Here is a 57,671-nt window from a genome sequence, read left to right as displayed (position 1 = left end):
GAGGCGCTGAAGGTTAACCTCCTGCGTGTGTTTTTGCGCCGGATGGATCTCCGCCAGCACCGTAAGATGATCATGATCGATAATTATATTGCTTACACCGGCAGTATGAATATGGTTGACCCTCGCTTCTTTAAACAGGATTCAGGGGTTGGGCAATGGGTTGATTTGATGGCGAGAATGGAGGGGCCGATTGCCACCTCTATGGGTATCGTTTACTCATGCGACTGGGAGATTGAAACCGGTAAACGTATTCTGCCACCACCACCTGACGGCAATATTATGCCGTTTGAAGAGGCCAGCGGTCACACCATTCATACCATTGCATCCGGGCCTGGTTTCCCTGAAGATTTGATTCATCAGGCGCTTCTGACGGCAACCTACTCTGCCCGTGAATACCTGATCATGACCACGCCTTACTTTGTCCCCAGCGATGACCTGCTGCACGCAATCTGTACTGCGGCGCAACGCGGTGTCGACGTGAGTATCATTTTGCCACGCAAAAATGACTCGCTGCTGGTGGGCTGGGCCAGCCGGGCATTCTTTAGCGAACTGTTGGCCGCAGGCGTGAAAATTTACCAGTTTGAAGGCGGATTGCTCCACACCAAGAGTGTCCTTGTTGACGGTGAATTAAGCCTGGTGGGCACAGTCAACCTGGATATGCGGAGTCTGTGGCTCAATTTTGAGATCACACTGGTGATTGATGACGCCGGTTTTGGCGGTGACCTGGCGGCGGTGCAGGATGATTATATCTCCCGCTCGCGACTGCTGGATGCCAGACTGTGGGTAAAACGTCCGCTGTGGCAGAGAATTGCCGAACGACTGTTTTACTTCTTTAGTCCGTTGCTGTAAAACGTGCCCAACGATGTTAAACAGGTAGTCATCATGGAAATGGATCTGAACAATCGCCTGACCGAAGACGAAACGCTCGAGCAGGCCTATGACATTTTTCTCGAACTGGCGGTTGATAACCTCGATCCCGCAGACGTGATCCTCTTTAATCTGCAGTTCGAAGAGCGTGGCGGTGCCGAATTATTCGACCCTTCAGAAGACTGGGCTGAGCATGTGGATTTCGACCTCAATCCTGACTTCTTTGCCGAAGTGGTGATTGGGCTGGCTGATGAAGATGGCGGCGAAATAAACGACATCTTCGCCCGCATCCTGCTGTGCCGCGAGAAAGACCACAAACTGTGCCATATCCTCTGGCGCGAATAGTAAAAAGGCTGCGATTGCAGCCTTTTTTATTTAATCCGGTAATTCACTTCCGCAGCGGCTACAAAACCGTGCGCTGTGTTCATGCTCCCCCTGATGACAATTCGGGCATTTGCGCTGCTGTTTGCGACTCTGAAAGGCACTGCTCATATGTGTGGTAATGAGCCCTGTCGGGATGGCAATCACCGAATAGCCAATCAAAATCAGCACTGATGCCACAATACGTCCCAGTGGGGTATGCGGTGTGATGTCGCCATACCCCACGGTCGTCACGGTCACGATGGCCCAATAGACCGAGGCATTGAGCGTCGTGAAGCCATATTTTGGCCCTTCTATCAGATACATCAGTGCGCCGAAAACAATCATGACGATGGCAATAAATGAATAGAACAGAATAAGCTGGTGCCGTGCGCTGACTATCGCGCGCCAGAACACGTGCAATGACGGCATAAAACGCAGTAATTTAAGGATACGTAATACCCGAATGACACGCATCGCCCGCCAGGCAAAGACGTAACTCAGGCTGATTTCCGGCCACAGCCACATCACATAGAGCGGCAGGATCGTCGCTAAATCAATAAATCCCCAAAAGCTGAAAACGTATCTGGCCGGGTTGGGCCAGCAAATGACTCTCAGGCAATATTCAGCGGTAAAGACCAGGGTAATCGCCAACTCAAGCCAGACAAAAATATGCCATTCGTCAAATGTCAGGTGATATTGCGTCCCGACACCTGACTCAATAAAGATCACAACCACGCTGAGCAGCGCAAATAAACCACAGAGGCCTTCGAAGCGTCTCCCGGAAACTGTTTCAGGATCGAATAAAAAATGGTAAAGCCGCCGACGGGCTGGCGTGAGTAAAAGCGACACAGTAACCTCGCAAAAAATAAGGGCTGACATCATGTCAGCCCTTGCGATTATAACGGGTCTACTTTCAGGCAGGAAACCGCATGTCGGAAACTGCCTTCCAGAACCGGCCGCGTTTTCGCGCATTCCGGCCCGGCCATAGGGCATCGCGTACGGAAGACGCAGCCCGACGGCGGGTTAATTGGTGAGGGCAATTCCCCTTCCAGAAGCTGAATCGTTTTATTCTTTTCCAGGTCAGGATCGGGGATCGGCACCGCAGACATCAGCGCTTTGGTATAAGGATGCAGTGGGTTGTGGTACACCTCATCATAGGTGCCCAATTCCACAGCATGGCCTAAATACATCACCAGTACGCGGTCAGAAATGTGTTTCACCACGGCCAGATCATGTGCGATGAAAATGAGTGACAGCCCCATTTCACGCTGTAGTTTCTGCAGCAGGTTAACCACCTGTGCCTGAATGGACACGTCCAGCGCAGACACTGGCTCATCACAGATAATCAGCTTCGGTTCGAGGATCAACGCACGTGCAATACCAATACGCTGACACTGGCCGCCTGAGAATTCGTGCGGGTAACGGTTGATAAGGTTAGGCAGTAGCCCAACTTTCATCATCATTGCCTTCACGCGATCGCGCACTTCCTGACGAGCCATCTTCGGATGATAAGTACGTAGCGGCTCGGCAATAATCTCACCGATGGTCATACGCGGGTTCAATGATGCCAGTGGATCCTGGAAAATCATCTGGATATCACTACGCACGTCACGCCACTCGTCAGGCTTCATCCCCAACAAGTCTTTACCCAGCCAGGCCACTTTGCCGCCAGTGGCTTTTACCAGACCAATAATGGCGCGCGCGAAGGTAGATTTACCGCAGCCAGACTCCCCTACCACGCCCAGGGTTTCGCCTTCGTACAAACGCAGCGTGACCCCATCGACCGCTTTCAGGGTCTTGGGTGGTTGCCAGAACCACTGCTTACCGTCTTTGATGTCAAAATGCACTTTGAGGTCAGCGATTTCGAGCAGCACATTACGTTTTTCATCTAATGCGTTCATACCAACTCCTCCTGCGGCTTAAAGCAGGCGCGCAGACGGCCTGGTGCAAACGCTTCCAGCGGCGGAGCGCTGTTGCAGATTTCCATCGCGTGCGGGCAACGCGGCTGGAACGGACAACCTTTCGGCAGACGCAGCAGGTTTGGCGGGTTACCCGGAATAGTGAGCAGAGATTCCCCTTCCGCATCGAGACGCGGTACCGCATTCAACAGACCAATTGAGTACGGGTGGGCTGGGTGATAGAACACATCCCGCGCGTTGCCATATTCCATGGTACGGCCGGCATACATCACCAGCACTTTGTCACAGATACCCGCAACCACGCCCAGGTCGTGGGTGATCATGATGATCGCTGTGTTGAACTCGCGCTTAAGCTCGTTTAACAGGGTCATGATTTGTGCCTGAACGGTGACGTCCAGCGCGGTGGTGGGTTCATCGGCAATCAGCAGTTTTGGCCGGCACAGCAACGCCATCGCAATCATCACACGCTGACGCATGCCACCAGAAAATTCGTGCGGGAACATGCGCATGCGCTTACGGGCTTCCGGCATTTTCACCGCATCCAGCATTTTGACTGACTCTTCAAACGCTTCCGCTTTGCCCAGACCTTTGTGCAGCATCAGGACTTCCATCAACTGCTCGCCAACCCGCATGTACGGGTTCAGCGAAGTCATCGGATCCTGGAAAATCATCGAGATCTGCTCGGCACGCAGCTTGTTCAGCTCATGCTCTGGCAGGTTGAGGATTTCACGTCCGTTGAATTTCGCAGAACCCCCGATAACACCGTTTGCAGCCAGCAGTCCCATCAACGCAAATGCGGTCTGGGATTTTCCGGATCCAGATTCACCGACAATCCCCAGCGTTTCACCTGCACGCAGGTCGAAGTTGAGATCGTTAACGGCGGTAACGTCTCCGTCCGGGGTTTTAAAGGTTACACGGAGATCTTTCACATCCAGCAGAAGTTTGCTCTGCTGTTGCGCCTGCGGCGCAGTGGCCGTTTCAATAATTGTCATGACGGCGCTCCTTAACGGTCTTTCGGGTCGAGGGCATCACGCAGGCCATCGCCGATAAAGTTAAAACAAAACAGGGTGACAACCAGGAAACCCGCCGGATAAAGCAGTAACCACGGTGATACTTCCATGGAGTTTGCACCATCACTCAGGAGTGCCCCCCAGCTGCTCAAAGGCTCTTGCGTACCCAGCCCCAGGAAGCTCAGGAAGGATTCAAACAGGATCATGCTTGGTACCAGCAGTGAAGCATAAACCACTACCACACCCAGCACGTTAGGAACGATATGACGAACCACAATATTACCGATTGATACACCACCTACCTGCGCGGCTTCGATAAACTCTTTGCGTTTGAGGCTCAGTGTCTGTCCGCGCACAATACGCGCCATATCCAGCCAGGAAACCATTCCGATAGCCACGAAAATCAACAGGATGTTCTGGCCGAAGAAGGTCACCAACAGGATAACGAAGAACATGAACGGGAAGGAGTTCAGGATTTCCAGCAGACGCATCATCACGGAGTCTACTTTACCGCCAAGGTAACCAGAGAGTGAGCCATAGAGCGTGCCCACAATCACCGCCACCAGTGCAGCAGCGATACCCACCATCAGCGAAATACGGCCTCCGATAGCGACACGCACCAGCAGATCGCGCCCGGAGGAATCCGTACCAAAATAGTGTCCGGACTCCATATCAGGTGCGCTGGACATCATGCCCCAGTCAGTGTCGAAATAGGTAAATTGCGACAGCATCGGCGCCAGGGTCACAAACAGCGCGATGATCACCAGAACAACCAGACTGGCAACCGCGGCACGGTTGTGCATAAAGCGGCGGCGCGCGTCCTGCCAGAGGCTACGACCTTCTACTTCCAGTTTTTCACTGAAGTTTTCCAGCGCCTCGCTGTTTTTCTTACTCAACATCATGGCGTGCTCCAGTTAGTAACGGATTTTCGGGTCGATGACGGCATACAGCACATCGACAATTGCGTTAAAGAGAATGGTCAGAGCACCAACGAGAATGGTCAGGCTCAGTACCAGCGAATAGTCGCGGTTGAGCGCGCCATTTACGAACAGTTGACCAATACCCGGCAGACCGTAGATGGTTTCGATAACCATTGAGCCAGTGATGATCCCGACGAATGCCGGCCCCATGTAGGAGAGCACAGGTAACAGCGCTGGTTTGAGTGCGTGGCGGAAGATAATCCGACGCATCGGCAGCCCTTTTGCGCGCGCGGTGCGAATGAAGTTCGAGTGCAACACTTCAATCATTGAACCTCGGGTGATACGCGCAATACTGGCAATGTACGCCAGAGATAATGCCACCATCGGCAAAATCATGAACTTTAACGCCCCGCCGTTCCAGCCACCGCCAGGTAGCCATTTCAGCGTGATGGCAAATATCATCACCAGTAACGGCGCGACAACGAAGCTGGGTATGACTACCCCGGTCATCGCCACCCCCATTACGGTATAATCCCATTTAGTATTTTGTTTAAGTGCGGCGATAACGCCCGCAGACACTCCGAGAACAACGGCCAGCAAGAACGCCGCAGCACCCAGTTTTGCCGATACCGGGAAGCTGGAAGCCACCAGGTCGTTAACGGAATAGTCTTTATATTTGAATGACGGTCCAAAATCACCGTGAGCCAGTTGCTTCAGATAATTGAAGTATTGGGTGGAGATAGGATCGTTCAGGTGATATTTCGCTTCAATATTCGCCATGACTTCTGGCGGCAACGTACGTTCACCGGTAAATGGACTTCCCGGCGCAAGACGCATCATGAAGAAGGAAATTGTAATAAGAATAAACAGCGTTGGAATCGCTTCAAGACAGCGACGTAGGATAAATTTCAACATTGCCCGTACCTTCTGGCGTGTGCCTATATATTGTGACGTTGGTTAGACACCGTGGGGCGAGTAAACTCGCCCCACTCATTGCCATTAATGCTTGATAATATACAAGTTTTTAACGTAGATATTATCCATCGGGTCTTTACCGGTATAGCCACCTACCCACGGTTTCACCAGACGGGCGTTAACATAGTAGTAAACCGGAACGATCGCGGAGTCTTTATCCAGCTGCTGCTCAGCTTTAGAGTACAGTTCAGTACGCTGTGCTTCGTCAGTGGTTTTCAGCGTATCGCCAATCAGCTTGTCAAACGCCGGGCTCTTATAGTGCGCGGTGTTGTTTGAGCTGTCGCTCAGCATGGTGTTCAGGAAGGAGGTCGGTTCGTTATAGTCCGCACACCAGCCAGCACGCGCCACGTCAAAGGTGCCCTGATGACGGCTATCCAGGAAGGTTTTCCACTCCTGGTTTTCCAGCTTCACGTTTACGCCCAGGTTCTTTTTCCAGATCGAGGCAACAGCGATAGCCAGTTTTTTGTGCAGATCAGAGGTGTTATACAGCAGGCTGAAAGTCAGCGGCTTATCTGCAGTGTAGCCCGCTTCAGCAAGCAGTTTCTTCGCTTCTGCGTTACGCTGCTCTTGCGTCTGTTTGAACCAGTCTGGCTCAGTCAGTTTTGCGCCATCGGTGTATGGAGGTGTATAGCTGTATGCTGGCAGATCGCCCTGGTTTTTCACTTTGTTCACGATGATATCGCGATCCAGTGCCAGTTTCAGTGCTGTACGGACACGTACATCGGTAAACGGTGCTTTCTGGTTGTTGATTTCGTAGTAATAGGTGCACAGATACGGATCAACATGCACTTCTTTAGGAATTTCTTTTTTCAGCTTCTGGAACAGTTCAATCGGCATGTTGTTATAGGTCATGTCGATTTCACCGCTACGGTAGCGGTTAACGTCAGTCACTTCGGAAGAAATTGGCAGATAGGTCACCTGATTAATCACGGTTTTCGCGTTGTCCCAATATTGCGGGTTACGCTCCAGAACCATACGTTCGTTGACTACCCAGTCTTTCAGTTTGTAGGCACCGTTGGTCACGATATTGGCAGGCTGAGTCCATTTTTCACCAAATTTTTCTACGGCGGATTTTGGTACTGGAGAAACAGACGGGTGAACCAGCAGCTTATAGAAGTACGGAACAGGTTCGCTCAACGTAACTTCAAAGGTATTCGCATCGATCGCTTTCACGCCCAGGTCGGTGACCGGTTTTTTGCCTGCGATGATGTCATCAATATTGGCAATGTGGCCATATTGCAGGTAGCTCGCATACGGAGAGGCGGTATTTGGATTCGCCAGACGCTGCCAGCTATAAACGAAATCTTCGGCGGTAACCGGCGTGCCGTCAGACCATTTCGCATCTTTACGCAGATGGAAGGTCCAGACTTTGAAATCTTTATTTTCCCATTTTTCTGCCACACCCGGTGCCGGGTGGCCGTCTACGTCAGTCACCAGCAGACCTTCGAACAGGTCGCGGTTAACGTTAGACTCAGGAACACCTTCAATTTTATGCGGGTCAAGAGACTGAACTTCCGCACCGTTGTTACGAACCAACGTCTGTTTTTCAGCCAGTTGAACACCTGCAGGTACGTCCGCAGCCATTGCAGCGTTGCCCGCGATTAGCGCAGTTAAAATCCCCGCCGCTACCAGATTTTTTTTTGTGATGATGGACATTGTGTTGGTACTCCACTCATTATAATGACTGGCTTTCGCCAGCTGTGTAATCCCCTGTTGGGGCCTGTACAGCGCAGGAGTTTTTTTTGCTGCTGCCAGGTTCTTCTTTTTACTTCTTGCTATCACCGACTTTTTTATTACTGACCGCTCGTATGGCCGTCTTGCGTCGATTCTTTACAGGCCTCCCCTGTTTGAGACCTGCGTTGGATATCTGAGAAGAGAAGCATATGAAAATAATTCTCATCTACTTGTTTTATGCTGCAAAATAGTAGGCCGGAAAGTATCAAATGGCGTAAACGCACGCCAATACATTTTGCAAATTTGTTAAGCAATTCTCTTTTACGGTGAGAACCGTATCGTTGAGGGCAGCCCTGCCAGACATCAAACGCCACTAAAAAGCATGACATTCAATAAGATAGAGAAAACCTTCTCTACAAGCGCGTCGCTGCGCTATCATCGAGAGTTTTTGTACAAAAATTTAACAACTGGTTATTATTTAGCACATTCATCTAGGGGAATGTTGAAATTACTAATATCATTTCGGTTATCTCTCAGCAAGCCCCAGAGTATCATGTGAGTAAAATAACAGAGCGATCGAAGGTTTTCTGTGCAGGCGGGTTAGGCGGGAATTAATAACTTATTGAAATACAAGAGATGAACATTATTAGTAGAATTTATTATGATATGTGAGCATTTCAACTTTAGTTATATGATTTGCTGATAATCACGTAAAAAAACGGAGCCATAGCTCCGTTCTTTCATATGAAATATTAGTGTAACAAGCCGGGGAAAATGCTTTTAATACCGGTGACAATAAATTCGATCCCTAACGCCATCAACAGCAGGCCCATGATACGCGTTATGACGTTGATGCCCGTCTGGCCCAACAACCGCACCAGCCACGGTGCCATACGGAATACTCCCCAGCAGCAGAGCGCGAAAATGGCAATGGCCACGGAAAAGCCAATCAAATGCATCAGGCTATGGTAACGCGTGCCCCAGACAATAGTTGAACTGATGGCGCCAGGGCCAGCCATAAGCGGTAAAGCCAGCGGTACCACGCCAATGCTTTCACGGATGGCGGTTTCTGACTTCTCCTGTTTGTTCTGTTTATCCTCACCCAGCTTACCGCTGATCATAGACATGGCGATGGTCACAACCAGGATCCCACCCGCAATGCGGAAAGAGTCGATCGAAATCCCGAAGAGCTGAAGAATGGCGTCCCCCAGAAAAAGGGAGGTGAGCAATATAATAGCCACTGACAGGTTAGCGGTGAGGTTGGTCTTGTTCCTGGCCGCCGCCGTCTGGTAACTGGTCATACTAATGAAGACAGGAATGATCCCCACCGGGTTGACCAGGGCAAACAAACCAATAAAAAATTTAAAATACGTTGGAAAATCAAAGAGCGTTTGGATCACGTTTTGCTCCGCTTATGCGCATGCCCGGGACTGACAATTTGTCATGTGAAATCGCGCTGAAGATACCCTTTTTATTAGCATACTTCACTCGAAATCTGTGCCAAAACGTTATCATTTCAGGATGTTAAACATATGTAGAATCAATGATAGCGCCACTTCCAATACTTACGTAATTATTTAACACTGGAAAAATCTCAAAGAAATAACCCTGCTGAAAGGTATCAGCTTGGGGGGAAATTGACGCAGATCATGATTTCCGTACTCAGAAGTGAGTAATCTTGATTACACCCCAGGGAGGTCACCTGACAAAAAGGGATGATGCTAAGGTAAGGCTCTTTTAGTAAATTAGTGTGCTGGTGTAGAAAGTAACTCTTTGTTTTATTTTGTGTTACGCAAGTCATATCAGCTCTGTCTATACTGTCTGACGTATCGAGCGCTGGTTTACTAAAAGAGTTTAAACATTATCAGGAGAGCATTATGGCTGTTACTAATATCGCTGAACTGAACGCCCTCGTCGAGCGCGTTAAAAAAGCCCAGCGTGAATATGCCAATTTCACCCAAGAACAGGTTGATAAAATCTTCCGCGCGGCCGCTCTGGCTGCTGCAGATGCTCGAATCCCTCTCGCTAAAATGGCCGTTGCCGAATCCGGTATGGGTATCGTTGAAGATAAAGTGATCAAAAACCACTTTGCTTCTGAGTATATCTACAACGCCTATAAAGATGAGAAAACCTGTGGCGTGCTGTCTGAAGACGACACCTTCGGTACTATCACGATTGCAGAACCTATCGGCATCATTTGCGGTATCGTTCCAACCACCAACCCAACGTCTACTGCTATCTTCAAATCACTGATTAGCCTGAAGACTCGTAACGCAATCATCTTCTCCCCACATCCACGTGCGAAAGATGCAACGAACAAAGCTGCAGATATCGTATTGCAGGCTGCTATTGCTGCGGGCGCACCAAAAGATCTGATCGGCTGGATTGATCAACCTTCTGTTGAACTCTCCAACGCCCTGATGCACCACCCTGACATTAACCTGATCCTGGCGACCGGTGGTCCTGGCATGGTTAAAGCAGCGTACAGCTCCGGTAAACCAGCAATCGGCGTAGGCGCAGGTAACACTCCTGTTGTTATCGACGAAACGGCTGATATCAAACGTGCCGTTGCTTCTGTTCTGATGTCCAAAACCTTCGATAACGGCGTTATCTGTGCATCTGAACAGTCCGTTGTTGTTGTAGATTCTGTGTATGACGCCGTTCGCGAACGTTTCGCCAGCCACGGTGGCTACATGCTGCAAGGTAAAGAGCTGAAAGCCGTTCAGGACATCATCCTGAAAAATGGCGCACTGAACGCCGCTATCGTTGGGCAGCCAGCGTATAAAATTGCTGAACTCGCAGGTTTCACCGTTCCGGCAACCACTAAGATCCTGATCGGTGAAGTGAAAGTTGTTGATGAGAGCGAGCCATTTGCACACGAAAAACTGTCTCCGACTCTGGCAATGTACCGCGCGAAAGATTTCGACGATGCAGTAGAGAAAGCAGAGAAACTGGTTGCCATGGGCGGTATCGGTCACACTTCTTGCCTGTATACCGACCAGGATAACCAGCCAGAGCGTGTTGCTCACTTCGGTCAGAAGATGAAAACTGCACGTATCCTGATTAACACCCCTGCTTCTCAGGGTGGTATCGGTGACCTGTACAACTTCAAACTCGCACCTTCCCTGACTCTGGGTTGTGGTTCCTGGGGTGGTAACTCCATCTCTGAAAACGTTGGTCCAAAACACCTGATCAACAAGAAAACCGTTGCTAAGCGAGCTGAAAACATGTTGTGGCACAAACTTCCGAAATCTATCTACTTCCGCCGTGGCTCTCTGCCAATTGCGCTGGATGAAGTGATTACTGATGGCCACAAACGTGCGCTCATCGTGACTGACCGTTTCCTGTTCAACAACGGCTACGCTGACCAGATCACCTCTGTTCTGAAAGCGGCTGGCGTCGAAACTGAAGTCTTCTTTGAAGTTGAAGCTGACCCAACCCTGAGCGTTGTTCGCAAAGGTGCTGAACTGGCGAACTCCTTCAAACCAGATGTGATTATCGCTCTGGGTGGTGGTTCCCCAATGGATGCCGCGAAAATCATGTGGGTGATGTACGAACATCCTGAAACTCACTTTGAAGAACTGGCACTGCGCTTTATGGATATCCGTAAACGTATCTACAAGTTCCCGAAAATGGGCGTAAAAGCGAAAATGATCGCCGTTACTACCACTTCCGGTACCGGTTCAGAAGTGACTCCGTTTGCGGTTGTTACTGACGATGCAACAGGTCAGAAATACCCACTGGCTGACTACGCACTGACCCCAGACATGGCGATTGTTGACGCCAACCTGGTCATGGAAATGCCGAAATCACTGTGTGCATTCGGTGGTCTGGATGCGGTAACTCACGCTCTGGAAGCTTACGTTTCCGTACTGGCGTCTGAGTTCTCTGATGGTCAGGCTCTGCAGGCTCTGAAACTGCTGAAAGAAAACCTGCCAGCATCCTACAATGAAGGGTCGAAAAACCCTGTAGCACGTGAGCGTGTACACAGTGCAGCAACCATCGCCGGTATCGCGTTTGCTAACGCCTTCCTGGGTGTTTGCCACTCAATGGCGCACAAACTGGGTTCTCAGTTCCACATTCCTCACGGTCTGGCGAACGCCCTGTTGATCAGCAACGTTATCCGTTATAACGCGAATGACAACCCAACCAAGCAGACTGCATTCAGCCAGTACGACCGTCCGCAAGCACGTCGCCGTTACGCTGAAATCGCTGACCATCTGGGTCTGAGCGCTGCGGGTGACCGTACTGCTGCGAAGATTGAGAAACTGCTGGCATGGCTGGAAAGCCTTAAAGCTGAACTGGGTATTCCTAAATCTATCCGTGAAGCTGGCGTTCAGGAAGCTGACTTCCTCGCCCACGTAGATAAACTGTCCGAAGATGCCTTCGATGACCAGTGTACTGGTGCTAACCCGCGCTACCCACTGATCTCCGAGCTGAAACAGATTCTGCTGGATACCTACTACGGTCGTGAGTTCAAAGAAGGTGACGTTGCGGCTGTGAAAACAGAAGCTCCTGCCATCAAAACTGACAAGAAAGCGAAGAAAAGCGCTTAACTGACAGTCTGATAAAAAACCCGCCAATGGCGGGTTTTTTTATGTCTGAAGAACAAGGTAAAGATTATTTTCTGTTGTCGTGCTGAATCGCCGTCAGTGAGCCTGTCGTTAACGCTTCTTTATAATGCTTACGGCAGACCGAAACATAGCGTTCATTGCCACCTATCACCACCTGTTCACCGTCTGCATAAGGCTTACCGGCCTGGTCGAGACGAAGCACCATACTGGCTTTCCTGCCGCAAAAGCAGATAGTTTTGAGTTCAACGAGTTTATCTGACCAGGCAAGTAAATACTGACTCCCTGCAAATAGTTCGCCACGGAAGTCTGTACGCAGCCCATAGCAAAGAACAGGGATATCGAGTTCGTCTACTACCTCTGAAAGGGCATGAACCTGCTCACGCGTCAGAAACTGACTCTCATCAACCAGAACGCAATGAATAGGCTGTGCGGCATGTGCAGTACGAATGTCCTCCAGCAGGTCAGTTTGCGGGTTAAACAGCCGGGCTGGAGACGAAAGTCCTATTCTGGAACTCACCTTCCCTGCACCAAAGCGATCGTCAATTTCAGCCGTATAAACAACAGTACGCATTCCTCGTTCCTGGTAATTGTACGAGGATTGAAGCAGTGCTGTGGATTTGCCGGCATTCATTGCCGAATAGTAGAAATAAAGTTGTGCCATTGGCCGTAAAACCCTAATCAATGTGTAATATTCCCGATGATTGATTGTACCATATTTTGTCTGGTCAACAGCGACACAACGCACAGACGATGCGGTTCAGAGCGGAGTTAAGCGCCCTTCGACTACGAAAATAATCCGTTAAAACAGAGAGTAAACGCAATCAGTCTGGCCTATATGTTATAAGGTCAGTCAAACATAACACTTCTTTTTATAGTGGAATCAATGTTCATTAAAATTCACTATTTATTAACTATTACTGTCTTAACATCACTCAATGGAACTAATACGAAAGGCTGATATTTATCCGCAGCAACTATAATTCCTGCGGTAAATGTCACAAAAAAAAGATGCAATCGAGCAGGTTGCGTAGGCCTGGGCTGATAACAAGCAAGATTGTTGGGTGATGGAATTTAAGTTAGCGTAATTAATACTAGCGGCATTATTTAGTATTTTTTGAATTCCTTACATTCCTGGCTATTGCACAACTGAATTTATGGCTCTATTATTAGGTCAACAAACCACCCCCCATTATAAGTTTGAGATTACTACAATGAGCGAAGCACTTAAAATTCTGAACAACATCCGTACTCTTCGTGCGCAGGCAAGAGAATGTACCCTCGAAACGCTTGAAGAAATGCTGGAAAAATTAGAAGTTGTAGTTAATGAACGTCGTGAAGAAGAAAGCGCTGCTGCTGCTGAAATCGAAGAGCGCACTCGTAAACTGCAACAATATCGTGAAATGCTGATTGCTGATGGTATCGATCCGAATGAATTGCTGAACAGCATGGCTGCAGCTAAAACCGGCACCAAAGCAAAACGCGCTGCTCGTCCTGCTAAATATAGCTACGTTGACGAGAATGGCGAAACTAAAACCTGGACTGGCCAGGGTCGTACACCTGCTGTTATCAAGAAAGCTATGGATGAGCAAGGTAAACAGCTGGATGACTTCCTGATCAAGGATTAATCAAGTCACATTCCATAAAATCCCGCTTAATGCGGGATTTTTTTTAACCACAATTTTATCACCAACATCCCCTTACACTCTGTCATAGAATCTTATTCGGCTATTGCCATCGCTTACAAACAAACGGGATACGTGGTTGTTGTGGGCATAAAAAAACCGGTGGGCAGCGCCTCACCGGTCTCAAACATTTGCGGCCTTGGTTATTTCTTAATACCTACGCTCTCTTTGAGCCAGGTTTTAAATTCTTCACCCAGGGTATTGTGACGAATGCCATATTCAACAAACGCCTGCATATAACCGAGCTTATTACCGCAGTCATGGCTCTTACCTTTCATATGGTAAGCCTCAACGGTCTCTTTCTCGATCAACATATCAATGGCGTCGGTCAGTTGGATCTCATCACCCGCTCCTGGAGGCGTTTTAGCAAGCAGAGGCCAGATTTCCGCACTCAGTACATAGCGACCAACCACTGCCAGGTTAGAAGGCGCCACGTCGGCTTTTGGCTTCTCTACAACGCCAACCATTGGCACGCTTTCGCCAGGCTCAAGGTTAACGCCTTTGCAGTCAACCACACCGTAAGCGGTCACGTCTTCAACTGGCTCAACCATAATCTGGCTGCTACCTGTTTCATCAAAACGTTTGATCATCTCAGCCAAATTATCCTGAGAAAGATCTGATTCGTATTCATCCAGAATTACGTCTGGCAGTATTACCGCCACTGGCTCATCACCGACAACAGGGTGGGCACACATAACCGCATGACCCAGGCCTTTAGCCAGCCCCTGACGAACCTGCATAATAGTCACGTGCGGAGGGCAAATAGACTGCACTTCCTGTAACAACTGACGCTTAACGCGCTTTTCCAGCATGGCTTCAAGTTCAAAACTTGTATCGAAATGGTTTTCGATAGAGTTTTTTGATGAATGCGTAACCAGCACAATTTCAGTGATGCCGGCTGCGATACACTCATTAACGACGTACTGGATTAATGGCTTATCAACCAGAGGCAGCATCTCTTTAGGAATCGCCTTAGTTGCTGGTAACATCCTGGTCCCCAATCCCGCTACCGGGATAACGGCCTTTCTGACTTTCGAATTTAGGGCAGCCATTCAAATTCTCCTGAGCTGTTCAAGTTTTGAACTTTTATGCAATAAATAACGCGTTGAGTATATCAGCCTCGCCCCACAGTTCGGGTCTGAAAAGAACGCGTTGCCGATCAATTAGGATAAATACGCATGAATCTGGGCAGGGATAGTAGCACTCCCCGCAAAACACAGGTAAAGCAATCTTAAAATTAAGATCCAATTGCTTATTCCGTGGACAACATTAATCGTAACCGTCCCCCGGCACCCCAAATTTGGCACTGCCAGGAGGAGCAACGATGGCTAATTTGATTAAGATACGCTGTTCCCAGTGTCCCAAGCGGCACACCGTTACTTACCTGAATATGATGTTCCCCCGTATTCAGTGAGGCGTTAAGACCCGCTGAAACGAGGATCAAATTCTTTAAACCACTATGGTAATAACCGACCAATAACGGAAACTGCCCAGGCAAATTGGCCTGACGAAAAAGTTGGTTCACTTGTTTTAGTAAACTGCCCAGCTCCGGAAGCCGTTGTCCCTGATGCGATAGCTGTTCTTGCAACAGACCATTGAATAGCGCACGAAGTAATAACGCCGCTAACACACCATTATCCCCCGCCCGGGTCACATCCAGGGAATAAAAGGCCAGGTCTGAATCAGACAGTGGTGCAATATCCAGCACCAGCCCAGGTTGGTCCGCCGCAACCAGTTGGCGATAGTTTATTCGACAATGTGAAATAGTTTGCTGTACGGGCGGCTGGAGTTCCTGCAACAGTTTAGCCGCGGCAGGAGGATTACTTACCAGGGCATCCCAGTCCTGAAACAGACGTTCCTCTTCCTCTACCCGGGAATTAAACATGTTCGGATAAAGACAAGCTAACACCGTCTCTCGTAACCGGTTCAGGTCCTTGACTGGTTTAAGCAGGATATCCTGAACCCCAAGTCGCAGCGCTTTGGCAATATCGGCCATATTCTCTGTGGCAGATATCACCAGAATCGGCGTCTGATTGCCTTCGTTACGCAGATGTTCAACCAGCTTCAGTCCGTTCATACGCGGCATCGCAATGTCACAAATCATCAGGTCGGGGGTGATGCTGACCATTTTTTCCAGCGCGTCGATACCATCTTCAGCCAGCGAAGTGATTGCTCCCATTGAGGATAACCACGAATCCAGTAGCGATCGGAAAACGACCTCGTCTTCAACAATCAAAATGTGTTTTCCGGCCAATGGCTGCGTCATGGTTCCTCCCCTGGCTGACAGTAATTAAATAGTGGCATGCTATCAGCACTACCGCCTGTCAGATTTTGCTGAAGTAATCAAAAAAAGGTGCTTAACGTGCTGTTCGCACAAAAGGCAACAGCTCGTCCATTTTCTTTTCGACGGCTATCGAGCCCGCTGCGATGGCGGCCTCAGCTCGATGGAAATCAAGGGTAGATATTTGCGGACAGTACGGTTGAATCAGAATATCTGGAGGGTCGCCAGCCATGCGGTTTCGCTTAAGGCGATTCTCAAGAACCTGGATAGAGGTAGTCATAATTTCAATTGCCGTCGGCGCAGTCACAGAGCGTCGTGCAGCCATACGCCCGATTCTTCCACGCAAACGTTCATGCCAGGCCAGTTTCTCACCTTCGACATCTTCGCTCTGGAGATTCACCGGCATGAGGTCTTGTTGCATCAGGTGGGCGTCATGCTGTAAATCCACGGCAATGACGATGTCGGCACCCATTGCGCGCGTCAGGGAGATAGGGACCGGGTTAACAACGCCACCATCGACAAGCCAGTAACCATTATGCGGTACAGGAGCCATTAATCCCGGCATACTGCAGGAGGCACGAACGGCAAGATGAATATCACCTTCGGTAAGCCAAAGCTCGCGACCTGTGCTGAGGTTCGTCGCAACAGCGCCGAAAGGCATCTGACAGTCAGTGAAGTCTTCAAGAGGCATAACCTGGCGGAACTGGTTAAAAACGCGTTCGCCGCGCAACAGCCCACCACGCTGCCATGAGAGGTCCATCAGGCGCAGCACATCCCAGTAGCTGAAGGAACGTACCCAGGTTTCAAGTTCCGGAAGCTTTCCGCACGCGTAAGCGGAGCCGACAAGCGATCCTATTGAACACCCTGCAACAATATCAACCTCAACGCCCATCTGGTTTAAGGCATTAATCACGCCGATATGTGACCATCCCCGGGCTGCACCTGAGCCCAGCGCCAGTCCAATTTTAACCTTTCTCATTAGCCCTGTTTTACGTCCCCTGGATTCCTGACATAGCGTCAACGCAACTGCTCAGTTAACATAGTGCTACCCGAAGCGTTTTACGCCCTTATTTTTTGTTCCAGGAAGAGAATCGTGTCTCAACTCTGCCCTTGTGGTAGCGCTCTGGAGTATAGCCTATGTTGCCAGCGATATCTTTCTGGCGATCAGGTTGCACCAGACCCGTCACACCTCATGCGTTCACGGTACACTGCTTTTGTGATCAAAGACGCAGACTATCTGATCAAAACCTGGCACCCGTCATGCCATGCTGCCGATTTTCGCCAGGACATTGAAGCTGGCTTCACCAACACGCAGTGGCTTGGACTGACCGTTTTTGAAGCATCGGCCGGAAACGACGACAACGAAGGCTACGTCAGCTTTGTTGCCCGCTTTGTCGAGCGCGATAAAACGGCGGCCATTATCGAACGTTCCCGGTTCTTAAAGGAAAGCGGGCAATGGTATTATATTGACGGAACGCGCCCACAGTTTGGTCGTAACGATCCCTGCCCATGTGGTTCAGGTAAAAAATTTAAAAAGTGTTGCGGGCAGTAATGCCTGACAACCCAGACTTCGCAAATACACAAACAGGATTTCCCGGCGATGCAATCACTACAACGTAAAGTTCTGCGCACCATCTGTCCCGATCAAAAAGGACTGATCGCACGAATTACCAACATTTGTTACAAACATGAACTGAATATCGTGCAGAACAACGAGTTCGTTGATCACCGTACCGGTCGTTTCTTTATGCGTACCGAACTGGAAGGTATTTTCAACGACACTACCCTGCTTGCCGATCTGGACAGCGCGTTGCCGGAAGGCTCCGTACGTGAACTGACGCCTGCAGGTCGACGCCGTATCGTGATTCTGGTGACCAAAGAAGCACATTGCCTTGGCGATCTGTTGATGAAAGCAAACTACGGTGGCCTGGATGTCGAAATTGCTGCCGTGATCGGCAACCACGAGACGCTGCGCACACTGGTTGAGCGTTTTGATATTCCGTTCGAACTGGTGAGCCACGAAGGTCATACACGTGAAGAGCACGACGACCTGATGGCGCAGGCCATTGAAGCGCATAATCCCGACTACGTCGTGCTGGCGAAATACATGCGTGTGTTGACGCCATCCTTCGTGGCGCGTTTCCCAAACAAGATTATCAACATTCACCACTCGTTCCTGCCAGCCTTTATTGGCGCACGTCCTTATCATCAGGCGTACGAGCGTGGCGTGAAGATTATCGGTGCGACTGCGCACTACGTGAATGACAACCTGGATGAAGGTCCAATTATCATGCAGGACGTGATTCACGTGGATCACACCTATACCGCAGAAGACATGATGCGCGCGGGACGTGACGTCGAGAAGAACGTCTTAAGCCGTGCGTTGTATCAGGTGCTTGCCCAGCGCGTCTTCGTCTACGGTAACAGAACTATCATTCTTTAATCTTTCGGAAAATGAATTGATTAGCTTTGCGCCTTTACGGATAAAAAGCAGCCAAACAACTTCATTTCCCTAAAGGAATGCTTTACAGGGGCGTCTCATTTGATATGATGCGCCCCGCTTCCGATAGGAAGCAGGCCAGTAAAAAGCATTACCCCGTGGTGGGGTTCCCGAGCGGCCAAAGGGAGCAGACTGTAAATCTGCCGTCATCGACTTCGAAGGTTCGAATCCTTCCCCCNNNCCCCGTGGTGGGGTTCCCGAGCGGCCAAAGGGAGCAGACTGTAAATCTGCCGTCATCGACTTCGAAGGTTCGAATCCTTCCCCCACCACCATCTCTCAGCAGTACCTCAAAATTAGAATTACCCCTGGTGGGGTTCCCGAGCGGCCAAAGGGAGCAGACTGTAAATCTGCCGTCATCGACTTCGAAGGTTCGAATCCTTCCCCCACCACCATCACATTAAAAACAACAATTACATCGGTGGTAGCCGTCTCTTTACCGGTGAGCTTTTCACGATCGATGTATTACACTGAGCATGTTCGGCCAGACCATCCAGCAATCCATCAAGCTGCTCAATTGAACGCACCACCAGCCTGATAACAAAACAGTCTTCGCCAGTCACTTTATCGCTCTCTATGCACTCCGGCATCGCCTGAATGTATTTATCTACCTTATGTAACAACCCAGGCAAAGGTCGCACACGCACCAGCGCCTGCAGCGTATAACCTAACGACGCCAGATTCACCCGTGCGCCATACCCCTGAATCACACCACGCTCTTCCAGCCTTTTCAGCCGCTCTGCCGTGCTGGGTGAGGTCAGACCGATGCGGCCGCTAAGCACCTTCAGCGACATGCGCGCATCGTCGACCAGACAGGCCAAAATTTGCCGGTCGATATCATCGAGAAGGTATTCCATCATTTTCACCTAATTTTAAAAAGTCATTAACGTATTCAACCTTATATCACCTCTGTAAAACCCGACAGCAATTTTCGACAATAGCGTCATTAATCAGGAGGTGAATGATGCGTGATTTACATAAAGGCGTCTGGCAAATGAGCCTGGCGATGTTAATTTCCGGCTCAATTGGCGCGTTTGTTTTACTTTCCGGTCTGCCAGTAACGGAAGTCGTGTTCTGGCGCTGCCTTATCGGGGCCATCGCACTGTTTATTTTTATTCGGATGAGTCAAAAGCCGTTCAGTCCCCTCACCCGGACAACACTGTTACTGGCTATTCTCGGTGGTGTGGCTCTCGTGGTGAACTGGCTCCTGCTCTTCGCTGCCTATGAACGAATCTCTATTGGACTTTCTACTGTGGTGTATAACACCCAGCCGTTTATGCTGGTTTTGATGGGGATGTTATTAGGTGAACGCGTCAGCCTGGTGAAATGGGGCTGGCTATTCATCGCCTTTGGCGGCGTGGTGATATTGCTCTCCAGTGAGCTGACCGGAGCGCATAGTGCCAACTGGCTGACGGGTATCGGTCTGGCAATGGCGGCAGCGTTCTTCTACGCAGTGACTGCCATTATAGCCCGCAAGCTGCGATCCATTGCACCGCAGCATATTGCCTTTATTCAGGTGCTGACCGGCGTGGTAATGCTTCTACCGTTTGCCCACATGTCCTCATTATCAGGGGATTTTCCGTGGCCAATTTTGTTGACGCTGGGCATCGTCCATACCGGCATTATGTATCAGTTGCTCTATAGCGCTATTCAGAAGCTGCCTACGCCCATTACCGGTTCGCTGTCGTTTATCTATCCGGTGGTGGCGATTATTGTCGATAATCTGGTATTCGGGCACTCGCTAAACCTGACGCAGGTGGCGGGCGGAGCACTGATCCTGTTTGCTGCAGCAGGCAACAATCTGGGCTGGGGTGAAAAAAAACCCCGCGAGTGCGGGGTTGGGATCAAAACAGCAAATTAGCGACGGGCACGCACAATCTGGTATTTGCGCGTCAGATACTCTACCGGCGCGCTCCAGATATGTACCAGTCGGGAGAACGGGAACAGCACAAACAGCGTCATCCCCAGCACCAGGTGCAGGCGGAAGATAAACGCCACGCCGTCCAGGTGCGCCGACGCACCACCGTGGAACGTCACCACAGATTGTGCCCAGCCGACCAGTTTCATCATTTCGCTGCCGTCCATATGCTGTGCAGAGAACGGAATGGTCAGCAGACCCAGCGCACACTGCACCATCAACAGGGAAAGGATGAGGATGTCAGCTCCGGTGGTCGTTGCACGCACACGCGGGCTGAACAGACGGCGTTTCAACAGCAGTAAACCCCCTACCAGCGTCATCACGCCGCAAGCGCCCCCTGCGATCATCGCCATCTTCTGCTTCACCTCAATGGGCAGCCACGCCTCATACATCCAGTGCGGCGTCAGCATCCCGAGGAAGTGACCGGCAAAAATCCCCAGAATACCAATGTGGAACAGGTTAGAACCCACATGCATTCCTTTACGATCCAGCATCTGGCTGGAGGCAGCACGCCAGGTGTACTGACCGTAGTCATAACGCAACCAGCTTCCCACCAGGAACACGGTGCCCGCGATATACGGGTAGATGTCAAAGAAGAACATATTCAGGAAGTGCATTATTGCCGTCCTCCGTTAGAGATATTCAAATATTGCGGGGCCACAGCGCCGGCAAAACGACGCTGGTGAGCCGAGATTTCAGACTCGCCGCAGCTCTGGTCAGCAAAGAATTTCACCTGTTCTTCTTCCCAGACGGCATCCAGCGCCTGCGGTGTATCATCGCGGGCTTCATCTGCGATTTTCTCCGCCACTTTTTCACTGTCGACAGACGCGTTAGCCAGTTTCACCAGTAGCTCGAACAGTACCGCATAGCGGCTCTCGCGCTGCTTAAGACGCGCACTGAGCAACGCCAGGATCGGCGCAATGTCCTGGAGGCCACCGAGAGCCTCTTCTTTCGGCAACTGCGCCAGATACTCCAGATACAGCGGCAGATGGTCAGGCAGCTCACAGCTGTCGAGTTGCAGGCCGTGTTGCTCATACTGTGCCATCAGGTCAACCATCGCCTGACCCCGGTCACGGGATTCACCGTGAACATGTTCAAACAGCAGTAATGAGGTTGCGCGTCCACGGTCAAACAGTTGGCTGTAATCCGCCTGCGCATCCAGAAGATCACGCGTTAACAGGTCCCGGAGAAAAATGCCCAATGTCTGGGCATCCTCTTTATCCAGGTTTTCAGATGATGTGAGTGCATCGAAAAGTTCCTGTTGATGCTGCACAAGCGCAGCATCCGGGTACTCGAGCAAACGAGAAACGATAACGAGTTCAATCATGGGTGCGGCTCCGTTTTACTGGTCACATCCATGGCGTCGATGCGGCGGCTGTTGAACAGGTTGAATTTGCTGTCTGACCCGTGGCAACCGTCGCCAAAGGTAAAACCACAGCCGTTTTTCTCGGGGAAGGCTTCGCTAGCCAGTTCACGGTGGCTGCTCGGTACGACGAAACGGTCTTCGTAGTTGGCAATAGCCAGATAGCGATACATCTCCTGCGCCTGCGCTTCACTCAGACCGACCTCTTCCAGCGCACGGGTATCAATGACACCGTCTACCGTTTCCGCACGTTTGAAGTGGCGCATTGCCAGCATCCGCTTGAGTGCCAGCAGTACTGGCTGCGTATCACCGGCAGTCAGCAGGTTCGCCAGGTACTGAACCGGAATACGCAGGCTTTCCACGTCCGGCAGAATGCCGTTGCTGCCCAGCTCACCCGCATCTGCAGCTGACTGAATCGGCGACAGAGGCGGCACGTACCAGACCATCGGCAGCGTGCGGTATTCCGGGTGCAGTGGCAGAGCCAGTTTCCAGTCCATTGCCATTTTGTACACCGGAGACTGCTGTGCGGCGTCAATCACGCTCTGTGGTACGCCATCTTTCAGCGCCTGCTCAATCACCTTCGGATCGTTCGGATCGAGGAACACGTCCAGCTGACGCTGATACAGATCTTTCTCGTGCTCGGTGCTGGCGGCATTTTCAATCGCGTCCGCGTCATACAACAGCACGCCGAGATAACGAATACGGCCTACACAGCTTTCAGAGCAAACGGTCGGCATCCCCGCTTCAATACGCGGATAGCAGAAGATGCACTTCTCGGATTTCCCGCTCTTCCAGTTGAAGTAGATTTTTTTGTACGGGCAGCCGGTGATGCACATACGCCAACCGCGACATTTATCCTGGTCGATCAGCACGATGCCGTCTTCTTCACGCTTGTAGATGGCACCGCTCGGGCAAGTCGCCACACACGCCGGGTTCAGGCAGTGCTCGCACAGGCGCGGCAGATACATCATGAAGGTATTTTCGAACTGGCCGTACATCGCCTTCTGCATGTTCTCGAAGTTCTGATCTTTGGCGCGTTTTTCGAACTCGCCACCCAGAATCTCTTCCCAGTTTGGGCCGCTGGTAATTTTGTCCATGCGTTGACCGGTGATCAGCGAGCGTGGACGGGCGATCGGCTGGTGCTTGCTTTCCGGCGCGTTGTGCAGGTTCTGGTAGTCGTAATCAAACGGCTCGTAGTAATCGTCGATGCCCGGCAGATGCGGGTTAGCGAAGATTTTACCCAGCAGCATCGCACGGTTACCCATGCGCGGCTGCAGTTTACCGTTGATCTTGCGGATCCAGCCGCCCTTCCATTTTTCCTGATTTTCCCAGTCGGTCGGGAACCCGGTGCCTGGCTTGCTTTCCACGTTGTTGAACCACGCGTATTCCATACCCTCGCGACTGGTCCATACGTTTTTACAGGTGACTGAGCAGGTATGACAGCCGATGCATTTATCCAGATTCAGCACCATGCCGACTTGTGAACGAATTTTCATTTTACGCTCTCCTGTACCTGGTCATTACCTTCGCCGTCTAACCAGTTAATATTCTTCATCTTACGTACCACCACGAACTCATCGCGGTTAGACCCTACGGTACCGTAGTAGTTAAAGCCGTAGGCCAGCTGCGCATAGCCACCAATCATGTGGGTCGGCTTCGGTGTAATACGGGTCACGGAGTTGTGGATACCGCCGCGCTGCTCGGTGATTTCAGAACCCGGCAGGTTAACGATACGTTCCTGCGCGTGGTACATCATGGTCATCCCGGCCGGTACACGCTGGCTCACCACCGCACGCGCCGTCAGCGCACCGTTGCTGTTGAACACTTCGATCCAGTCGTTATCTTCAATACCCAGATCTTTGGCATCCGTTTCACTCATCCAGACAATCGGGCCACCACGTGACAACGTCAGCATCAGCAGGTTGTCGCTGTAGGTAGAGTGGATCCCCCACTTCTGATGCGGCGTGAGAAAGTTCAGCGCCTTCTCAGGGTTACCGTTGGATTTCGCCCCCATTACCGCCTTCACCGAACGGGTGTCGATTGGCGGACGGTAAACCAGCAGACTTTCACCGAAATCACGCATCCACTGATGATCCTGATACAGAGACTGACGCCCGGAGAGGGTACGCCATGGGATCAGCTCGTGAACGTTGGTATAACCGGCGTTGTAGGAGACATGCTCATCTTCCAGACCAGACCAGGTCGGGCTGGAGATAATTTTGCGCGGCTGCGCCTGAATATCGCGGAAGCGAATTTTCTCTTCCTCTTTATTCGTCGCCAGGTGCGTATGGTCACGGCCGGTAAATTCGCTCAGTGCCGCCCACGCTTTCACCGCCACGTGGCCGTTGGTTTCCGGCGCCAGGGTCAGGATCATCTCTGCTGCATCAATCGCCGTATTCAGCATTGGCTGACCTTTGGCCGGGCCGTCCGCTTTGGTGTAATTGAGCTTACGCAGCAGATCCATTTCACTCTGGGTATTCCAGGCGATCCCTTTCCCGCCGTTACCGATTTTCTCCATCAGCGGGCCGATAGAGGTAAAGCGCTCCCAGGTTGCCGGGTAGTCACGTTCAACCGCAATAATGTGCGGTGCGGTTACACCCGGGATCAGGTCACATTCGCCTTTTTTCCAGTCCTTCACGTCCAGCGGTTGAGCCAGTTCGGCGGCGGAGTCGTGCTGGATTGGCAGCGTCACCACGTCGGTTTCTTTACCCAGATGCCCTACGCAGACTTCGGAGAATTTTTTCGCGATGTCTTTGTAGATATCCCAGTCGCTTTTCGATTCCCACGCCGGATCAACGGCCGCAGACAGGGGATGAATAAACGGATGCATATCCGAGGTATTCATGTCGTCTTTTTCGTACCAGGTCGCGGTTGGCAACACAATGTCGGAGTACAGGCAGGTGCTGGACAGACGGAAGTCCAGGGTCACCACCAGATCCAGCTTGCCGTCGAGGCCGTTGTCTTTCCACTCCACCTCTTCCGGCTTCACGCCGCCCTGCTTGCCGAGATCTTTCCCCTGAATACCGTTCTCGGTGCCCAGCAGATATTTCAGCATGTACTCGTGCCCTTTACCGGACGAGCCCAGCAGGTTGGAGCGCCAGATAAACAGGTTGCGAGGATGGTTTTTTCCGTTCTCTGGCTGTTCTGCCGCGAAACGAATGGAACCGTCTTTGAGAGACTTAACGGTGTAATCCACCGGCGACATGCCCGCTTTCTTCGCCTCTTCTGCAATGCGCAGTGGGTTGGTGCCCAGTTGAGGTGCCGATGGCAGCCAGCCCATGCGCTCGGCACGTACGTTGAAATCGATCAGGTGGCCGCTGTAACGGGATTTATCCGCCATTGGCGAGAGCAGTTCTTGCGCGGTTACGGTCTCGTAACGCCACTGGCTGGAGTGGTTATAGAAGTAAGACGTGCTGTTCATGTGACGTGCCGGACGCTGCCAGTCAAGGGCAAACGCCAGCGGCTGCCAGCCGGTCTGTGGACGCAGTTTTTCCTGGCCCACGTAGTGCGCCCAGCCGCCGCCGCTCTGACCAACACAGCCACAGAAGATCAGCATATTGATCAGACCACGATAGTTCATATCGAGGTGATACCAGTGGTTCAAACCGGCACCGACGATGATCATCGAACGACCGTGCGTCTTGTCGGCGTTTTCTGCGAATTCACGTGCGATACGGGTGATTTGTGCCCGAGGAACGCCAGTGATCTGCTCCGCCCACGCTGGGGTGTAAGCTTTCACCTCATCGTAGTGAGTTGCGCAGTTTTCGTCGCCCAGACCACGTTCCAGACCATAGTTCGCCATGGTCAGGTCATAAACAGTGGTGACCAGCGCCGTGGAACCGTCAGCCAACTGCAAGCGTTTTACCGGCAGCTTATGCATCAGAACGTTCTGCAGCTCGACCTTGTTAAAGTGTTCGGAACCTTCACCACCGAAATACGGGAAGCCCACATCGGAGATCTCGTCCTGGCTGCCCAGCATGCTCAGACGTAGTTCCGTCTCTTCGCCGGTCGTGCCGTTGCGTTGTTCAAGATTCCACTTACCCTTCTCACCCCAGCGGAAACCGATAGAGCCGTTTGGTGCCACCAGCTCGCCGTTGTTGTTGTAAGCAACGGTTTTCCACTCAGGGTTATTTTCCTGGCCCAGCGCGTCCACCAGATCGGCAGCACGCAGCGTACGGCCTGCGGCGTAGTAGCCATCACGCTCTTCCAGCATCACCAGCATCGGCATGTCGGTGTAACGACGCACGTAGTCGGTGAAGTACTGGCTAGGCTTATCAAGGTGGAATTCACGCAACATGACGTGGCCCATCGCCATCGCCATCGCAGCATCGGTACCCTGTTTCGGTGCCAGCCACAGATCGCAGAGTTTGGCGATTTCTGCGTAGTCGGGGGTCACCGCCACGGTTTTGGTGCCTTTGTAACGGACTTCGGTAAAGAAGTGTGCATCTGGCGTACGGGTCTGCGGCACATTAGAGCCCCAGGCGATGAGGTAGCTGGAGTTGTACCAGTCAGCAGATTCTGGCACGTCGGTTTGCTCACCCCAGGTCTGTGGCGATGCCGGCGGCAGGTCACAGTACCAGTCGTAGAAGCTCAGGCAGGTACCGCCAATCAGAGAGAGGTAACGAGCCCCTGACGCATAAGAAACCATCGACATCGCCGGGATTGGCGAGAAGCCCGCCACGCGGTCCGGACCATAAGTTTTAACGGTGTAGACGTTAGAGGCAGCAATCAGCTCGTTCACCTCTTTCCAGGAAGAGCGCACAAAGCCACCGCGACCACGAGCCTGCTTAAAACTTTTCGCTTTGTCAGCGTCTTCGATAATAGACGCCCAGGCATCAACCGGATCGCTGTGCTGAACTTTCGCTTCACGCCACATTTTCATCAGGCGTTTACGCATCAGAGGGTATTTCAGGCGGTTAGCACTGTAGAGATACCATGAGTAGCTCGCCCCACGCGGGCAGCCACGCGGCTCATGGTTTGGCATATCCGGGCGAGTGCGCGGATAGTCGGTCTGCTGCATTTCCCAGGTCACCAGACCGTTTTTAACGAAAATCTTCCAGCTGCATGAGCCGGTGCAGTTCACGCCATGGGTCGAACGGACGACTTTGTCATGCTGCCAGCGCTGGCGGTAACCGTCTTCCCAGTCCCGGTTAGTCTCCAGAACCTGGCCGTGCCCATCGGCAAAAGTTTCGCCCTTCTGCTTGAAGTAGCGAAACCGGTCCAAAAATTTGCTCATCGGGTATCTCCTGTGTGGAGCCTGTGGCTCTCTAAATCGACATTGCTGATTTGCAGCGAAGGTAACGCCCTGAAAGAGGGGGAGAATTGATAACGATCAAGACGACGAGGGACTTTCACGCGAGGTATTAGAGCAAATACCACCAAAGCGGTAGCTTTTTATTATTCATAGCATAATGATTTATATGAATATTTTTATTTTGCCGTACAAAAAGACGGAGACGATTTAACATCCCAGGTATTAAGGGGTAGAACCCCCTGCAAAGCGATGGCGATCACAGTGTTACCCGCAGATTTCCTCTGCAAACCCGTCAGTATGTTGTAACTATTCGCGAGCCAAAAAAAACGCGACCCGAAGGCCGCGTAAACGGATAATCAAACTTACTTATTTTTCTTAGTATTACGGCCATATACCAGCCACGTGATCACAACGCAGGCGATATAGAAGACGAGGAAGACTTTCATTGCCCCCGCCGGAGAGCCGGTCAGGTCAAGAGAGATACCGAACGCTTTCGGAATAAAGAAGCCACCAATTGCGCCAATGGCAGAGATGAAGCCCAGCGCTGCCGCCGTGTCCGTTGCCGCTTCACGCATCGCCTGTTCTTCGGTTCCGCCCTGTGCTTTTACGCGATCCATAGTCAGTTTACGGAAGATCACGGAAATCATCTGGAAAGTAGAAGCACTTCCCAGCCCGGCAGTCAGGAACAGCACCATAAACACACCGAAGAAGGCGGTGAAGTTCCCTCCTTGTCCGTCAGTTGGCAGCGTCAGGAACAGCAGCGCACAGAAGACAGCCATCACCACAAAGTTCACCAGCGTTACGCGTGTCCCGCCGAGACGGTCAGACACCATGCCACCCAGCGAACGCGCCAGTGCACCAATAAATGGCCCAAAGAAGGCAAACTGCAGGATCTGAATGTCCGGGAACTGCGTTTTCGACAACATGGCGAAGCCCGCAGAGAAACCTATAAACGAACCGAACGTTGCCAGATACAGTAACGCCATTACCCACAGATGCCCGCGTTTCAGCACCGGCAACTGCTCGCTCAGAGACGCTTTTGACGCTGACAGATCGTTCATAAAGAACCAGGCCGCCAGGGTGAAGATCACCAGGAACGGAACCCAGATCCAGGAGGCGTTTTGCAGATACAGGGAAGAGCCATCCGCTTGCTCAACGCCACCGCCGCCAAACGCTGCGAAAATGGAGACAGAGATCGCCAGCGGCGCGATCAACTGCATCACACTGACGCCCATGTTGCCCAGGCCACCGTTAATGCCCAGCGCACCGCCCTGTTTCGCTTTCGGGAAGAAGAAGCTGATGTTCGCCATACTGGAGGCAAAGTTCGCCCCCGCAAAGCCACACAGCAGGGAGATAATTACGAACACGCTAAACGGGGTAGACGTATCCTGCACCGCGAAACCGAGCCAGACACATGGCACGATCATGATACCGGTACTGAATGCCGTCCAGCGACGACCGCCAAACACCGGAACCATAAATGCGTAAGGCACACGCAGCAATGCGCCGGACAAGGACGGCAGCGCGGTCAACATAAACAGCTGATCGGTTGTAAAGGTAAAACCGACTTTTGGCAGGTTTACCGCCACAGCACTAAACAACATCCAGACGCAAAACGCTAACAACAAACACGGAACGGAAATCCACAGATTCCGGCTTGCTACACGATGACCGCGCTGTTGCCAGAACGCCGGATCCTCTGGACGCCAGTCTGTAATAACGGCACCATTTTCCCTTTCGGGAGCGGATGAGTGACTCATAGACACCTCTGATTCTCGAATGATGCTGCAAACATTAGGGTTTTAGAGCGGCGGTAAGTTGATATAAATCAAAGGAAAAGTGGGAGGATTTGCGGCGAAAAAAAAGCTCTCATCCTTAATGAGTAGGTTATTACGGTAAAAAAGATGTGGTTTTTCACGGTACTGACGTTTCCTTGCTACCCCCACCCCCTTCCCGTTACTTCGTTGGCAATTTGGGGGTAATCCTTTATTGGTATGGGTATACTCCAGGGTATGCACCAGAATAGCGCCATTCCTGCAAGCAGGCCACGTCAGGAGCACGGCAACTCTATGTTAAAAAGATGTTTATCTCCGCTGACACTCGTGAATCAGGTCGCGCTGATCGTTTTGCTGTCCACCGCCCTCGGTGTGACGGGCATGGCGATCTCCGGCTGGCTGGTACAGGGAGTACAGGGTAACGCGCATGCCATCAATGAGGCAGGCTCGCTACGTATGCAGAGTTACCGTCTGCTGGCATCGGTTCCCCTGACGCAGGGCGATCAGCCCCTCATCGATGAAATGGAACGCACGGCGTTCAGCCCGGAACTGGAAAACGCCGCCATTCGCGCCGGTCAGCAATCTCAGCTTAAAGCACTCCAGGGCTACTGGCATACCCAACTGCAGCCGGGACTGAAACAGGCGCGCGGTTCAGAGTCTGTTGCGCAGGACGTTGCGGGTTTCGTATCACGCATTGATGCCCTGGTCTCCTCTTTTGACCAAACCACCGAATTGCGTATTGACCGGGTAGTGATGATGCACCGTGCAATGGCGCTGTGTATGGGGCTGTTACTCATCTTCACGATTGTCTGGCTCCGTGCACGGCTGCTGAATCCCTGGAAACAGTTGCTGGCGATGGCCCGCGCGGTCACCGCAAGAGATTTTACTCAACGTACCCATATCAGCGGGCGCAATGAGATGGCGATGCTCGGCCAGGCCCTGAATACCATGTCGGCAGAACTCTCCGAAAGCTACGCGGTGCTGGAGCAGCGCGTTCAGGAAAAAACGGCCGGGCTGGAGCAGAAAAACGAGATGCTCTCCTTCCTGTGGCAAGCCAACCGTCGTCTGCATATGCAAGTGCCGCTCTGCGAGCGTCTCTCGCCGGTACTGAATGGCCTGCAAAATCTGACCCTGCTTCACGACCTGGAGCTGCGGGTTTACGATGTGGAAGACGAAGAAAACCATCAGGAGTTTACCTGCCAGTCCGATATGTCCTGTGATGACAAAGGTTGCCATCTTTGTCCTCGCGGCTTGCCGCCGTTGACGTCGAGTGGCACCACGCTGAAGTGGCGGTTGACGGACAACCACACCCAGTACGGCATTCTGCTGGCAACCCTGCCGGCCGGTCGTCACCTTAGCCACGACCAGCAGCAACTGGTTGATACGCTGGTTGAACAGTTGACGGCCACACTGGCACTCGACCGTCATCAGGAAAAACAGCAGCAGTTGATCGTTATGGAAGAGCGCGCAACCATCGCCCGCGAGCTTCACGACTCCATCGCCCAGTCGCTCTCCTGTATGAAAATGCAGGTGAGCTGCCTGCAAATGCAGGATACGGAGATGCCGGAAAGTAATAAACAACTGCTGAGCCAGATCCGCAACGAGCTGAATACCTCCTGGGTGCAACTTCGTGAACTGCTGACCACTTTCCGTCTGCAGCTCACTGAACCGGGCCTGCGCCCCGCCCTGGAATCCAGCTGTCACGAATTTAGCGCCCGATTGGGGTTCCCGGTAAAACTGGATTACCAGTTACCGCCACGGTTTGTCCCGTCGCATCAGGCCATTCATTTACTGCAGATCGCCCGTGAGGCGTTGAGTAATGTGCTCAAACATGCCGACGCGACGGCGGTAACCGTCACCGTCAGCCAGCACGATAATCAGGTCAGGCTCACGGTTCATGACAACGGCCGCGGCGTGCCGGAAAATGCCGAACGAACTAACCACTATGGTTTAATCATCATGCGAGACCGCGCCCAAAGCCTGCGCGGTGATTGCCAGGTTCGCCGGAGAGAGACAGGTGGCACGGAAGTTGTTGTCACCTTTATTCCCGAGAAACCGCTCACAACTGCTCAAGGAGAAACCCATGACTAATCAGGAACCGGCATCAATTCTGTTGATCGACGACCATCCGATGCTGCGTACAGGCGTGAAACAGCTGGTCAGCATGGCCCCCGATATCACCGTCGTAGGCGAAGCCAGCAACGGTGAGCAAGGCATTGAGCTTGCTGAAGCGCTTGATCCTGATCTGATCCTGCTTGATCTCAATATGCCCGGCATGAACGGTCTGGAAACCCTCGACAAGTTGCGGGAAAAATCCCTTTCCGGTCGCGTAGTGGTCTTTAGCGTGTCGAACCATGAAGAAGATGTGGTCACAGCACTGAAGCGTGGCGCCGACGGCTATCTGCTAAAAGATATGGAGCCGGAAGATCTGCTTAAAGCGCTGCAACAGGCTGCCGCAGGAGAGATGGTGCTGAGCGAAGCATTAACGCCGGTACTGGCCGCCAGCCTGCGTGCGAACCGCGCCACCTCTGACCGCGACGTCAGTCAGTTAACGCCACGTGAGCGTGACATTCTCAAGCTGATTGCTCAGGGTCTGCCAAACAAGATGATTGCCCGCCGCCTGGATATCACCGAAAGCACAGTCAAAGTACACGTGAAACACATGCTGAAGAAAATGAAGTTAAAATCCCGGGTTGAAGCCGCAGTGTGGGTACATCAGGAACGGATTTTTTAAGCATTACTCATCCGGCAGCAGCCTCCAGCGCGGGTCGTCGTTAGGTAATGCGACCAGCGGTTGCACCACGATAAGCGTGATCTCATTGGAAGAGACGCGCTGACCTTTCTCATCTTCTACCACTGCCGACAAGTGCCAGCGGTTAGTTGCCCCCTGACGGTCATCCCAGGCCGGCATAATCACACTCCAGCCGTCGCTGCTGTTGCTATTCGTCGGTGAAGTCAGGCTCAGTGCCTGGGTATCGCCCTGCCAGTGGATCTGACGAATACCATGCGTGCTGCGAATTTGCAGCTTCAGCATCACGGTCTCGCCTCCTTTCAGATCCCACGGTGGCGTCGCCAGATACACTGATAACGTTTTGCGTTGGCGGAACACCATAACCGGCAGGTTGTCCCGCTCCGGCGAGTCATAGCGGCTCCCGCGCAGGGAGCGCGTGGCGGCGACTTCTCCGGCAGAGATCTGTTTTACAAGCGGTACGCCGAAGCGATAGTTAAGTTTCAGCCCGAGATTATTTTGACTGACGCCACTCTCTCCCTGCTTATGTGCCGCCGTCAACGTGAGCAGCGGAACAGGGGTATAGTTGAGCCCCAGATTTACCGCGACAGGGTTGTGATAGCCGGTTCCGGTGTTGAACAGGTCGACGTTATCGCCAAAATATTGCTCGAAGCTAACGCTGGTGTTCAGATGATGGAACCACGGCAACCAGGCTTTGGCGGTGACATCGTACCCGCGCGCCATGCGTTGCTCCTGAATGTCAGAGCTGTCACGCCAGCTGGCAAACGGCTGATAGTAGTTAGCTGACAGACGCAGATTTTCACCCCACGCTTCCGCGCCCAGCCCGGCACGCTGCAGGTTTTCATCCAGCAGGTTATCGTAAAACGTGTTGTAGCCCAGCAACCACTTGCCGGCGACCCAACGCTGACCTACCCCGGCGTTACTGACCAGGCCATCCGTCTGCTGCGTCACGCCAAACTGGCTCCAGCTCAGGTAACGGTTGTTATCATTCCATGGGATAAACCAGCTCCCGCTGCTACCGTTAAATTTACCGTCGTCATCCACCAGTAAATTGACGCTGGCGTTGCCCCAGGGCGAGAGCCAGGACTCAATCTGCTGGTTCACTTCCCCACTCACCGCATCACGTACCTGACCAAACGCGAACTGGCGCGCCTGCTCGCCCGTGGTCATACCGTTATCGGTCATACTGGCTTCACCAAACGCTTTTGCCATTTCGGCCAGGTGTTTTTCTCCCTCGCCGGTTGGGGGGGCCATTCCGAGATCGGGCAAACTATCCCCGTTGTTATCAAAGGGATTTTCTGCCTGATGCACAAAGGAACTCGGGGCACCGTGAACGGCTCCCACCGTAAGAAGGGGGAGTAATAACAGAAAGCGAATGCAGGACGATACAGCCATCAACGTCGTAAATAAGAACCTGAGTTTATAAGGCAACGCTTTTAATATTAACGCGATAAGTTATGAAATGCAGTCTTAGCGCAAATTTCAGGATTATCCTGAACCTGATTGTCGGGTGGCGGTTTCACCTTACCCGACTTACAAATTCATACCCCTGACATCCCAAACAGCCCTTTCAGTTCCGGCACGCAGGAGCCGCAGTTGGTGCCACACCGTAGTTTCACCCCCAACTCTGCGACGGAGCCACACCCTCCGACAATGGCCTCCCGTATCGCATTTTCCCCGACGCAGAAACAGCTACAGATAATGCGTCCCGGATCGACAGGCTTCCCCACACCCTCCCCGTTCAGCAATGCATGGCGCGCTGCTGGTTGCTCGGGCGGCGACTGAAAAGCGGCCTCAATCACCGGATGTGACAGCACCGGCAACGCGGTACCTTCCCAGAACCCAAGCATGAGTTCGCCGTTATGCCATGCCAGCACGCTGCTGCGCTCACTGGTTTGGGCGACCTGCAGTTGCCATCCTTGCCCGGTGCAGTGTGCCATCACCCATTCCAGCAGAGGGTTATCCCCTGCCACGGTCAACCGTGTGGCTTTACGCCACCAGTAGACGTAAGACGGCAGCTCCGGCAGATCACGGGCATAAAGCTCCCCCTGCCACTGTGGTCGCCAGGGCATGATCCTGACAGCGGTTTGTTTACTCTCTGGCTGACCCGAGACCGGATCGCAACGCCCTTCCACCAGCACGTTAACTTTTCCCTGACGGGCAAACTGGTTATTCCAGTGCATCGGTGCAAACACCTCACCTTCCCGAATCCCGTCTTTTACCCGCACCCTGGCAACCATCACCCCACGCGGTGAACTGATGCGTGCCAACTGCCCGTCACACAGTGAAAATCGAATGGCATCTGCGGCGCAAACCTCAACAAAGGGCTCGGCAATATGCTGTATCAGTCTGGGTACATACCCCGTTCTGGTCATGGTGTGCCATTGATCGCGGATACGTCCGGTGTTGAGAATCAACGGGTAAAGAGGGCTTACCGTCGCACCATGCGACAAGGGATCGACGGGTACAACATTTCGTTGCGAAAAACGCCCCGCAGACCACTGATAAGGCTCCATTCGATCCCACTCGTCTCGGCTTAGCGCCGCAAGTTCGTGCAAATTAAACGCCCGCGCGCCGTTATTCTCAAAGGCAGAGAGCGCAGCATGTTCGCAAAAGATCGCCTGAGGATGTTCCCAGGAAAACGCTGACCCGTAACCTAACCGTTTCGCGATCTGAGAAATTATCCACCAGTCCGGCTTTGCCTCACCCGGCGCAGGAAGAAACGCGCGCTGGCGCGAGATACGCCGCTCGGAATTGGTCACCGTGCCGTCTTTCTCTCCCCATCCCAGCGCAGGGAAACGAATATGGGCAAACCGACTGGTATCCGTTTCCTGCATCACTTCAGACACCATTACCAGTGGGCAGTTTGCCAGCGCCTGACACACCGCATGGCTGTCCGGCAGAGAGACGGCAGGATTCGTGCCCATGATCCAGACCGCCTTCACCTCACCCCGGGCGATGGCATCAAATAACTCTACTGCCATCAGGCCCGGCGTCTGCGCCAGCCTTTCCGTTCCCCAGAAACGCGCCACACGTGAAAGATCGTCCGGCTCGAAATTCATGTGTGCCGCCAGTTGATTTGCCAGCCCACCGACTTCCCGCCCGCCCATCGCATTGGGCTGCCCGGTCAACGAAAACGGACCGCAGCCCGGACGGGCAAACTTCCCGCTGGCGAGATGGACATTAATGATGGCATTGCATTTGTCGCTGCCGCTGGAGGACTGGTTGATCCCCATGGTGTAAAGCGTGATAGCCCGGGGAGCAGTTACAAACCAGTCGTAAAAGCGCCCTATATCCTCTGTCGAGAGACCGCAGAACTCCGCCACACGGGTAATTGGCCATGCGTCAGTTCCCTGAATAACATTGAGTAAACCGACAAACAACCCGGCATCACTGCCGGGTGTGAGTGCCAGGTGTAAATCCGCAATATCGCAGGTGGCTGTTTTGCGCGGATCAATCACCACCACTTTCATCTCAGGATTGTTGCGTCGCGCCTGCACTAACCGTTGATACAGCACCGGATGCGTCCATGCAGCGTTCGACCCGACCAATACCACCAGATCGCTGTTTTCCACATCCTCGTAGCTGCACGGAACCACATCCTCACCAAACGCGCGTTTGTAGCCCGTCACCGCCGACGACATGCAGAGTCGGGAGTTGGTATCAATATTGGCCGCGCCGATAAACCCTTTCATCAGCTTATTGGCGGCATAATAGTCCTCGGTAAGCAATTGACCCGACGCGTAAAACGCCACCGCCTGCGGCCCCCAGGTGTCGATGATCGCCCGCAACCGCTCGCCTGCCGTGCTTAACGCTTGCGACCAGGGCACCACCTGGCCGTCAACCTCCGGATGAAGCAGCCGCCCCTGCAGCCCTGTGGTTTCACCTAATGCCGAACCTTTCACGCACAGACGGCCAAAATTGGCGGGATGGTGGTCATCCCCACGCACGGTGACCTTTTCGCCTTTGACCCTGGCGATTACGCCACAGCCTACCCCGCAGTACGGACACGTTGTTCGGGTTTCATTCATGAGGCCTCCGCACGTAAAAGCAGCGCATCATTCCCGACCCATACCTTGCCGTTTTCAATTTTCACCGGCCAGGCACGAACCGCTGGTTCGCCGTTATCAACCTGGCACCCATCACGCAGACGAATGCGGTGTTTATAGAGTGGAGAGACGACTACAGGCTCACCCGCCGCATCCCCCAGAATGCCGCGTGAAAGCACATTTGCACTGCTGCCTGGCTCCAGATCGTCGAGGGCGTAAACAGACTGACCAAAGCGGAACAGCGCAATCGCTTTGCGTCCCAGACGCGCACCAATACCTGCCTGCTCAGGGATATCGTCGATACCACAAATTTCCTGCCAGCGTTTGCTTTGATCCTCTGCGGCGTCGTTCACTGCGGTGCGGAACAGCGCCAGACGGTTTGGATCGTTAAGCGTGGTTTGCCATTCGCACTGGTAGGTTTCCACAACACGGGCCATCTCCTGCTCCAGCTCGTGGGCAATGCCCAGGCTGTCATTGAGGATCACCTCACGCAGATAGTCGAGACCGCCCTCCAGGTTGTCCATCCAGGTGCTGGTACGCTGCAAACGGTCCGCCGTACGGATATAAAACATCAGGAAACGATCAACCGTGCGAATCAGCATTTCATCGTCCAGATCGCTGGCAAAGAGATCTGCATGGCGCGGTTTCATGCCGCCGTTACCGCACAGATAGAGGTTCCAGCCTTTGTCGGTAGCAATCACCCCGACATCTTTGCTCTGCGCCTCGGCGCACTCACGGGTACAGCCAGACACCGCCATTTTGATTTTGTGCGGCGCGCGCAGACCTTTGTAACGGTGCTCCAGTTTCACCGCGAGCCTGGTGGAATCCTGCACGCCGTAACGACACCAGGTTGACCCGACGCAGGATTTCACCGTGCGCAGTGATTTGCCGTAGGCATGCCCGGTTTCAAATCCGGCATTCACCAGCGCCTGCCAGATCTCCGGCAACTGCTCGAGCGTAGCGCCAAACAGGTCAATACGTTGCCCGCCAGTAATTTTGCTGTACAACTGATAACGTTTGGCAATCTGGCCGATGGCGATCAGCCCGTCAGCGGTCACTTCTCCTGCCGGCATCCGCGGTACGATGGAGTAAGTTCCATCTTTTTGAATGTTGGCAAAATAACGGTCATTGGTATCCTGCAGTGGCAGATGCGCCGGTTTCAGCAGATATTCGTTCCAGCAGGACGCCAGCACTGAGCCCACCAGCGGCTTACAGATTTCACACCCGTGACCTTGTCCGTAACGGCTAATCAGCTGATCGAACGTGTGAATGTGGTTAACACGTACCAGGTGATAAATCTCCTGGCGCGAGTACGGGAAGTGTTCGCAGATATCCTTTTTCACCTCCACGCCCAGCTCAGCAAGCTGGTACTCCATCACCTGTTTGACCAGCGCACTGCAGCCGCCGCAGCCAGTCGCCGCTTTCGTGCACTGCTTGATGGCCCCGATGTCCGTCGCACCGGCGCTCACAGCCCGGCAGATATCACCTTTGCTGACGTTATGACAGGAGCAAATCTGCGCACTTTCCGGCAGCGCCGCCACACCGAGCGCTTTCGGCGCACTGCCCGCCACGGCGGGTAAAATCAACGTCTCTGGCTCTTTCGGCAGGACTATCCCGTTGAGCATCATCTGCACCAGCGTGGCGTATTCGCTGGCATCGCCCACCAGCACGCCACCTAACAGCGTTTTGCTGTCATGGCTGACCACGATTTTTTTGTAGACCTGCTGCGGACCGTGCGTCCACTGATAGCTCAGCGCACCCGGCGTCCGGCCATGCGCATCGCCAAACGAAGCCACATCCACGCCAAGCAGTTTCAGTTTGGTGCTCATATCAGCCCCGGTAAATGATTTTTCCTCCCCGGCCAGCGTCGCCGCCGCAATGCGCGCCATCTGGTAGCCTGGTGCCACCAGACCGAAAATTTTCCCTTCCCACAGGGCACATTCCCCAATCGCAAACACGTCTTTATCGGAGGTCTGACAGTGGGTATCAATGCAAATCCCGCCGCGTTCGCCAATGGTTAGCCCACTGCTGCGAGCCAGCGCATCCTGCGGGCGGATCCCGGCAGAAAAGACCACCATATCGGTTTCCAGCTGTTCACCGTCGGCGAAGCGCAATACCATCCCGGTATCTGTCGGCGCAATTTCGGTGGTTGCTTTACCGGTATGGACACCTACGCCGAGCGCTTCAATTTTTTTACGCAGCATTGCCGCACCGTCGTTGTCGAGCTGTACCGCCATCAGATTCGGCGCAAACTCCACCACGTGGGTTTCCAGCCCGAGCTGTTTAAGGGCATTCGCCGCCTCCAGCCCCAGCAGGCCGCCACCAATCACCACACCGCGGCGCGAACCCGCCGCATGGGCCGAAATGTTGTCCAGATCATCAAGGGTACGGTAAACAAAGCAACCCGGCAGCGTGTTGCCCGGCACCGGCGGGACAAACGGATACGAACCCGTTGCCAGAACCAGTTTGTCCCAGTGGGTTTCGTGTCCGCTGGCGGTACGAACCACATGCGCGTCCCGGTCGATATCGACAATTTGCCGGGACAGACGCAGCTCAATACCGTGTTCAGCAAAAAAATCCCCTGCCACCAGTGAGAGCGACTCTGCGCTACGCCCGCCAAAATACTCGGACAGATGCACCCGGTCGTAGGCGGCATAGCGCTCTTCCCCAAAGACGATAATCTGGTATTGCTGGTGTAAATTGCGGTTAACACATTCTTCGAGAAAATGGTGGCCGACCATACCGTGTCCAACCACCACCAGAGTAGGTTTTGTCATAACATTCCGTCCTGCAACCTGTGGCTGCGTAGTGAATCGATCGAACAGCCAGTCCGCGTGAGCAGGAGCCGCCGTTGCCAGTAAATCGGTAAATATTGCCGCGCTGCGGCAGTCGCCCATCAGCAACACGCCAGCCAGCGCCCCCTGATGGATCAGTAAACGTCGATAGTGACGGGACAGCGGGTCCCATGCGCTCCAGACGACATCGCCCTCCTGCTCCGCCGCACGACCAAGGCTGAACAGCTCCACGCCGGTCACCTTGAGGCGCACGCCGTTGTCGGTCCGGGCAAATGGCGCGGTGACGTCGCCGGTCAGTCGAGCGGCAAGCATATCCGCCTGCGCCAGACAGGGGGCGACCAGGCCAAACGTCTGACCGTCAATTTCACAGCACTCGCCAATGGCGTAGACGTTCCGCTCGGAGGTTTGCATCTGGTGATCCACCACGATGCCGCGCTTGCAGCGAATGCCGCTGGCCTCCGCCAGCGCGATGTTGGGCTGTACGCCGGTTGCCAGTACCACGCGCGTGGCGGCGATGCTGCGCCCGTTGAGCAACGTCACACTATTTACGCTTATCTCCGCGATGCCAGAGGCAAGCTCACAGCCCACCCCCCGCGCCGCCAGCGCCTCTTCCAGCAGCATTCCCGCCTGCCGATCCAACTGCTGCTCCATCAGCCACGGACCGCGATGAACAAGAGTGACATTGTCACCTTTACGTGCCAGCGCTGCCGCCGTCTCAACCCCGAGTACGCCGCCTCCCAGTACCACCGCCGGGCCAGCGATCGCCTGAATAGCCCGGGTATCTGCCAGGGTACGGAACGTGAACACATGCGGTGCATCGCCGCCGGGGATTGGCGGAACAAAGGGCGTAGATCCGGTGGCAAACACCAGCGCATCCCAACCCAGCGTGCGGGCGGCGGTTTGCACTTCCCGCGTGTCGACATTCACGGCAATCGCCTTTTCGTTCCGCAGCACCGTCACGCCGCGCTGCTGGTACCATTCGTCATCCTGAAGACAGATACCCGCAGCCGTTTTTTCGCCACCCAGCACCGGTGAAAGCTGGATGCGGTTATAGGCATGCTCTGGTTCATCGCCAAACACGGTGATAGCGAAACGACCTGGCGCACGCTCAGTCAGCGAGGCAATCAGCCGCGTTGCTGCCATCCCATTGCCGATAATGATCAGTCGCATCGTCGCCGCTCCTTCACGCCGCTTTGGGCTGCTTTTCATAGAGGAAATGCAGGATCTGCTGACGCATATGGTGATAGCGACTGTCGTCAGCCAGGTGAACCCGATTGCGCGGACGCGGTAGATCAACGTGCAAGATTTCACCGACGGTGGCCGCCGGGCCGTTAGTCATCATCAATACCCGGTCTGAAAGCAGCACGGCTTCGTCCACGTCATGCGTGATGAGCACAATGGTGGTGTTGAGTGCCTGCTGGATCTGCATCACTGAATCCTGCAGATGGGCCCGGGTGAGCGCATCCAGTGCGCCGAACGGTTCATCCATCAACAAGACTTTGGGTTTCATCGCCAGCGCCCGGGCGATACCCACGCGCTGTTTCATACCGCCGGAAATTTCCCCCGGTCGTTTATGCAGGGCGTGCCCCATCTGCACGCGATCAAGGTTGTGCTCAATCCACTCTTTGCGCTCGGCCTTGCTCATGGTGCGACGAAACACTTGATCCACTGCCAGGGCGACGTTGTCGAAACAGGTCAACCACGGCAGCAGGGAATGGTTCTGGAAGACAACCGCACGCTCCGGCCCTGGCCCGGCAATCTCCCGGTTATCACAGATCAACCCGCCTTCGGTGGGCAGCGTGATCCCGGCGATAAGGTTCAGCAGCGTCGATTTACCGCAACCGGAGTGGCCAATCAGGCTCACGGTTTCGCCTTCGTGAATATCAAAAGAGACGTTTTGCAGCGCCAGAAACTCTCCGCTGGCGGTGGAAAAACGCTGACTAACAGCCTGGACCTGAATTAAAGGTTTCATCTTCGCTCCTTATTTTTCCTGCCAGCTAAAGCGACGGGCGATCAGCATCAACCCCTGCTCCAGCAGCAACCCGACCACGCCAATGATGACAATGGCGATGAGAATGTTTTCAACGTTGAGGTTGTTCCACTCGTTCCAGATCCAGAAGCCAATCCCTAAACCTCCGGTCAGCATCTCGGCGGCGACAATCACCAGCCAGGCAATGCCGATAGAAAGGCGTACCCCGGTCAACACAGCGGGCAGCACGGCCGGGAAGAGAATACGGCGCATGATGGTCCACTCGGAAAGTTGCAACACACGGGCGACGTTGAGGTAGTCCTGCGGAATACGACGCACCCCTTCAGCGGTGTTAATCACCATCGGCCAGATGGAACAGATAAAAATGGTCCAGCTCGATGCAGGCTCGGCTTTCTGGAACAACAGCAGACCGATTGGTAGCCACGCCAGCGGGCTGACCGGGCGCAGCAGTGCAATCAACGGCGTAAACATGCGCGAGAAAAAGGTGAAACGACCGATCAGGAAGCCCAGCGGAATACCCGCCAGCGCCGCGAGGCCAAAGCCCACCGCCACACGCTGCAAAGACGCGAGTACGTTCCAGCCGATGCCCATATCGTTAGGCCCGTCACGGTAAAACGGATCGGCAAACAGCGTGATTGCTGAATCCAGCGTGCTGAGCGGTGTCGGAAACCCCTTGCTGTTAATCGCAGCCAGTTGCCAGAGCACCACCAGTAGCCCCAGCCCGAGTAGTGCCGGGATGAGGCGCTGTAAAAGGCCGTTGATCCGCCGGGAAAATGACGGTGGACGGCGGCGAACCTGCACCGGAGGCAGGGTAATCACTTCCCCGCTCTCCGGTATCGCTTGTGATTTCGTCTTTTGCAGATGCTGCATAATCAAGCCCCTTTACGGTGAATAGCGAAGCGGTTGGCGTAACCTTCCGGGTCGGTACCGTTCCAGACGGTGCCGTCCATCAGGGTGCTGCTGCGAACAGGTGATGATGGTGCAGAGATCCCGCCCACGGCCGTGGCGGCGTCCTGCCAGACCGAGGTCTGATTAATGCGTGCGGCAATGGCCGCGTAGTCCGGTGCGGTTTTGAGTAATCCCCAACGGCGGAACTGGGTTAAGAACCACATACCGTCTGACAGGTACGGATAGCTGACCGCCCCGTTATTGAAGAAGCGGAGTGGGTTGGCATCCTGCCAACGCTTGCCAATGCCGTTGTCGTATTCGCCGAGCATTCTCCCGGTGAGGTACTGCTCTTTGGTGTTAAGCCAGGCCCGACGCGAGAGGATCTGCGCGGTTTCACGTTTGTTTTCCGGTGAGGCGTCTATCCAGCGAGAAGCCTCCAGTACAGCACTCACCAGCGCACGGGCGGTATTGGGGTTTTTCTCAACCCAGTCCCGGCGCGTGCCGAGTATTTTTTCGGGGTGATCGGCCCAGATCGACTGCGACGTTGCGGCGGTAAAACCGATGCGGTCGTTGATGGCCCGCGCATTCCACGGCTCACCGACGCAAAAGCCGACCATGTTGCCAATGCGCATATTCATCACCATTTGCGGTGGCGGTACGACCACGGTACGGACATCGTCGAACGGATGAATGCCTGCACTGGCCAGCCAATAGTAGAGCCACATGGCGTGGGTCCCGGTCGGGAAAGTGTGCGCGAAGGTGTACGTCCCCGGCGCCTGCTTCCCGATGTGTTTTTTCAATCCGTCGAGGTCACGCACGCCCTTGTCGGCCAGATCGCTGGAAAGTGTAATGGCCTGTCCGTTCTGATTAAGCGTCATCAGGTTCGCCATTTGCTGTGGCTTTCCGGCGATCCCCAATTCCAGCCCGTACAGCAAGCCATACAGAATGTGTGCAGCATCCAGTTCTCCCGCGACAAGTTTGTCGCGCACCGCCGCCCAGCTCGCTTCCTTGGTGGGGACAATGGTGATGCCGTATTTTTTATCAAAGCCTTTCAGGGCCGCGATAACCACCGGAGCACAGTCAGTCAGCGGGATAAACCCAATGCGCACTGTTTCCTGCTCCGGTTTATCCGAACCCGCCGCCCATGCGCCATGCATGACACCCGGTAACAGTATCGCCCCACTCGCCAGCATGCTGGCCTGCAAAAACCGCCGTCTCGACAAATCCGCCATGACCACTCCTGAAAAAAAGCCAAAAAAAAGCGCCCGACAGTGCCGAAGCACCGTTGGACGCCTTTATCCCGAAGACTGATGCACCGCCGTTGGCGCATCGTCAAAAATGGTTAATCAGATAATGCAAAGTGGATGCCAGGTTTTAATGCGTGATTTTCGCGGTGATGAGCGGGATCTCCTCATGTTCACGCACCTCAATCAGGCATTAAATGCCCACTGATTGTGCAACTACTCCTTTGGTGTTACCTGCCACAAACTCTTCACCGTGAGCAGCGCGCGGGCGATATCCACCATGCGTTGGTTCTTGTCCATCGCCATTTTGCGCAGCGCCGTCCATGCCTGCTCTTCACTCATATTCTGGTGGCTCATCAGTACGCTTTTCGCTTTATCTATAGTTTTACGTTCTTCAAGCGTATCGCGCAGCGACGCGAGCTGACGGGAGAGTTGTTCTATCTCGCGAGCCTGCTGGCGAACCAAAGTCAGCAGCGGTTTATCCGGGTAAAGTGTCAGCAGATCGTCCTGTTCATCGGCAGGCAATGCGTAGTCATCGTCATGATGGATACGCTCGTCCACTGCGACTACCAGGTCAGCGATGATTATCTCCTCCAGCGCGCGAAGATGTTCAAGGCGCGCAGTTTGCAGGGCAAACCAGGTCAGTGCAGTATGGCCGTTATCTGCAGCAGGCTGGCGGGTACAGGCCACGCGCCTCAATTGCTCTGTTTCGCGATCGGGCTGGCAGTTCAGGGAAAAGGTTGTCTGTACGTCTGCGTGGCTGTGTGAGAGAAAAATGTCAAAACAGGCCTGTTGTCCGTCGATACGGTCAACCAGTCTCTGGCGGGTCACATCATCGAAAAAACCCTGTGTAAAGCCAATAGCCCCCAGGGCTCGCTCTTGTCCCGCCAGCTCTTTGCCCTGCATCAGGCTATAAAGAGCAACAAAACGGCCTGCGATTTGCGGATCGTCAATGCTGTCATTAAGTTGCGGCACGATACTGAGCAGATGGCGAAGCATGCGGCAGTAATGTTCCATCGCCTGCGGCGCCGTAATGGTTTGCTGGACAACAGCATCACGCAGGACGGAAAGCGTATCCAGACTTCGCAGTGCCCCACCGATACGTTCGCAGACGGCACTTCCCGGGATTGGAGATTGTTTTTCAAGAATGCCATAAAGTGCAGCAAGGTATTCATCCACCAGCGCCCGGCTGGCTTTGCATTCTGGCGCGTAGAGCTTACCCTGTGAGCAGAGCCAGACATTGGATGCCCCGCGCTCGCACTGGAGCATGTGCACCAGGTGGCTAATACCATGCACCAGCACCCCCAACTGCGCCAGCTTGCTGAGCTGCTCCCGGCGCATCGCTCGTGCGCGCTGGAGCCATTCGGTTGCACCTGGCGAACTGCCAGCCATTAATGTCATGCTTACTCTCCCGGACAACAAACCTCGGGAATCTAAGCAATATTCGTGCCTTTATAAGAACAGGAGTCAACATGCAGAAGATAGTCATCATCGCTAACGGTGCGGCTTACGGCAGCGAATCCCTTTTTAACAGCCTGCGTCTGGCTATCGCACTCCGCGATAAAGAGAGCGAACTGGAGTTACGGCTCTTTTTAATGTCGGACGCGGTCACTGCCGGGCTAAAGGGGCAGAAACCCGCAGAAGGCTACAACATCCAGCAAATGCTGGAGATACTCACCGCGCAAAATGTTCCGGTCAAACTGTGCAAGACCTGCACCGACGGGCGTGGCATTACCGGGCTGCCGCTAATTGATGGTGTAGAAATTGGTACGCTGGTTGAACTGGCCGAATGGACTCTACGCGCTGATAAAGTATTAACTTTTTGATAATAAATCCGTAAAAATATTATTTTCTTATGGACGCGGTTTCAGCATCAAGTTTACCTGCGAGATTGCCGATAGGCATGGAAACAACACAGCAGGTATTTCACTTATGTTCAGATCCATTCGTGCACGCATCATCGTCGCGACGGCAGGCTGTCTGGTCGTCGCCCTTCTCCTTAATACCGTTATTAACTTCCAGGTCACACGTCAGGATAACCAGCAGTCACAACGCGATATCCTGACCAGTACCAGCGCCAGCCATAACATGGCGATTGCCGACTGGGTAAAAAGCAAAATGACGGTGATTGCTTCCGCTCAAACCGTGGCGCTGAGTGAGGATCCGGTTCCGGTTTTCAAACAACTGGCGCAGGCGGGGGGATTCACCAACGTCTATGTTGGCTATGCCAGCAAAACAGCTAAATTCTCTGAACCTGCGGGCGTCCCCGCGGATTATGACCCGACTATTCGCCCCTGGTATCAGCAGGTGGTAAGCCAGGACGCCCCGGTTGTCACCGCACCTTACGTTGATGCCGGTACCGGGAAACTGGTGGTGACGTTTGCCGTGCCGGTAAAAGAAAATGGCACCCTGAAAGCCGTCGTGGCAGGCGATGTGGCCATGGATAGCGTGGTCGCTAACGTGCGCGGGATCCATCCGACCCCGGCAAGTAGTGGATTACTCCTGACCAGTGATGGCACCGTAATTGCCGCCAATGATCCGGCTCTGACGCTTAAACCGTTTGCCGAGACGATCAAGGGTATCGACTTTGCGGCGCTGAAAAGCGGTAATCCGGTTGACGGCACATTCGATGACAAAGAAAAAACCTTTGTTGCGACGGCCGTGCCAGGCACTAACTGGATGTTAGTCGTCGCCCTCGACAATGGCGATGCGACATCCGGCATGCGTTCCCTGCTTAAAGCGTCGGCTATCTCGCTGGTGATCCTGGCTCTGCTGAGTGCCGCTATTGTTCACTTCCTGATTGCCCGTCTGCTGAAGCGACTGTCCGACATCCGCGACGCAATGCACAACATTGCCAACGGGACCAACGATCTGTCGCAGCGCCTGCCAGATAATGGTGAAGACGAAGTCGCGCAGATTGCCCAGGCGTTTAACGCCTTCAGCGATAAACTCTCTGTGGTCATGGTACAGCTCCGTGATGCCAGCGCATCGGTGAAAAATGCCGCGCAGGAAATTGCGGCAGGTAACCAGGATCTTTCCGGACGCACCGAGCAGGCGGCGTCCAGCCTGCGCGAGACCGCCAGTGCCGTGGAGCAGATCACCGCATCCGTGACCCAATCGAATGAGTCTGCCGCAGAAGCGAACGACCAGGCGAGCAAAGCCTCAGCGGCAGCGGCACGTGGTGGAGAGGTGGTATCTCAGGCAATCAGTACCATGCAGTCCATCGAAGTGGCTTCCGCAAAAATTGGTGATATCACCAGCGTGATTGACGGCATTGCCTTCCAGACCAATATTCTGGCGTTGAACGCTTCGGTGGAAGCAGCACGAGCCGGGGAACAAGGCCGCGGGTTTGCCGTGGTGGCAGGCGAAGTACGTAACCTGGCCAGTCGTAGCGCCCAGGCAGCGAAAGAGATCAAATCGCTTATCGATTCCACCACTGACAGCGTGGCAACGGGCTCCCGTTACGTGCATCTGGCAGGGGAAAGCATGAATGAGATCCGTTCCAGCATCAGCAGCGTCTCGGGCATCATGCGTGAAATCTCCATCGCCACCAGCGAGCAGATGAAAGGTATCCATGAGATCAACCATGCGGTGACCCATCTCGACAGGATGGTGCAGCAGAACGCCGAGCTGGTCGTGCAATCCGCCGCTGCTGCGGGTGCCCTGCAGAGCCAGGCGGGTGACCTTGCTGAAACCGCCGGACATTTCCGCATTTAATTTTCTTCCGGCGCGCGTTTAGCGGGTAAAACGCGCGCCAGCTGAAATTTTTAGGGATTTTGTCATTTTTGTTTAATCGTTATGCCATTTTTTGATCAAAATCAGCATCCCGCCCCCTCCCCTTTGGTGTTATGCAATGAGTGAATTGTGAACAACATCACGCTCGGATATGGCTGCAGGGAGAGCGTTGTTTAAGACTACGGGGTAAAAAATGGCACTGGTAAAAACAAGTTTGAAACTGTTTGGCGGGGATACGGTAGTGGTTCGTTGCTCAGAGCGCTGCCGTATTCATCTGATGAGTTCGAAAGCACAAAAACAATCGCAGGCAGATATTCTGACCGTGCAGGATGATAAAGCCTGGCTTACGGTACCTTATACTGGCACATGGGATGTTCTGATTGACAGCCACAGTCAGTCACTGGAGCATTCTGTCAGCTACGTGGCAGCATAACATTAAACGCCCGGCGAGCCGGGCGTATTATCAGGCAAAACCCGGTCGCAGCGAGCTGTTGAGCGGGTTCCCTTCCAGTAGCGCCTTCACCTTCACCACCAGTTCGTTCAGACAGTCGTCCTTCATACCGAGGCGGGTCAGCTCGTCATCGAGAGAGAAGAGATACTGCGCGTTAGTACCCAGCGGGCCACTGGCGGCAGCAATCAGCGGGGCAATAACCTGCGTACGGGTGTCCGCTTCATACAGCGGATGGCGAGGATCCATAATAAAGACCAGCGCATTGACGGTGCGTCCGTCATCGAGTTCCAGTTTGCACCAGCTTGGCATATAGCAGCCAGTGATCATCTCGCGCTTCCAGAGCAGCGTGAGCTCCTCTTCCAACGTGGCATCCGGGAGGCGATATGCCACACCCGTGGTGCGTCCGCCCTCTTTCAGTGCAAGCATGCGCCCAGGTTGACACGCACTGCCACGCCCGGCCGTCAGACGCAGGCAAAATGCGCGATGCCAGCCCGGCAGCGTTCCCGTTGCCGATTCGACAAATTCCAGAGCCGGGTTCCACATCAGAGAGCCGTAGCCAAAAATCCATACCGGGCCATCATCCGGGCGGCAGGCAAGCGTGGCAGCGAGTGATGCCGCACGTTGTTCAGCCGACCAGAGAAGCGATTCCTCAATAGCACCAAATGCCGTCTTACAATCTGCCTTCATTAAGAAATCACGCGTTAACACTTTACACCTCCGCCACTGCATGCTTCCTTGCGACATCTGTAATTCGCCTTCCCGGCATTATTTGCTGGTCATTTTGCCAGCAGTCAAATAACGATAAGCAATTAGCGGACCAGTTGCAATACAACGGAAGTTCAACCGCCTGAAAAGTCAAAATGAAGGCAGCGAATAATTTCACGGCTATTTCTTTTTATGCCATTTATCGTCGTCTCCTTTCTCATATTCATGTTTTACTGCGGCCCAGGCGACTTTGTGCGCCGTCTCTTCACGGCTCGCATCATCCCGGCGATCTTCTTTATCTTTGTATTGTTCCCAGGCGCTATTAAACGCTTCTTTGTAGATATCCTGCGCATGCGCGGGCAGCACGTTTTGTACGTTATCAGGTAATTCGCGTTTCGTTTTATAGGGCATCGCTAACCTCTCTTTTGGTTAAAGAGATAAGTGTGGACGATGATATGTCATGGTGCCAGCCGGTAAAAATTCCTGAAGACATTACATTCATAATGCAATGATATTTAAAATATATTTAATTAAGACTGCATATTATATGCAGTAAAGTGAAAAGTTAGCGCAAAGGGTAAAAATAAGTAAAAAATAAAGGGTATTTAACAGATATCTGTTAATTTAATGGCCTCAAAAATCTATCTATAATTACAAGCACCTGCATTGATGGAGAAGCACATGACAGCAACACACGAGGCGGTAAAAACCCGCCACAAGGAGACGTCACTCATTTTCCCGGTTCTGGCACTGGCTGTGCTGCTCTTCTGGGGAAGTAGCCAGTCACTGCCAGTGGTGGTCGGTATCAATATTCTTGCTCTGGTTGGTATTTTAACCAGCGCCTTTAGCGTCGTTCGCCATGCGGACGTATTGGCCCATCGTCTGGGTGAGCCGTACGGTTCGTTAATTCTTAGTCTTTCTGTTGTTATTCTCGAAGTTAGCCTGATCTCTGCGCTGATGGCGACCGGTGATGCCGCACCGACGCTGATGCGCGATACGCTCTACTCAATCATTATGATTGTGACGGGCGGCCTGGTGGGCTTCTCGCTGTTACTGGGTGGCCGTAAATTCGCGACCCAGTATATGAACCTGTTCGGCATTAAACAGTATCTGATTGCCCTCTTCCCGCTGGCGATTATCGTGCTGGTGTTCCCGATGGCGCTGCCGGGCGCGAACTTCTCCACCGGTCAGGCATTGTTGGTTGCGCTGATTTCTGCGGCCATGTACGGCGTATTCCTGCTGATTCAGACCAAAACGCACCAGAGTCTGTTTGTGTATGAGCATGAAGACGACAGCGACGATGACGACCCGCATCACGGTAAACCGTCGGCCCACAGCAGCGCGTGGCACACGGTTTGGCTGATCGTGCATCTGATTGCGGTTATCGCGGTCACCAAGATGAACGCCAATCCGCTGGAGACACTATTAACCGAGTTGAACGCACCGGTGGCATTTACCGGCTTCCTGGTAGCGCTGTTGATTCTGTCCCCTGAAGGGCTGGGCGCGCTGAAAGCGGTACTGAATAATCAGGTGCAGCGTGCGATGAACCTGTTCTTCGGCTCCGTGCTGGCCACCATTTCACTTACTGTTCCGGTGGTGACGTTGATTGCGTTTATGACGGGTAACGAGCTGCAGTTTGCGCTGGGTGCACCAGAGATGATCGTGATGGTGGCATCACTGTTATTGTGTCAGATTTCGTTCTCGACCGGACGCACCAATGTGTTAAACGGTGCGGCGCATATGGCGCTGTTTGTCGCCTATTTGATGACGATTTTTGCGTAGCCTTTTTGCCATGCCCCATAAAAAAACCCGCCGAAGCGGGTTTTTTTATTAGTTGCTGGTATCCAGTTCTTCGAAGCTCTTCACCAGATCGTCAATCGCTTTGATCTGTTTCAGGAACGGCTCCAGTTTATCCAGCGGCAGCGCGGATGGGCCATCGCATTTTGCGTTAGCCGGATCCGGGTGCGCTTCAATAAACAGACCTGCCAGGCCGGTTGCCATACCGGCGCGCGCCAGCTCGGTAACCTGGGCACGGCGGCCACCAGACGCAGCACCAAACGGATCGCGGCACTGCAGTGCGTGCGTCACGTCGAAGATCACCGGAGACTGATTAGAGACGTTCTTCATCACGCTGAAGCCCAGCATATCCACAACGAGGTTGTCGTAACCGAAGTTTGAACCACGGTCGCACAGAATAACTTTGTCGTTGCCACCTTCAATAAACTTATCGACGATGTTACCCATCTGACCCGGGCTGACGAACTGTGGTTTTTTCACGTTGATAACTGCACCGGTTTTCGCCATTGCGGCAACCAGGTCGGTCTGGCGAGCCAGGAATGCCGGCAACTGGATAACATCTACCACGTCCGCCACTGGCTGCGCCTGAGAGGCTTCATGCACGTCGGTGATCACTTTCACGCCAAAGGTCTGTTTCAGCTCCTGGAAAATTTTCATCCCCTCTTCCAGGCCCGGGCCACGGTAAGAGTTGATAGAGGAGCGGTTGGCTTTATCAAAAGAGGCTTTAAACACGTACGGGATACCCAGTTTCTGGGTCACAGTCACGTAGTGTTCGCAGATACGCATAGCGAGATCGCGGGATTCCAGCACGTTCATACCGCCAAACAGCACGAACGGCAGATCGTTTGCCACGTTGATATCACCAATGCTAACCACTTTTTGTTTCATAGGATCGCCTTATTCAGGTGTGAATCGGAATTAAGATTAATGCAGTGTAATTTGTTTGTGCGAGATCGCGTTGATCTGCGCACGAATCATTTCGCTAATCGGATCTTCCGGACATTGTTCCACGAAATAACTCAAATCATTCAGTGCGACGTGTTCGCAATCGAGCTGAGCATATATAAGCCCGCGGTCGCGAATTTCATACGGATCTTCCGGATTAAACTGCAGCAGCACTTCACTGGCACGCAAAGCCAGTTCCATCTGACGCTCTTCCATCAGCGCTGATTTCAGCGTATCCAGCAGCTTGCGGATCACTTCTGAGTTATCCGCCTCGTCGAGATCTTCGTTAAAGAGCTCGGCCACCGGGCTGATATTGCCTTTCAGCCAGACGTCCAGCGTATGTTCATCCAGCGTGTCGCCATTAAATGGATTAATGAGCCACATCTCACCATCCAGCCACTCGGCACGCAGTATCATCTGCGTCGGGAAAATGACCGGCACCAGTGGAATATCCAGACGGTGTGCGACCCACAGCAAAATAGAGCCCAGCGCAACGGCGCTGCCCTGACGATTCTTTAAGACCTGGTCCAGCCATAATGCGTCAGACAGGCGATACACGCCACGCGTGTCGCAGAAACCCCACTCGCCGTAGAAAAGCTCGATCAACTTTTCTAATTGCCAGTCTTGCGGGCGTGCCTGATTGATCTCTTCACGCGCCAGGCTGACCAGATTCTCCAGCTCATCGTAGACATACTGCGACGTAAAATCGTCACGGATCATCTCCGAAATCAGGATCATGCCATCGCAAAGCGGCACTTTATTAAATTCGAAATCGGCTAAGGACTTCATGACTTACCCCAGTAACGGTATTCTTGTGGTGGCGAGTTTAATGATGATGTACAGCACCACCAGACCCAGCAGAAAGGCAATAAATCCCACCTGCTGGCTGCGCGGACGACGACGCCCAAGCGCGATAAAACCCAAAACGATATAGATGATAACGCCAAACAGCTTTTCAGTCAGCCATGCGCCTTTATCAGTAAATGGCAGATAGCCGGTCTTCCACATGAGTCCGGCGCCAGTCAGGAACAGTACCGTATCGATACAGTGCGGTGCGACACGCACCCAGCGGGCATCTATCAGCGGATTGTTGCTGTAACGCCACCAGTAGCGCACGATGAAAAAACCGATGGTCAGCGCAACGGAAATCAGGTGAGCGGAAATAAGCACAGTAAACAGGCTCATCACCACTGCCCCAGTGTCAGACGTTCGTTGCCGCCGTAGTCGCGACAGGTTTCCACTGCGGTGTAGCCTGCTTGCGTAAACAACGCCCGCACGGCTTCTCCCTGCGTCCAGCCGTGCTCCACCAGCAGCCAGCCGCCGCGAACTAAATGTTGCCGTGACGTTGTCACAATGTGATCAAGATCGGCCAGTCCCTCGTTAGCCGCGACCAGGGCCGTCAGCGGTTCGAAACGGACATCTCCCTGCGCAAGATGCGGATCATGTTCGTCAATGTAAGGAGGGTTGCTGACAATCATCCCAAACGTGTGATTTTCCAGCGCGCTAAACCAGCTGCTGTGCAGTACGGTGACGTTATTCAGGCCGAGCCTGTCCACGTTACGCTGTGCCAGCGCTACCGCGTCTGGCATCACATCCACTGCCGTCACATCACAGTCCGGGCGTTCACTGGCAAGCGCCAGTGCAATAGCGCCCGTGCCAGTGCCAAGATCGAGGATTCGACTGGCGCTAGCCGGTAAACGCGCCAGCGCCTGCTCTACCAGACACTCGGTGTCCGGGCGTGGGATCAGAGTCGCAGCCGAGACGTACAAAGGTAACGACCAGAATTCACGCTCTCCAACCAGATGTGCCACCGGCTCACCAGTCTTGCGACGGGCAAGCAGTATGGCGAGTTGCGCTTCCTGCTCAGAAGCCAGCTGTGTTTCCCCGAAAGCCAGCAGATAAGTGCGCGGTTTCCCCGTCACATGCTCAAGCAAGATTTCGGCGTCGCGTTTAGGACTCTCACTTTCTGCAAGCTCACCGACGGCCTGGCGTAACCAGCTCTGGAAATCCATTATTCCTGCTCGGACAGCGCCGCCAGTTGATCGGCCTGGTATTCCTGCACAATAGGCTCAATCAGCATATCCAGTTTACCTTCCATCACTTCGTCCAGACGGTAAAGCGTCACGTTGATGCGGTGGTCGGTCACGCGCCCCTGCGGGAAGTTGTAGGTGCGGTTACGGTCGCTGCGGTCGCCGCTGCCCAGCAGGTTACGGCGAGTAGACGCTTCTGCCTGCTGGCGTTTTGCCATTTCTGCCGCGTGGATACGCGCACCGAGCACAGAAAGCGCTTTGGCTTTGTTTTTATGCTGCGAACGTTCGTCCTGACATTCGACGACAATACCGGTTGGCAGGTGGGTAATACGAATAGCGGAGTCGGTGGTGTTAACGTGCTGACCACCCGCTCCGGAGGAACGGAAGGTGTCGATACGCAGATCGGCCGGGTTGATGTCCGGCAGTTCCGCTTCCGGCAGTTCCGGCATGACCGCAACGGTACAGGCTGACGTATGAATACGCCCCTGCGATTCGGTGGCAGGTACGCGCTGCACACGATGACCGCCAGATTCAAACTTGAGACGGCCATATACACCGTCGCCGCTGATCTTCGCGATCACTTCTTTAAAGCCACCATGCTCACCTTCGTTGGCGCTCATGATCTCCACACGCCAGCGGCGCGATTCAGCGTAGCGGCTGTACATGCGGAACAGATCCCCGGCAAACAGGGCCGCTTCATCACCGCCAGTACCGGCGCGGACTTCCACAAACGCGTTACGTTCATCGTCCGGATCTTTCGGCAGCAGCAGCACCTGAAGCTGCTGTTCCATCTCTTCTGAACGCGCTTTCGCATCCTGCAACTCTTCCTGCGCCATTTCGCGCATTTCAGGGTCATCAAGCATCATCTGCGCAGTTTCGATATCTTCCTGAACCTGTCGCCAGTCAGTAAAGCATTTAGAAACATCACTTAACTGCGCGTATTCACGGGAGAGCGCGCGAAAACGTTCCTGGTCCGCAATAGTCCCGGCATCACCGAGCAGCGCCTGTACTTCCTCATGGCGCTCGTGCAGAGCTTCCAGTTTAGCGACGATAGAAGGCTTCATAGGCGTAAGTGCACCTTGTCTTAGAAAATGGGTATAGGGCGCTATTCCAGCCCGAGGCTGTTGCGCAGAATAGTCAGGCGTTCATCATCCCCGTCACGGGCAGCCTGCTGAAGAGATTTGGTTGGGGCATGGATCAAGCGATTGGTCAGTTTCCATGCCAGATCCTGCATAATAGCATGTGCGTCGCCACCCTGTTCCAGGGCCGCTAACGCTTTGGCTGTCAGGTCATCACGCACCTGCTCCGCCTGCCCGCGGTACTCGCGGATGGTCTCGCTGACGCTTTGCGCGCGCAGCCAGGCCATAAACTCACTGGTTTCCTGCTCAACAATGGTTTCCGCCTGCACTGCCGCCGCTTTACGCTGGGCAAGGTTGTGCGAAATTATACTTTGCAGGTCATCCACGCTGTAAAGATAGGCGTTAGCCAGTTTACCGACTTCTGGCTCAACATCGCGCGGGACGGCGATATCCACCAGCAGCATCGGCTGATTACGACGGGATTTCAGCGCACGCTCCACCATCCCTTTACCGATGATCGGCAGTGGGCTGGCGGTAGAGCTGATAATAATGTCCGCCTCTTTCAGGCGTTCATCAATGTCGCTTAACGCCACCACCTCTGCGCCCACTTCGTCCGCCAGCACCTGAGCACGTTCGCGGGTACGGTTGGCGATAATCATCTTTTTCACTTTATGTTCGCGCAGATGGCGCGCGACAAGTTCGATGGTTTCGCCCGCACCCACCAGCATCACGGTAACGGTCGACAGGGATTCAAAGATTTGGCGTGCAAGGGTGCAGGCCGCGAAAGCAACAGAAACCGCACTGGCACCAATGTCGGTTTCGGTTCGCACACGCTTAGCCACAGAGAATGACTTCTGGAACATACGTTCCAGTTCACTGGCCTTCAGATGCCCTTTCTGCGAATCCGCAAACGCTTTTTTCACCTGCCCCAGAATTTGCGGCTCGCCGAGAACCAGCGAATCCAGCCCGCTGGCCACGCGCATCAGATGGCTGACGGCATCATTGTCCTGATGCCAGTAAAGGCTATTGCGCAGTTCGTCTTCGTTGAGATTGTGGTATTCGCATAACCAGCGGATCAGCGCCTCGTGCAGGTTATCCTGCTCTTCCACACTCAAATAAAGCTCGGTACGGTTGCACGTCGAGAGCACCACGCCACCCTGCACCATTGGTTGTGCAAGCAAGCTGTCCAGCGCCAGGTCAAGTGTATCTGGCGAAAACGTGACGCGTTCTCGCAGCGAAACCGGGGCTGTTTTGTGGTTAATGCCGAGTGCTAATAAGGTCATGTTGAGCGGGAGTAGTACCAGCGTTAATAAGGTTAGCAGAACGCATCATACAGGATGCGCGAGATCAATAAAAGAGACTGCACCCTTTCGGAGTAATAGGTTACATCGCGCTTTGAGATAATTTGAACGTAGACGGTGGGGCCCTTCAACGCTAGCATTAACAGTTATAACTGCAACGTATCTCAAGGATTTGTCCTCATTATGACCCGACTGATTCGCCTGCTGCCGCTGGCCGCACTGGTTCTGACCGCCTGTACTGTCACCCAACCAAAAGGCCCAGGCAAAAGCCCTGACTCTCCGCAGTGGCGTCAACACCAGCAGGACGTTCGTAATTTGAGCCAGTACCAGACTCGTGGCGCTTTCGCGTATCTCTCTGACGAACAAAAGGTTTATGCACGTTTCTTCTGGCAGCAAACAGGTCAGGACAACTACCGTCTGCTGCTGCTGAACCCGCTGGGCAGCACCGAACTGGAGCTTATCGCGAAACCAGGTGAAGCCCAGATCACCGATAACAAAGGCCAGCACTACACCGCGACCGATGCCGAAGAGATGATTGGTAAGCTGACGGGGATGCCTATCCCGCTCAATAGCCTGCGTCAGTGGATCCTTGGCCTGCCGGGGGATGCCACCGACTACCAGCTTGACGATCAGTACCGTCTGAGCCAGGTGAACTACGCGCAGAACGGCAAAACCTGGAAAGTGGTGTACAACGCCTATGACAGCAACAGTAAACCTTCGCTGCCATCGAATATGGAACTGACTCAGGGCAGCCAGCGTATCAAGCTGAAAATGGACAACTGGATCGTTAAATGATGACCCACTGGCCCTCTCCGGCAAAACTGAACCTGTTTTTATACATTACCGGCCAGCGTGCTGATGGCTATCACACCCTGCAGACGCTATTTCAGTTTATTGATTATGGTGACACGATCTCGATTGAGCTGCGTCAGGACGGGCAGGTTTGCCTGCTGACGCCTGTCGAAGGTGTGGCGCATGAGGACAACCTGATTGTCCGCGCGGCGCGTTTGCTGATGAAAGCGGCTGCTGATTCCGGACGACTACCGGCAGGCAGCGGCGCAGATATCCGCATTGAGAAACGTCTGCCAATGGGTGGTGGTCTCGGTGGAGGCTCATCCAATGCCGCCACCGTGCTGGTTGCCCTGAACCATCTCTGGGGTTGTGGGCTGTCAACGGACGAACTGGCAGCCTTAGGATTGACCCTGGGTGCGGATGTACCGGTGTTTATTCGTGGTCATGCAGCATTTGCCGAAGGTGTAGGTGAGATCCTCTCTCCGGTCGAGCCGCCAGAAAAATGGTATCTCGTTGCCCACCCCGGCGTGAGCATTCCGACCCCGGTCATCTTTAAAGATCCTGACCTGAAAAGAGATACTCCGGTTCGGTCAATAGAAACGTTATTAAATTGTGAATTCAGCAACGATTGCGAGGATATCGCAAGAAAACGTTTTCGCGAGGTTGATGCGGTGCTTTCCTGGCTGTTAGAATACGCGCCGTCGCGCCTGACTGGTACAGGGGCCTGTGTCTTTGCTGAATTTGACACCGAATCCGCCGCTCGTCAGGTGCTTGAGCAAGCGCCGGTTTGGCTGCATGGTTTTGTAGCGCGTGGGATGAACACGTCTCCCCTACAGCAGGCCATTCTGGCGCAGACTGAGTTTCGGTGACAACGTCACCCTGTTCCAGACGTTGCATCGCGCTCTTTAATACACCGCCTGGGTAGTATTCGCCTGGCCCGCACAGTTTGCGGCGAACGCTATCCACCACTGGACGCATGCCTGAGGTTCTTCTCGTGCCTGATATGAAGCTTTTTGCTGGTAACGCCACCCCGGAACTAGCACAACGTATTGCCAACCGCCTGTACACTTCCCTCGGCGACGCCGCCGTAGGTCGCTTTAGCGACGGCGAAGTCAGCGTACAAATTAACGAAAATGTACGCGGTGGTGATATTTTCATCATCCAGTCCACCTGTGCTCCAACAAATGACAACCTGATGGAACTGGTTGTTATGGTCGACGCTCTGCGTCGCGCTTCAGCAGGCCGTATCACTGCTGTAATCCCTTACTTCGGCTATGCCCGTCAGGACCGTCGTGTTCGTTCTGCACGTGTACCTATCACCGCCAAAGTTGTCGCTGACTTCCTGTCCAGCGTCGGTGTTGACCGCGTACTGACCGTTGACCTGCACGCAGAGCAGATCCAGGGCTTCTTCGACGTCCCGGTTGATAACGTATTCGGCAGCCCAATTCTGCTGGAAGACATGCTGCAGCTGAACCTGGACAACCCAATTGTGGTTTCTCCGGACATCGGCGGCGTGGTACGTGCTCGTGCTATCGCGAAGCTGCTGAACGATACCGATATGGCGATCATCGACAAACGTCGTCCGCGCGCTAACGTTTCTCAGGTGATGCATATCATCGGTGACGTAGCTGGCCGTGACTGCGTGCTGGTTGACGACATGATCGATACCGGCGGTACGCTGTGTAAAGCTGCTGAAGCACTGAAAGAACGTGGTGCCAAGCGCGTATTCGCTTACGCAACTCACCCGATCTTCTCCGGTAACGCGGTAAACAACCTCCGTAACTCTGTCATTGACGAAGTTGTGGTGTGCGATACCATCCCACTGAGTGACGAAATCAAAGCGCTGCCAAACGTGCGTACTTTGACCCTGTCCGGGATGCTGGCCGAAGCGATTCGTCGTATCAGCAACGAAGAATCCATCTCAGCTATGTTCGAACACTAATCGAGCACGGCCAAAAAACCCGCTGCGGCGGGTTTTTTTGTCTTTAATATTTATTTGTATGATTAATGCCTCCTTCACCTGCCATTCACATGACAGATGATGCGCAT

General features: G+C 53.5%; 48 protein-coding genes and 2 tRNA genes (1 of these 50 cut by a window edge). 18 read left to right on the top strand and 32 right to left on the bottom strand.

From position 1 onward, the window contains the following. Together cls and V6E55_RS01395 are read left to right on the top strand one after the other, a co-directional pair. Window positions 1-849, top strand: the 3' portion of a protein-coding gene (gene cls / locus V6E55_RS01400) for a cardiolipin synthase (protein ID WP_049006868.1). The gene continues 612 nt to the left of window position 1, outside the view; the window shows 849 of its 1,461 coding nt (coding positions 613-1,461); the start codon falls outside the window, past its left edge; it ends in the stop codon at window positions 847-849. 33 nt (window positions 850-882) lie between these two features. Beyond that, a complete protein-coding gene (locus V6E55_RS01395; RefSeq protein ID WP_114977024.1) occupies window positions 883-1,212 on the top strand; it encodes an HI1450 family dsDNA-mimic protein in 330 nt (109 codons plus the stop codon). Between the two features lie 30 nt (window positions 1,213-1,242). Here V6E55_RS01395 and V6E55_RS01390 read toward each other — a convergent pair whose 3' ends face one another. The 7 genes from V6E55_RS01390 to V6E55_RS01360 form a co-directional block, all read right to left on the bottom strand. Further along, window positions 1,243-2,112, bottom strand: a complete 870-nt coding sequence (locus tag V6E55_RS01390) for an ion transporter (protein ID WP_316941977.1) — start codon at window positions 2,110-2,112, stop codon at window positions 1,243-1,245. A gap of 14 nt (window positions 2,113-2,126) precedes the next feature. Beyond that, a complete protein-coding gene (oppF, locus tag V6E55_RS01385; protein ID WP_114977023.1) occupies window positions 2,127-3,131 on the bottom strand; it encodes a murein tripeptide/oligopeptide ABC transporter ATP-binding protein OppF in 1,005 nt (334 codons plus the stop codon). After that, window positions 3,128-4,141, bottom strand: a complete 1,014-nt coding sequence (locus tag V6E55_RS01380) for an ABC transporter ATP-binding protein (RefSeq protein ID WP_028018775.1) — start codon at window positions 4,139-4,141, stop codon at window positions 3,128-3,130. The genes oppF and V6E55_RS01380 overlap by 4 nt, the downstream gene beginning before the upstream one ends. Before the next feature lie 11 nt (window positions 4,142-4,152). Further along, a complete protein-coding gene (oppC, locus tag V6E55_RS01375; protein ID WP_114977022.1) occupies window positions 4,153-5,061 on the bottom strand; it encodes an oligopeptide ABC transporter permease OppC in 909 nt (302 codons plus the stop codon). 12 nt (window positions 5,062-5,073) lie between these two features. After that, window positions 5,074-5,994, bottom strand: coding sequence for an oligopeptide ABC transporter permease OppB (gene oppB / locus V6E55_RS01370; protein ID WP_114977021.1), 921 nt, complete (start codon window positions 5,992-5,994; stop codon window positions 5,074-5,076). An 84-nt stretch (window positions 5,995-6,078) separates the two neighbouring features. After that, window positions 6,079-7,710 (bottom strand): oligopeptide ABC transporter substrate-binding protein OppA, encoded by a 1,632-nt coding sequence (gene oppA / locus V6E55_RS01365; protein ID WP_114977020.1) that lies wholly within the window; start codon window positions 7,708-7,710, stop codon window positions 6,079-6,081. Window positions 7,711-8,480: 770 nt separating this feature from the next. Next, the gene (locus tag V6E55_RS01360) at window positions 8,481-9,128 is read right to left on the bottom strand and encodes a YchE family NAAT transporter (RefSeq protein ID WP_021240330.1); all 648 of its coding nucleotides are present in this window, start codon (window positions 9,126-9,128) and stop codon (window positions 8,481-8,483) included. A 477-nt stretch (window positions 9,129-9,605) separates the two neighbouring features. Between V6E55_RS01360 and adhE the strand changes: the two genes are divergently transcribed. Further along, window positions 9,606-12,284, top strand: coding sequence for a bifunctional acetaldehyde-CoA/alcohol dehydrogenase (gene adhE, locus V6E55_RS01355; protein ID WP_129995632.1), 2,679 nt, complete (start codon window positions 9,606-9,608; stop codon window positions 12,282-12,284). A gap of 64 nt (window positions 12,285-12,348) precedes the next feature. Here the strand turns inward: adhE and tdk are convergent, their stop codons facing one another. Continuing rightward, window positions 12,349-12,963 (bottom strand): thymidine kinase, encoded by a 615-nt coding sequence (gene tdk, locus V6E55_RS01350; protein WP_114977018.1) that lies wholly within the window; start codon window positions 12,961-12,963, stop codon window positions 12,349-12,351. Window positions 12,964-13,513: 550 nt separating this feature from the next. On the opposite strand from tdk, the gene hns reads away from it, so the two are divergent. Then, entirely contained in the window at window positions 13,514-13,927 is a 414-nt protein-coding gene (hns, locus tag V6E55_RS01345; protein WP_008502781.1) for a histone-like nucleoid-structuring protein H-NS, read from the top strand. A 200-nt stretch (window positions 13,928-14,127) separates the two neighbouring features. Here hns and galU read toward each other — a convergent pair whose 3' ends face one another. The 3 genes from galU to rssA form a co-directional block, all read right to left on the bottom strand. Next, window positions 14,128-15,036, bottom strand: coding sequence for a UTP--glucose-1-phosphate uridylyltransferase GalU (galU, locus tag V6E55_RS01340; RefSeq protein ID WP_028018769.1), 909 nt, complete (start codon window positions 15,034-15,036; stop codon window positions 14,128-14,130). A gap of 200 nt (window positions 15,037-15,236) precedes the next feature. Continuing rightward, complete coding sequence (gene rssB / locus V6E55_RS01335; RefSeq protein WP_114977017.1) at window positions 15,237-16,250, bottom strand: two-component system response regulator RssB; 1,014 nt, start codon at window positions 16,248-16,250, stop codon at window positions 15,237-15,239. 91 nt (window positions 16,251-16,341) lie between these two features. Next, window positions 16,342-17,244: a patatin-like phospholipase RssA gene (rssA, locus tag V6E55_RS01330; RefSeq protein ID WP_114977016.1), complete on the bottom strand. Its 903-nt coding sequence runs from the start codon at window positions 17,242-17,244 to the stop codon at window positions 16,342-16,344. 114 nt (window positions 17,245-17,358) lie between these two features. Between rssA and V6E55_RS01325 the strand changes: the two genes are divergently transcribed. The 4 genes from V6E55_RS01325 (at window position 17,359) to V6E55_RS01310 (ending at window position 19,157) form a co-directional block, all read left to right on the top strand. Next, complete coding sequence (locus V6E55_RS01325; RefSeq protein ID WP_316941976.1) at window positions 17,359-17,817, top strand: YchJ family protein; 459 nt, start codon at window positions 17,359-17,361, stop codon at window positions 17,815-17,817. 48 nt (window positions 17,818-17,865) lie between these two features. Beyond that, window positions 17,866-18,708, top strand: coding sequence for a formyltetrahydrofolate deformylase (gene purU / locus V6E55_RS01320; RefSeq protein WP_023312104.1), 843 nt, complete (start codon window positions 17,866-17,868; stop codon window positions 18,706-18,708). Window positions 18,709-18,952: 244 nt separating this feature from the next. Beyond that, window positions 18,953-19,037 (top strand) — tRNA-Tyr (locus tag V6E55_RS01315). A 35-nt stretch (window positions 19,038-19,072) separates the two neighbouring features. Continuing rightward, a tRNA-Tyr gene (locus V6E55_RS01310) sits at window positions 19,073-19,157 on the top strand. Window positions 19,158-19,175: 18 nt separating this feature from the next. Here V6E55_RS01310 and V6E55_RS01305 read toward each other — a convergent pair. After that, window positions 19,176-19,619 (bottom strand): Lrp/AsnC family transcriptional regulator, encoded by a 444-nt coding sequence (locus V6E55_RS01305; protein ID WP_316942043.1) that lies wholly within the window; start codon window positions 19,617-19,619, stop codon window positions 19,176-19,178. A gap of 107 nt (window positions 19,620-19,726) precedes the next feature. Here V6E55_RS01305 and V6E55_RS01300 point away from each other — a divergent pair, with 107 nt between their 5' ends. Continuing rightward, complete coding sequence (locus V6E55_RS01300) at window positions 19,727-20,623, top strand: DMT family transporter (protein ID WP_316942041.1); 897 nt, start codon at window positions 19,727-19,729, stop codon at window positions 20,621-20,623. On the opposite strand, the gene narI is transcribed toward V6E55_RS01300, so the two are convergent. From narI to V6E55_RS01275, 5 genes are all read right to left on the bottom strand, one after another. Beyond that, window positions 20,620-21,297: a respiratory nitrate reductase subunit gamma gene (narI, locus tag V6E55_RS01295; protein WP_129995629.1), complete on the bottom strand. Its 678-nt coding sequence runs from the start codon at window positions 21,295-21,297 to the stop codon at window positions 20,620-20,622. The genes V6E55_RS01300 and narI overlap by 4 nt on opposite strands. Then, a complete protein-coding gene (gene narJ / locus V6E55_RS01290; RefSeq protein WP_316941975.1) occupies window positions 21,297-22,007 on the bottom strand; it encodes a nitrate reductase molybdenum cofactor assembly chaperone in 711 nt (236 codons plus the stop codon). Before narJ ends, narI begins: the two co-directional genes overlap by 1 nt. Further along, entirely contained in the window at window positions 22,004-23,539 is a 1,536-nt protein-coding gene (gene narH / locus V6E55_RS01285) for a nitrate reductase subunit beta (protein ID WP_114977011.1), read from the bottom strand. The genes narJ and narH overlap by 4 nt, the downstream gene beginning before the upstream one ends. Beyond that, the gene (locus V6E55_RS01280) at window positions 23,536-27,279 is read right to left on the bottom strand and encodes a nitrate reductase subunit alpha (protein WP_316941974.1); all 3,744 of its coding nucleotides are present in this window, start codon (window positions 27,277-27,279) and stop codon (window positions 23,536-23,538) included. The genes narH and V6E55_RS01280 overlap by 4 nt, the downstream gene beginning before the upstream one ends. Window positions 27,280-27,659: 380 nt before the next feature. Further along, window positions 27,660-29,057, bottom strand: coding sequence for a NarK family nitrate/nitrite MFS transporter (locus V6E55_RS01275; RefSeq protein WP_049005094.1), 1,398 nt, complete (start codon window positions 29,055-29,057; stop codon window positions 27,660-27,662). 309 nt (window positions 29,058-29,366) lie between these two features. Between V6E55_RS01275 and narX the strand changes: the two genes are divergently transcribed. Both narX and narL read left to right on the top strand, forming a co-directional pair. Then, window positions 29,367-31,163, top strand: coding sequence for a nitrate/nitrite two-component system sensor histidine kinase NarX (narX, locus tag V6E55_RS01270; RefSeq protein WP_236921429.1), 1,797 nt, complete (start codon window positions 29,367-29,369; stop codon window positions 31,161-31,163). Then, a complete protein-coding gene (gene narL / locus V6E55_RS01265; RefSeq protein WP_028018756.1) occupies window positions 31,156-31,806 on the top strand; it encodes a two-component system response regulator NarL in 651 nt (216 codons plus the stop codon). Before narX ends, narL begins: the two co-directional genes overlap by 8 nt. A 3-nt stretch (window positions 31,807-31,809) precedes the next feature. Here narL and V6E55_RS01260 read toward each other — a convergent pair whose 3' ends face one another. The 7 genes from V6E55_RS01260 to nasR all read right to left on the bottom strand — a co-directional run bounded on the left by V6E55_RS01260 (window position 31,810) and on the right by nasR (window position 44,188). Beyond that, a complete protein-coding gene (locus V6E55_RS01260; protein ID WP_316941973.1) occupies window positions 31,810-33,216 on the bottom strand; it encodes a YchO/YchP family invasin in 1,407 nt (468 codons plus the stop codon). Between the two features lie 146 nt (window positions 33,217-33,362). Next, window positions 33,363-35,852, bottom strand: a complete 2,490-nt coding sequence (locus V6E55_RS01255; RefSeq protein WP_316941972.1) for a nitrate reductase — start codon at window positions 35,850-35,852, stop codon at window positions 33,363-33,365. After that, window positions 35,849-39,835 (bottom strand): nitrite reductase large subunit NirB, encoded by a 3,987-nt coding sequence (nirB, locus tag V6E55_RS01250; protein WP_316941971.1) that lies wholly within the window; start codon window positions 39,833-39,835, stop codon window positions 35,849-35,851. Before nirB ends, V6E55_RS01255 begins: the two co-directional genes overlap by 4 nt. Before the next feature lie 13 nt (window positions 39,836-39,848). Further along, on the bottom strand, window positions 39,849-40,637 hold the full coding sequence (locus V6E55_RS01245) for an ABC transporter ATP-binding protein (RefSeq protein ID WP_114977004.1): 789 nt from the start codon (window positions 40,635-40,637) through the stop codon (window positions 39,849-39,851). 9 nt (window positions 40,638-40,646) lie between these two features. After that, window positions 40,647-41,525, bottom strand: coding sequence for a nitrate ABC transporter permease (ntrB, locus tag V6E55_RS01240; RefSeq protein ID WP_316941970.1), 879 nt, complete (start codon window positions 41,523-41,525; stop codon window positions 40,647-40,649). A gap of 2 nt (window positions 41,526-41,527) precedes the next feature. Further along, a complete protein-coding gene (locus V6E55_RS01235) occupies window positions 41,528-42,775 on the bottom strand; it encodes a CmpA/NrtA family ABC transporter substrate-binding protein (protein WP_316941969.1) in 1,248 nt (415 codons plus the stop codon). 228 nt (window positions 42,776-43,003) lie between these two features. Continuing rightward, complete coding sequence (nasR, locus tag V6E55_RS01230) at window positions 43,004-44,188, bottom strand: nitrate regulatory protein NasR (protein ID WP_316941968.1); 1,185 nt, start codon at window positions 44,186-44,188, stop codon at window positions 43,004-43,006. 71 nt (window positions 44,189-44,259) lie between these two features. On the opposite strand from nasR, the gene V6E55_RS01225 reads away from it, so the two are divergent. The 3 genes from V6E55_RS01225 (at window position 44,260) to V6E55_RS01215 (ending at window position 46,955) form a co-directional block, all read left to right on the top strand. Beyond that, window positions 44,260-44,613, top strand: coding sequence for a DsrE/DsrF/TusD sulfur relay family protein (locus V6E55_RS01225; RefSeq protein WP_236921438.1), 354 nt, complete (start codon window positions 44,260-44,262; stop codon window positions 44,611-44,613). A gap of 106 nt (window positions 44,614-44,719) precedes the next feature. Next, the gene (locus V6E55_RS01220) at window positions 44,720-46,504 is read left to right on the top strand and encodes a methyl-accepting chemotaxis protein (protein WP_114976999.1); all 1,785 of its coding nucleotides are present in this window, start codon (window positions 44,720-44,722) and stop codon (window positions 46,502-46,504) included. 211 nt (window positions 46,505-46,715) lie between these two features. Beyond that, on the top strand, window positions 46,716-46,955 hold the full coding sequence (locus V6E55_RS01215) for a DUF1883 domain-containing protein (RefSeq protein WP_010432930.1): 240 nt from the start codon (window positions 46,716-46,718) through the stop codon (window positions 46,953-46,955). Between the two features lie 30 nt (window positions 46,956-46,985). Here V6E55_RS01215 and V6E55_RS01210 read toward each other — a convergent pair whose 3' ends face one another. Next, window positions 46,986-47,681, bottom strand: a complete 696-nt coding sequence (locus V6E55_RS01210) for a gamma-glutamylcyclotransferase (protein ID WP_028018752.1) — start codon at window positions 47,679-47,681, stop codon at window positions 46,986-46,988. Window positions 47,682-47,858: 177 nt separating this feature from the next. Then, window positions 47,859-48,089, bottom strand: a complete 231-nt coding sequence (gene chaB / locus V6E55_RS01205; RefSeq protein ID WP_114976998.1) for a putative cation transport regulator ChaB — start codon at window positions 48,087-48,089, stop codon at window positions 47,859-47,861. A gap of 270 nt (window positions 48,090-48,359) precedes the next feature. On the opposite strand from chaB, the gene chaA reads away from it, so the two are divergent. Beyond that, window positions 48,360-49,460, top strand: coding sequence for a sodium-potassium/proton antiporter ChaA (gene chaA, locus V6E55_RS01200; RefSeq protein WP_008499517.1), 1,101 nt, complete (start codon window positions 48,360-48,362; stop codon window positions 49,458-49,460). A 48-nt stretch (window positions 49,461-49,508) separates the two neighbouring features. On the opposite strand, the gene kdsA is transcribed toward chaA, so the two are convergent. From kdsA to hemA, 6 genes are read right to left on the bottom strand one after another with little or no spacing between them, the layout of a single operon-like run. Further along, window positions 49,509-50,363, bottom strand: a complete 855-nt coding sequence (gene kdsA / locus V6E55_RS01195; protein ID WP_114976997.1) for a 3-deoxy-8-phosphooctulonate synthase — start codon at window positions 50,361-50,363, stop codon at window positions 49,509-49,511. A gap of 36 nt (window positions 50,364-50,399) precedes the next feature. Continuing rightward, window positions 50,400-51,209, bottom strand: coding sequence for an invasion regulator SirB1 (gene sirB1 / locus V6E55_RS01190; RefSeq protein WP_114976996.1), 810 nt, complete (start codon window positions 51,207-51,209; stop codon window positions 50,400-50,402). Window positions 51,210-51,212: 3 nt separating this feature from the next. Next, window positions 51,213-51,605, bottom strand: a complete 393-nt coding sequence (gene sirB2 / locus V6E55_RS01185) for an invasion regulator SirB2 (protein WP_114976995.1) — start codon at window positions 51,603-51,605, stop codon at window positions 51,213-51,215. Further along, window positions 51,605-52,432, bottom strand: coding sequence for a peptide chain release factor N(5)-glutamine methyltransferase (gene prmC / locus V6E55_RS01180; protein ID WP_129995615.1), 828 nt, complete (start codon window positions 52,430-52,432; stop codon window positions 51,605-51,607). Before prmC ends, sirB2 begins: the two co-directional genes overlap by 1 nt. Further along, entirely contained in the window at window positions 52,432-53,514 is a 1,083-nt protein-coding gene (prfA, locus tag V6E55_RS01175; RefSeq protein ID WP_114976993.1) for a peptide chain release factor 1, read from the bottom strand. The genes prmC and prfA overlap by 1 nt, the downstream gene beginning before the upstream one ends. A 41-nt stretch (window positions 53,515-53,555) precedes the next feature. Further along, the gene (hemA, locus tag V6E55_RS01170) at window positions 53,556-54,812 is read right to left on the bottom strand and encodes a glutamyl-tRNA reductase (RefSeq protein ID WP_316941967.1); all 1,257 of its coding nucleotides are present in this window, start codon (window positions 54,810-54,812) and stop codon (window positions 53,556-53,558) included. Between the two features lie 201 nt (window positions 54,813-55,013). Between hemA and lolB the strand changes: the two genes are divergently transcribed. The 3 genes from lolB (at window position 55,014) to prs (ending at window position 57,564) form a co-directional block, all read left to right on the top strand. Continuing rightward, window positions 55,014-55,625 carry a lipoprotein insertase outer membrane protein LolB gene (gene lolB, locus V6E55_RS01165; RefSeq protein ID WP_114976992.1) on the top strand — a complete coding sequence of 204 codons (612 nt, stop codon included), beginning with the start codon at window positions 55,014-55,016 and terminating at the stop codon, window positions 55,623-55,625. Next, window positions 55,622-56,491 (top strand): 4-(cytidine 5'-diphospho)-2-C-methyl-D-erythritol kinase, encoded by an 870-nt coding sequence (ispE, locus tag V6E55_RS01160; protein WP_129995613.1) that lies wholly within the window; start codon window positions 55,622-55,624, stop codon window positions 56,489-56,491. The genes lolB and ispE overlap by 4 nt, the downstream gene beginning before the upstream one ends. 125 nt (window positions 56,492-56,616) lie before the next feature. Then, window positions 56,617-57,564, top strand: a complete 948-nt coding sequence (gene prs, locus V6E55_RS01155; RefSeq protein WP_003856663.1) for a ribose-phosphate diphosphokinase — start codon at window positions 56,617-56,619, stop codon at window positions 57,562-57,564. Window positions 57,565-57,671: the final 107 nt, after the last annotated feature.

This window comes from Enterobacter sp. 342 (assembly GCF_036663495.1).
Classification (GTDB): Bacteria; Pseudomonadota; Gammaproteobacteria; order Enterobacterales; family Enterobacteriaceae; genus Enterobacter.
The sequence above is the reverse complement of the archived record's forward strand: the minus strand, read 5'-3'. Positions and strand labels throughout refer to the sequence as shown.

Excerpts from the sequence above, each read along its gene's own strand:
- oppC (WP_114977022.1), bottom strand. The coding sequence starts at position 5,061 with ATGATGTTGAGTAAGAAAAACAGCGAGGCGCTGGAAAACTTCAGTGAA.
- nasR (WP_316941968.1), bottom strand. The coding sequence starts at position 44,188 with ATGACATTAATGGCTGGCAGTTCGCCAGGTGCAACCGAATGGCTCCAG.
- hemA (WP_316941967.1), bottom strand. The coding sequence starts at position 54,812 with ATGACCTTATTAGCACTCGGCATTAACCACAAAACAGCCCCGGTTTCG.
- rssB (WP_114977017.1), bottom strand. The coding sequence starts at position 16,250 with ATGACGCAGCCATTGGCCGGAAAACACATTTTGATTGTTGAAGACGAG.
- V6E55_RS01380 (WP_028018775.1), bottom strand. The coding sequence starts at position 4,141 with ATGACAATTATTGAAACGGCCACTGCGCCGCAGGCGCAACAGCAGAGC.
- rssA (WP_114977016.1), bottom strand. The coding sequence starts at position 17,244 with ATGAGAAAGGTTAAAATTGGACTGGCGCTGGGCTCAGGTGCAGCCCGG.
- V6E55_RS01280 (WP_316941974.1), bottom strand. The coding sequence starts at position 27,279 with ATGAGCAAATTTTTGGACCGGTTTCGCTACTTCAAGCAGAAGGGCGAA.
- V6E55_RS01235 (WP_316941969.1), bottom strand. The coding sequence starts at position 42,775 with ATGGCGGATTTGTCGAGACGGCGGTTTTTGCAGGCCAGCATGCTGGCG.
- lolB (WP_114976992.1), top strand. The coding sequence starts at position 55,014 with ATGACCCGACTGATTCGCCTGCTGCCGCTGGCCGCACTGGTTCTGACC.
- narJ (WP_316941975.1), bottom strand. The coding sequence starts at position 22,007 with ATGATTGAACTCGTTATCGTTTCTCGTTTGCTCGAGTACCCGGATGCT.
- hns (WP_008502781.1), top strand. The coding sequence starts at position 13,514 with ATGAGCGAAGCACTTAAAATTCTGAACAACATCCGTACTCTTCGTGCG.
- V6E55_RS01390 (WP_316941977.1), bottom strand. The coding sequence starts at position 2,112 with ATGATGTCAGCCCTTATTTTTTGCGAGGTTACTGTGTCGCTTTTACTC.
- tdk (WP_114977018.1), bottom strand. The coding sequence starts at position 12,963 with ATGGCACAACTTTATTTCTACTATTCGGCAATGAATGCCGGCAAATCC.
- V6E55_RS01220 (WP_114976999.1), top strand. The coding sequence starts at position 44,720 with ATGTTCAGATCCATTCGTGCACGCATCATCGTCGCGACGGCAGGCTGT.
- narX (WP_236921429.1), top strand. The coding sequence starts at position 29,367 with ATGTTAAAAAGATGTTTATCTCCGCTGACACTCGTGAATCAGGTCGCG.
- narI (WP_129995629.1), bottom strand. The coding sequence starts at position 21,297 with ATGCACTTCCTGAATATGTTCTTCTTTGACATCTACCCGTATATCGCG.
- purU (WP_023312104.1), top strand. The coding sequence starts at position 17,866 with ATGCAATCACTACAACGTAAAGTTCTGCGCACCATCTGTCCCGATCAA.
- ispE (WP_129995613.1), top strand. The coding sequence starts at position 55,622 with ATGATGACCCACTGGCCCTCTCCGGCAAAACTGAACCTGTTTTTATAC.
- oppB (WP_114977021.1), bottom strand. The coding sequence starts at position 5,994 with ATGTTGAAATTTATCCTACGTCGCTGTCTTGAAGCGATTCCAACGCTG.
- V6E55_RS01300 (WP_316942041.1), top strand. The coding sequence starts at position 19,727 with ATGCGTGATTTACATAAAGGCGTCTGGCAAATGAGCCTGGCGATGTTA.
- ntrB (WP_316941970.1), bottom strand. The coding sequence starts at position 41,525 with ATGCAGCATCTGCAAAAGACGAAATCACAAGCGATACCGGAGAGCGGG.
- adhE (WP_129995632.1), top strand. The coding sequence starts at position 9,606 with ATGGCTGTTACTAATATCGCTGAACTGAACGCCCTCGTCGAGCGCGTT.
- V6E55_RS01395 (WP_114977024.1), top strand. The coding sequence starts at position 883 with ATGGAAATGGATCTGAACAATCGCCTGACCGAAGACGAAACGCTCGAG.
- chaB (WP_114976998.1), bottom strand. The coding sequence starts at position 48,089 with ATGCCCTATAAAACGAAACGCGAATTACCTGATAACGTACAAAACGTG.
- oppA (WP_114977020.1), bottom strand. The coding sequence starts at position 7,710 with ATGTCCATCATCACAAAAAAAAATCTGGTAGCGGCGGGGATTTTAACT.
- kdsA (WP_114976997.1), bottom strand. The coding sequence starts at position 50,363 with ATGAAACAAAAAGTGGTTAGCATTGGTGATATCAACGTGGCAAACGAT.
- V6E55_RS01215 (WP_010432930.1), top strand. The coding sequence starts at position 46,716 with ATGGCACTGGTAAAAACAAGTTTGAAACTGTTTGGCGGGGATACGGTA.
- prfA (WP_114976993.1), bottom strand. The coding sequence starts at position 53,514 with ATGAAGCCTTCTATCGTCGCTAAACTGGAAGCTCTGCACGAGCGCCAT.
- V6E55_RS01245 (WP_114977004.1), bottom strand. The coding sequence starts at position 40,637 with ATGAAACCTTTAATTCAGGTCCAGGCTGTTAGTCAGCGTTTTTCCACC.
- chaA (WP_008499517.1), top strand. The coding sequence starts at position 48,360 with ATGACAGCAACACACGAGGCGGTAAAAACCCGCCACAAGGAGACGTCA.
- V6E55_RS01255 (WP_316941972.1), bottom strand. The coding sequence starts at position 35,852 with ATGAATGAAACCCGAACAACGTGTCCGTACTGCGGGGTAGGCTGTGGC.
- sirB2 (WP_114976995.1), bottom strand. The coding sequence starts at position 51,605 with ATGAGCCTGTTTACTGTGCTTATTTCCGCTCACCTGATTTCCGTTGCG.
- prmC (WP_129995615.1), bottom strand. The coding sequence starts at position 52,432 with ATGGATTTCCAGAGCTGGTTACGCCAGGCCGTCGGTGAGCTTGCAGAA.
- nirB (WP_316941971.1), bottom strand. The coding sequence starts at position 39,835 with ATGCGACTGATCATTATCGGCAATGGGATGGCAGCAACGCGGCTGATT.
- V6E55_RS01260 (WP_316941973.1), bottom strand. The coding sequence starts at position 33,216 with ATGGCTGTATCGTCCTGCATTCGCTTTCTGTTATTACTCCCCCTTCTT.
- sirB1 (WP_114976996.1), bottom strand. The coding sequence starts at position 51,209 with ATGAAGTCCTTAGCCGATTTCGAATTTAATAAAGTGCCGCTTTGCGAT.
- V6E55_RS01275 (WP_049005094.1), bottom strand. The coding sequence starts at position 29,057 with ATGAGTCACTCATCCGCTCCCGAAAGGGAAAATGGTGCCGTTATTACA.
- narL (WP_028018756.1), top strand. The coding sequence starts at position 31,156 with ATGACTAATCAGGAACCGGCATCAATTCTGTTGATCGACGACCATCCG.
- V6E55_RS01305 (WP_316942043.1), bottom strand. The coding sequence starts at position 19,619 with ATGGAATACCTTCTCGATGATATCGACCGGCAAATTTTGGCCTGTCTG.
- narH (WP_114977011.1), bottom strand. The coding sequence starts at position 23,539 with ATGAAAATTCGTTCACAAGTCGGCATGGTGCTGAATCTGGATAAATGC.
- oppF (WP_114977023.1), bottom strand. The coding sequence starts at position 3,131 with ATGAACGCATTAGATGAAAAACGTAATGTGCTGCTCGAAATCGCTGAC.
- V6E55_RS01225 (WP_236921438.1), top strand. The coding sequence starts at position 44,260 with ATGCAGAAGATAGTCATCATCGCTAACGGTGCGGCTTACGGCAGCGAA.
- galU (WP_028018769.1), bottom strand. The coding sequence starts at position 15,036 with ATGGCTGCCCTAAATTCGAAAGTCAGAAAGGCCGTTATCCCGGTAGCG.